This window comes from Ruegeria sp. AM9 (genome assembly GCF_056540565.1).
In genome coordinates, this window is sequence record NZ_JBQFWY010000014.1 from 1 (window position 1) to 56631 (window position 56631).

The window sequence follows — 56631 nt, forward strand, 5'->3', positions numbered from 1 at the left end:
TCCGCCAGATCGCCGACTGGATCATCGAAGTGGTCGATGGCCTGGCCGCCAATGGCGAGGACGGCAACGGCGAAGTCGAAGCCAAGGTCAAGGCCGAGGTCGCAGACCTCTGCGCAAAATTCCCGATCTATCCTAACCTGTAAGTTGAAGGACCCGAACCATGAGCTTTTATTCCATTGAACAAGCCCCTGCCCGCCTGAACCGCAGCGAACTGGCCGTTCCGGGCAGTCAGCCCGGTATGTTCGAAAAGGCCGCTGCATCTGACGTGGACGTCATTTTCCTTGATCTGGAAGATGCCGTTGCGCCGGACGAAAAGGAACAGGCGCGCAAGAACATCATCGAAGCGCTGAACGATATCGACTGGGGCAACAAGACCATGTCGGTGCGGATCAACGGCCTGGACACCCATTACATGTACCGCGACGTGGTGGATGTGGTCGAACAGGCCGGTACGCGGCTGGACCTGATCATGATTCCCAAAGTTGGCACCGCCGCTGACGTCTATGCCGTCGATATGCTTGTCACTCAGATCGAGGACGCCAAGGGTTACAAGAAACGGATCGGCTTCGAGCACATCATCGAAACCGCGCTGGGTATGCAGAATGTCAGCGAGATCGCAGCCGCGTCGAAGCGTAATGAAAGCCTGCATTTTGGCGTTGCGGACTATGCCGCCTCGACCCGTGCGCGGACCACGATCATCGGCGGTGTGAACCCGGATTATTCGGTGTTGACCGACGCGGATGCTGACGGTGGTCGCATGACCCATTGGGGCGACATGTGGCACTATGCGCTGGCGCGCATGGTCGTTGCGGCCCGCGCCAACGGTCTGCGCCCGATCGACGGGCCGTTCGGCGACTTCCAGGATCAGGACGGTTACCGCGCTGCGGCCAAACGTGCGGCGGTTCTGGGGTGCGAAGGCAAATGGGCGATCCATCCAAGTCAGATCACGCTGGCGAACGAGGTAATGTCCCCGTCCGACGCCGAGGTCAACAAGGCTCAGCGCATTCTCGTTGCCATGGCCGAGGCCGAAGCCGCAGGCAAAGGCGCGGTGTCGCTGGACGGCCGCCTGATCGATTATGCGTCGATCCGTCAAGCCGAAGTGCTGGTAGAGAAAGCAGGCCAGATCGCTGCGGCCTGACCCGTTTGAGATTGAAAAACAGAAACTGCGAGGGAATAGCCCTCGCAGTTTTTTGTGCGGGTGTCAGCAGAGCAGAGCTGGCCGACTCGAACGTCCAATTCACAACCTCGGAGTATTTTCCCCTCGGTGCCTCAACCTGCGGTACCGTTTTTCTATTAAGTGTATCACTTTGAAATCAATATATAATATAAGACTGAAACTTGCCGAGCTGCAACTGACACATCGCGTGTGAATTAAAAGTCCACATCCACTGAGCTTGCCACATTTAGGCCGGGTTTCGTTCTTAGGGAACGTCCAAGCAAACAAAAAAGTCCTTTGAGGGGAGACATCGGTGAATACAGGCGGTTTGGGGCGGTCCGTGCAGGCGCGCGCGGCCAGGGGTGGTCGAGTTGTCAAATGGAAAGGCAAAATTGCCAGCATTGCTCCTTCGGTGTTTCTGGCCTCGGCATCCATAGGGACAGTGTCGTCGGGGATGGCCGTAGCTGAGGTGATTTCCAAGCCCCAAACCTCTCTAGTGGTCTTCTTGAATGACGAGGATAACAGCATCACGTCCACAGGATCGGTGAGTGTTTCCACGGCTACGGCCCCTGCCGTGACGCTAGACCCGGTTTATTCCAGCACCCTGATCAACGATGGCACCGTGTCGGCAACGGCCAATGCAACGGCTATTGGTTTGCTGGTGGACACTCAGGTACTGCCCTCCGGCCAGATCGTGAACAATGGCGCGATCAGCGCAACGGTTGCCGGTGCGACCAGCAACGCCACGGCCATGAGCTTTTTGACCAACGGCGATTTCGGCGGGACGTTCCAGAATACCGGAACCCTGTCGGCCAATGCCGCGACTATTGCTGACAATGCAGTCGCCGTCGGCGCCGGGTTCGAGGACGGCGTTCAGGCAACCGGAACGGTCCAAAACGGGGGAACAATTTCTGCTGTGGCCGCAGCCGGGTCCTCGAACGCGACAGCGGCGGCATTACTGTTTGGCGATGACGTCAACACCACCATCAGCAACACCGGGACCCTGAGCGCGACGACGACCGGCGGCGCCAGTGTTTCGGCGATCGGTGTCGATGTGGAGGGCGCAGTAAACGGAAATCTGGTCAATTCGAACACCATCACCGTTCAGACCAATTCCGGAGCTGAAACAGCACAGGCCACAGGCGTCCAGGTTGACAATGGCCTGACCGGCAATGTGTTGAATTCAGGCAGCATCACGGTTCAGGCGCTTAACAGCCAAACCAGTTCAAATGTCGACGGGGTGCGCGTCAACAACGGTTTGCAGGGGAATGTGACCAACGCGGGGACGATGACAATCACCGCTTCGGGGTCTTCATCCGTGGACGCGGATGGGTACTACGTCAGCAGCGGCCTGACGGGTAGCTTTCTGAACTCAGGCAGCATTCAGATCAACGCGCAGGGCGGCTTCAACCAAACCGACGCCGATGCGTTCTATGTCAGCGGCGGCATGACCGGTGACATCACCAACGCCAGCACGGTAACTGTCAACGCGGCGGGGTCTTCGTCAGTCGATGCGGACGCGTTTTATGTCAGCAGCGGTCTGACCGGCAATTTCCTGAATTCCGGGACGATTTCGGTCAACGCCAACAGCGGCTTTAGCGAAGCGGATGCCGACGCGTTCTACGTCAGCAGCGGCATGACCGGGAACATCACGAACACAGGAACAGTCACCGTCGTTTCCAACAGTACCTCGGCCGCTGATGGAGACGCTTTCAATGTCTCCAGCGGTTTTGACGGAAACTTCCTGAATTCCGGAACAATTTCGGTCAAAGCGGATGGTGGTTTCAGCCGTGTTGTGGCAGAGGCCCTGCATGTTGCCGGTGGGATGACCGGAGACCTCACAAACTCTGGCACCGTCACGGTGACCGCGTCCGGATCGACTGAGGTACGCGCGGACGGGTTTGATGTCAGCGGTGGTCTGACTGGGATGATCTCGAATACCGGCACGATTACTGTCAATGCCTCGGGTTCTGACGAGATTTCCGTCAACGGTATCGACATTGCTGGCGGTCTGACCGGGGATCTCAACAATGGCGGCGACATCACGGTCAAGGCTGATGCCAGCGGCTCAAGCGCGCGGGCCAGCGGCGTCGACGTTACAAGCGGTCTGACAGGTAGCATTACAAACTCGGGCAGTGTTACGGCTGTTGCACATGCGGGATCCGAAACAGCAGACGCCGCCGGTCTGCGCATTGGCGGAGGCCTGGACGGGAACATACTCAATATAGGCACTATCCGCGCCGAGGCTGTCGCGGCTTCATCGGGTGCTTTGGCCTATGGGTTGGTGTCCTACGGCGACATGACCAGAAACATCGTGAACGACGGGTCGGTTTCCGTTTCGGCAGCAGGTGTAGACACGGCCACCGCGTCGGGTTTCCAGATCAATGGCGATCTGATGGGCGTCTTTTCAAACACAGGCAGCCTGACTGTTGCAGCCACAGCTTCGAACGCCAATCATGAGGACGTCTTGGCGATGGGTCTGGATGTCACAGGTCACGTTCAGGGCGGTGTCAGCAACGCCGGAACCCTGTCGGTGAAAGGGACCGCAGAGGACAAGCAGGCCTATGCCTATGGTCTGTTCGTCCATGATGGCGTGACCGGGAACGTCGAAAACAGCGGCATTATCCGCAGTGAAGTCGACAGCGCCACCTCGGCCGATGTGTACGGCATCCGGATCGACGGCGGTCTGGACGGGGCATTTTCCAACACGGGCACGATTCAGGTTATTGGCCACACGGATGAGGATGATCTGGACGCCTATGGCGTCAGCATCCGCGACGGTGTCACTGAGGATATCAGCAACAGTGGCTTGATCACCCTACAGGCAAATTCCGGGGGTGAGGCCGAGGCGATCGGGCTGAGAGTGTCCGGTGAGGCTGAGGCAGACATCCTGAACTCTGGCACGATTTCGATTGTCGCTCAAAGCCATACCGATGATGCGCTGGGGTATGGCATCTCGGTGGTTTCGGGTCTGGATGGCGCAATCGTCAACTCGGGTGTGATCTCGGTTCAGGGGATTGGTGCCACCGAAGCCACGGTTGCCGGTGTTTACGTCAACCGGGACTGGACCGGCGCGCTGAACAACTCGGGCACTATTCTTGCCGTGGCGGATGCGGGTGAGGAAGAGGCGCAGGCCTATGGTCTTCTGACCCGAAATGACGCGGTGGACGTGGATATCAACAACTCTGGCACTTTTGCAGTACAGGCCAGTTCGGATGATGAATATGCCAACGCCTATGCAATCTACTTTGATCATCACGCACCCGACAGCAATGTGACGAACACAGGATCAATGGTCGTTCAGGCTGAAGCCCAGCAACAGGCGCTTGCATCGGGGGTCTACTCGCAACACGGAATGACGGGCGACTTCAACAACCAAAGCGCTATCACCGTCAGCGCGAGTTCATCGAACAATATTGCCATCTCTAACGGATTTTATGTCGGTGGCGATGGCAGCGTCGATGACTTCGACGGCAGTATTACAAATGCGGGTTCGGTATCCGTGCAATCCTCGGCACAAGACGAAGCTGAGGCCCACGGGTTTTATGTCGAAGAAACCGTCAATGGAGACTTTTCGAATTCGGGTTCGGTAACAGCACACGCAACGTCTCAGGACACCGAGGCGCAGGCCTATGGCTTTTACACCGGAGCAGGGGTCAACGGTAACGTCAGCAACAGCGGTGCAATCGCGGTTCAAGCGCAGGGTCACAGCGCCTATGTGGCAGGTGTGTTTATCCGCGACGGTCTGGACGGTTCGCTGACCAATTCGGGCACGATCACCGCACAAAGCCTGTCACCGACCGAGGATTCCAGCGCCCGCGGCATTTACATACGCGGCGGCACCAGCGGTTTGGTCCAGAACAGCGGCAACATCACTGTTTTTGCCCAAGGGGCCGAGAGCGCACGGGCGCAGGCTGTTCTGCTGTACGACACGATGGCGGGGGATGTGTCCAACTCGGGGACCGTGACGGCGACGGCTACTTTGGTCAATGGCACGGCCAGCGCTGATGGCACCGCCGCAGGGTTCTATATCGAAGACATGCAGGGCAGTTTCTCGAACAGCGGGGTCATTCAGGCGACGGCCTCGGGCGGCGATATGGTCAACGCTTATGGCCTCTACTTCGAAAACTTTGACGGCGAAATCGCGGCCGTGGGCGATATCTCGGCATCGTCCGAGGCCGGCGATGCCTATGCGATCTATCTGGGAACCGGCACCGGGACCCTGAATCTGATCAGCACCGACATGGTGGGCGGTGTGATCCGGGTGCAGGATCACGACGTTAATCTGGATGCCAATGGCGGCAGTTCGGTGTTCCGGTTCGAGGACGCTGCTGCGGGATCCGGTGTGTTTACCGCCACGGTTTCGGACGGACGCTCGGGCTGGTTCGTGCAGGATGAAGGCGGTGCGGCGCCAGTTTACGCCAGTGTCGATTCCTCGGACCTGCTTACGTCGGCCGATGTGACGGCCTTCTACGGTGGTGCGGTCAACGGGTCGGTGAACGCGCTGAACTATGGGGGGCAGGCGCAGGTCACGCGCAATTCGACCACCGGTCGGGTGTCGGGCATCAGCTTTGGCCCCTTCCGCCCCTATGCGATGATCGACGCCACGTCGCGCCAGTTCGAAAACGCGGGGATGGATACCGATGTCACGGTGTTCAACGGCAGTGTCGGGTATTCCGGTCAACTGGACAATGGTCTGGCGCTGGCTTTGGGGCTGGGCGTATTCCGCTCGGACGGGGATACGGATACGACGGATTTCGACACCGACGGCGTGTATCTGGACGCCTCTGTGGGCCGTCAGTTCGGCTTGTACACGGTTGAGGCCGGGCTGGGCTTCGGCTGGCTATCCACCGATCGGTCCCGCCAAATTACCGGCAGCGCCGATGCGAATGCCCAGTATGACAGCACGCTTGTGACCGCCTATCTGGGGGCCGAACGGCCGTTCGACGTCAGCAACGCGTTCTCGCTGATGGGCTTTGGCGATGTGCGCTATACCCGCCAGAAGGATGACGGCTACACCGAGACCGGCTCTTCGGCCAATGCCACGGTCGGGGACAGCACCACCGAAGTGATCGAGGCCCGCTTGGGTGTCGATGTGGAAAGGGCGCTGAACAGTGGCGGCACTCTGGTTGGTCAGCTGTCGGGCGTGTTGCGCCGTGATCTGGGTGATACCGATGCGTCCGTGACGGTGTTCTCAACCACGCAGAGCCTGTCCTTTGCGTCGAACGATTTCACCGGCGGCAGCGTTCTGATCGGGTACGAGCACGAGTTTGTCCCCAACATGCAGTTCGAAGCCAATGCAGAACAGGAAATCGGCAGCGACGCGCAGGGGCCGAACTTCCGGGCCGGACTGCGGTGGTCCTTCTGACCGGCACCTCACCGGGCACACCATGAGTTTTCGGGTAGGGCGGAGTATCTGCCCTACCTTTGGTCGCGCAGGCTCAACACTCAGAAATCTATCGAAAGATCGCCAATCGTTTCGACCAGTGGTTTCAGTTGATCCTCATAGTTCAGCCATTTGGCCTTGGAGGACCGGTAGAGCGGTTGGCGCACCTGTTGCACACTGGCGGTTCTCACGCGCCGTTTGCGGGCGTGGAAATCCAGGCAGTTGCTGTCCCAGTCCAATCCGCAAAACTCCAGCAATCGTCTGGTCTGGGCCTCGATATCATCGACCAACGCTTCATAGTGAACCGTCAGGAACGCGCCTTCGGGCAGTGTGTCGTGCCAGTGGTTCATGAGGCGCACATAGTTGGCGTAGTAGCCGCCCAATTCGACCAGATCATAGCTGTGCAACTGGCTACGCTCGAACAGGCGCGTGTAACAGGACAGGCAGGTGTCAAACGGGTTGCGGGCGACGTGGATGATTTTCGCGTTGGGAAACAGACCGTGGATCAAGCCCAGCAGCTGAAAATTCGCGGGCATCTTGTCCACGATGCGGGGCATTGCGGGCGCGTGCCCGGTCAGCGTTTCGATATAATCCTCGGCGCGTTGGTTCAGCCGGTCGTCCGAAAGCGCCCTGACGGTTTCCGGCACCGTGGCCGGGGTGCCATCCAAGCGGCTGAACAGGTTTTGCATGTCATTCAGCTCACCTGCACCAAAGACATTGCTGTGCGCGTCCAGAATGGACTCGGTCAGCGTTGTGCCCGATCGCGGCATCCCCAGCACAAAGATCGGCCGGTCACTGTCCAGGGCACAACCGCGCAGCCTGTCGATCATCTTGCTGTCGAAGGTGGTAATCAGATCGTCCGTCAACCGATCCGTTTCAGCCGCGACATAGTCGACCAAGCCACGCTTTAGCCGGGCACCGGTATCAAATTGCCGGAACGCCTCATCGTACCGCTTCAACTGCTCGTAACATTCGCCCATCGCATAGTGATAGGCCGCCGCTTTCTGGGGCAGCATGTCGGCGGCGGTGGGCAGAGCCGCTTCCATCTGGTGAAAGATCGGGCTATCCGGGGTGGTCTTGTCCACCTTTGACAGAGCAAGCAACGCGCCCAGCTTGTCTTCCGCGGTCTCAGCGGCCTGTTCAAACCGGGCGCGGGCGGTATCAGCGTCACCTTGTTCCAGCGCAAGATGCCCCAGCGCCAGCAGGCTGGCCGCCATGTCCGGCTTCAGCTCCAGCCCTTTCTCATAGTTGGCAATGGCGCTGGCCAGATCGTCCAGATGAGCCTTGGCCATGGCCACATAGTGGAAGGCCACGGCGCAGTTCGGATCAAGGCGCACAGCGTTTTCGGCTTCGATCAAGGCCAATTTGGGGTGGTTCTTTTCGAACAAAACCTGCGCCAGCCCCACATAGCTTTCGGGCTTTTGCCCGTTGATCGCAATCGCATTGCGAAAGGCGGTCTCTGCTTTGTCCAGATCGTTTTCCAGCAGGAATATCCTGCCGAAATTCCGGTGCAATTCCGCATCCTGCGGGGTGCGCTGCATCTGCGCCTCGGCCACGGCGCGGGCCTCTGAAGGGTTCTCGGACTCGACCAGAACGGAAATCAGATTGTTGGTGGTCTCGGACGAGGTCGGGTTAATCCGCAGCGCCTTGCGGTAATGCTCTGCCGCCTTTGCGCGGTCGCCATTGTCGCGGGCAATGCTGCCGAGGTTGTTGATGGCACGGTCAAAATCGGGGTCCAGCGCGAGCGCGCGCTGTTGCGAGGCTTCGGCCTCTGTCAGGTTGCCCCGATCATAGTAGACAAGGCCGAGGTTCGAATGCGCCGCGGCACTTCCCGGCGCCAGGCGGATCGCGCGCAGTCCGATGTCTACGGCTTCGTCCAACTCAGCGGCTGAGCGCAGGATTTCGACGAAATTTGCCAGAAACACGGCATCGTTCGGCTGCAGTCGGACCGCTTCGCGCATGGCTTTGACCGCAACGTCCCCCTGCCCTGCCAGAAACGCGGTGAGGCCGACCATCTGATGCGCGTGCGCATGGGCCGGTGCGGCTTTGACAATCTCGGAGAACAACGTGGCCGCCGGTTTCAGCTCGCCGTTCTGATAATGCGACATCGCCAGTTTGAAGGCATCCTGAATAGAAATCGTTTGGCCTTGGGCCATGTTGTATGCTCCGGTCTCTGATACCTCTGCACGGGCGATAGGCGCGTGCTTATTCTGTTCTGGTGATAGGTAATGAGAACACCGGACCCCGTCCATCCAAACTTCGCAGGTTCAGCAGCGTTTTGCGCCGGATGACCAAAGGCCATAGGCCCGTTGATATCGCTTTGGCAGAGGGTCTGGTCACGCGCTTTGGAAATCCGGCAGCTTAGTCCAGCGCCTCCTCGGGTACCGGAAGGGACTGACCGCAGGTTTTGCACCGGCCTGCCTCTGATTGTGTCTCGGAGTGGATTTGGTCGCGAATGTGATTGGCAGCGCGGTGCGACAGGCCCAGACTTTTTCTCAGAGCTTCGATATCCTTTTCATCCGCCTCGCAGATATCGCCATCTTCCAGCGCGGCGCGGAATTCGCGCTCCATTCTGGCGCGGCGCCGATGCAGCTGGTCGTTGAGGCCGCTGGCAAGGATCCCCGCAGGCAACGCCGCCATGCCGATACCGATCACGGTAATCAAAGCACCAAACACTTTGCCCGCCACGGTGACCGGCGTCACATCGCCATAGCCCACGGTCGTCAATGTGGCCATGGCCCACCACATGGCTGCAGGGATCGAGCCAAAGGCTTCGGGCTGCGCCTCGTGTTCGGCAATCCAGGCACCGCTGGCAGCGAAAATCAGCATCACCAGCAGAATGAAGAACCCGGCAAAGAAAGACCCGGCCTCTTCCTCGAACACGGCAAACAGCATCCCCAGGGCCGGAGAATACCGGGTCAACTTGAGCAGCCGCAGCATCCGGAACGTTCGCAGGATGCGCAGATCCATCGGGAAAAACAGGTAGAGCAGTGCCGGCAATATCGCCAGCAGGTCAATCACGGCCAGTGGAGACCGGACCCAGGCCAGACGGGATTTGCAATCCGGGTCTTCCGGCGCAACCCAGAGACGCCCGGCGTACTCGGCCACAAAAACAAGCAAGGAAAGCCCTTCGAACAGGTCCAGCGCGACGTGCCAGCGCGTGTAGATGGGTCCGACCGTCTCAAGGATCACGGCAGTGACATTGAGCGAAATCAGAACGATCAAAGCGATCTCAAGCAGCCATGGCCCGATTGCGGTGCGGTCTGGCCGCTCCAGCCACCAGTAGAGTTTCGCACGCAGGCTTTTGTGCTCCGATATAGTGTCACTCATAGCGATACGTCATCCAGGCCCGGGTCACGGGGAATGCGGGTGCTGAGACGGCGCCCTCCCCAAGATCAAGTTACCTATCCAAGAAGGCACATGCGGCATGATAATGAAACAGGCAATGGTTGTAACGTCACCGAACTACGCATATCCCGCCGTGGTCGTCAGGACCAATGACAGTTCCGAAATCAATCCTTCCTGACATCCCCGGCAAACCGGGCTGCATTTTCCTTGGCAAAAGCGCTGGCATCGGCCTCTGTGTCCCAAAAATGCGGGTTTGCCTTGGGAATGGTCAGGGCCTTTTGCACCGCCGGGCGGGCATCAATCCGGTCGAACCAGGCTTCAAGGTGCGGCAGGCCTTCAACGCTGGCGCGGGCCCAGACATAGGCGCGCGCCCAGGGATAGACCATCATGTCTGCGATGGTGTATTCCCCGGCCGCAAGCCATTCCTTGCCCTCAAGATGGGCGTCAAGAACCTCAAGCAACCGGCGGGATTCGTCGATATAGCGTTTGATCGAAAACGGTTCCTCATGACCGTTTGGGGCGGCAATGTGTTGGAAATACATCGCCTGTCCCATCATCGGGCCGACATGGCCGACCTGAAAGAACATCCATTGCATCACCTCGGACCGTTTGACCGGATCGGCGGGCAGGAATTGCCCGTATTTCTCGGCCAGATGCCATAGGATGGCCCCGCTTTCGAAAATCGCCCGCCCCTCGGCCCGGTCTTCGATCGTCGGGATTTTGCCGTTGGGGTTGAGCTTCAGAAACTCCGGTGTTTTCTGCTCCTGTTTCGAGAAATCGATCGCCGTGAGGTCATAGGGAACGGCTGCTTCCTCCAAGAAGATCACCGGTTTGTAACCGTTCATGGTGGCCGCGGTATAGAGATGGATATCAGGCCGCGACATGTTCGACCTCGGCAAATACGGTGGTCAGATGGGCGTCAAAACGTTTGAAATCGGCCTCGATCCCCGGGTTTTTCATGACGTCATACGCGGCAAAGGTCGGCAGCTGTTCCATGCCAAGGAATTTGGCGGTCAAGTGGATCGGGCGCATCAGGTCATCGACGCTGTCGCCTGCAAAGAAGGGCTCTGACGGGTTGTCGAACGCCTCTTGCGGCGCGTTGAAGGTCACGGACAGCATGTATTTCGTGGTCTGCAGCCCTCCGCCCATACCGTAGTTGGCTTTCGGCGCTTCGGTGGTGCGGCCATCCCCGATGCTCAGACGCCCGTCCATTCCGGCAGTGTACACTTCGTCCATGTATTTCTTGAACACCCAGGGCGTTCCCATCCAGTTCACCGGGAATTGCATGATGACCACATCGGCCCAGACATGCGCGTCCACCTCGGCGTCGATGTCGTAGCCATCCGCAATGGTCGTCAGGCGCACCGTATGACCTTTGGCTGCCAGCGTCTCCTGCGCTTTTTGCGCCAGGCTTGCGTTCAAACGTCCCGGGGCGAACTCATAGGGCTGCGTGCCGTTGATGATCAGGATGTTGCTCATGTCTGGTTCCTTGTTCCATGACTCTGCGGTCGCTTGACTTTGCGCGCCGTCGTGATGAAGTTGTGTACCCAATGAAAGAAATGCAACCAGTATACTTTTAGTAACCTAGTTCTTGAACGGCGGAGGTGCAGAATGCGGGCGCGGATCGAAGACGATGCCAAGGGGCGGCGGCAGGTTCATGACGCCTGTTCAGAGCCTTGCCCGATCGAACGCGGCATGCGGATCATCGGCGGGAAATGGACGGGGTCCATCCTGTGGCACCTCAAGGACGGTCCTGTGCGCTTTAACGATCTGTCCCGCCTGATTGGCGGCGCCAGCAAAAAGATGATCACCGAGCGGCTGCGCCAGCTTGAGGCTCGGGGCCTGGTCCGGCGCGAAGTGATGGACACCGCGCCGGTTTCGGTACAGTACGAGATCACCGAATTGGGTTGCACCGCGCTGGGGTTTCTGGACGCGCTGCGGAAATGGAGCGAGAGCCTGCCTCAGAGTAGCGCAGATACCTGAACGCGCGCCCGAGAGGCCCTGCCTTCAGGTCAAGCCCTTTCGGTATGATGCCGATGTAGGGACCGGCGGAGGTGGGCGGACCCGCTGGCCCATCCGAGGGCAATCCTTGGCAATCGGTTATCGATACGTTTTTCCACCCACAAGATTGCGCTCTTCTGCAAACAGGGTTCCGGTGTCCACGCCGCTCAGGGCCGCGCCAATTGTCCCCGACCGCTGACGGTTCTGCCAATTGGCATCCACCAGCACCGGCGCCGGATCGGCAGCGGGCAAGCTGGTGCTTCTGATCAGATCAGCGGCGCGTTCCGCCAGCATCAGCGTCGGCACGTTGAGGTCCCCAGCCGTGGCCTGCGGCATGACCGAAGCGTCAACGACGCGCAACCCCTCCATCCCGTGCACGCGCATCGTTTTGGGGTCGATGACAGCCTGCGCGTCCCCACCCATCCGGCAGGTTCCACAAGGGTGATAGGCGCTTTCGACCTTGTCCTTGATGAACTGATCGATCTGCGCGTCGCTTTTGCAATCCGGTCCCGGGGCAAGTTCACGACCGGCGAAAGGGGCCAAGGCGGGTTGCTGAAAAATCTCGCGCGCCAGGTGGACGCAGGCACGCATTTCCGTCCAGTCGTCTTCGTGGCTCATATAGTTGAACCGCACGCTAGGAGGTTCCAGCGAGTTCGATGCGTTCAGCCGCACGCTGCCTCGGCTTTTCGATCGCTTCGTGCCCACGTGCACCTGAAACCCGTGCCCCTTAGCCAGCGCTTTCCCGTCATAGGAAATGGCCAGCGGCAGGAAGTGAAACTGTATATCCGGGTAAAGGATACCGGCGCGGCTGCGGATATGGGCCCCAGCCTCGAAATGATTGGTGGCCCCCAACCCGTCGCGGCGCAGCAGCCAGCGCAACCCGATCCGGGCTTTGCCCAAAAGGCTCATATGCGGGTAAAGTGTCACCGGCTGCGTGCATTCCTGCTGCACGTAAAGTTCCAGATGATCCATCAGATTGCCGCCGACACCGGGCAGGTCATGGACAACGTCGATCCCGGTCTGCTTAAGGTCACCGCCCGGGCCGATGCCCGACCGCTGCAGAATGACGGGGGACATGATCGAACCTGCGGACAGGATTACCTCTGAGGCGCGCGCCTGAACGCGCTTTCCCTTGTGGTCGTATTCAACGCCGACCGCTTTGCGCCCCTCAGTCACAATGCGCGTTGTGTGGGCGTGGGTCACGACCCGGACATTGCCCCGCGCCATAGCCGGGCGCAGATAGGCGACGGCGGCACTGCATCGCTCACCCGCGTCCACGTTCATTTCCATTGGACCGAAGCCCTCATGCTGGAGGTCGTTCATATTGGCGCTGCGGGCGTATCCGGCCTGAACACCCGCCTCGATGAACGCCGGATACAGCGGGTTGGTTTCCACCCCCCGTGTCACTTTGATCGGGCCACTGCGCCCCCGAAACGCGCCCGTGTCCGAGGCGTTTTCCAATCGCCTGAAATAGGGCAGCACGTTGGCCCAGTTCCACCCCGCCGCCCCATGATCCGCCCAAAGTTCGTAATCCATCGGGTTGCCACGCACATAGCACATGCCATTGATCGAGCTTGATCCCCCCAGCCCCTTGCCACGCGGCAGGTTCATGACGCGCCCGTCCAGATACGGCTCGGGTTCGGTTACGAACCCCCAGTTGAAGCGTCTGGTATTCATTGGGATCGACAGGGCCGAGGGCATCCGCACGATCATGGCATTGTCGCTGCCCCCGGCCTCGAGCACCAAAATGCGCTTGCGGGTGTCTTCACCCAACCGGTTCGCCAGCACACAACCCGCAGAGCCAGCACCCACAATGATATAATCGTAATGCTCCACCCGGTTCAGCGGATCATTGCCATGAATTTGACAACCGTTTCGGGCTGTTTCCACGTACCGGTGAACCCCTTGGGCAACACGAATGCCTGCCCCGGTCCAAACCTGTCAGAGCTGCCGTCGGGATAAATCAACTCGACCGTTCCGGCGATCATGAACATGAACTCGTCATAGGCATAATCGACGATCTCGTCGGTGTAGGGCTCGCATTTCCAGGTGCCGACACGCACCTCGTCCGAGGCGCGATCAATCACGAGGTTTTCCCATTCCAGCGGCGCGGCCACTTCAGGCGAGCTCATGATCATCTGGCGGGGAGCAGCCATCAGGGCATGTGCCCCAGCATCGGTCAGATTGATTGCTCGGATCATTTGGGCCTCCGGACCTGTGTTGCGGAACGGCTAGCATTGATTGAACCGCTGTTCAATAAAATGCTGAACAGCGGCTCAATGATGTGACTGGCGTTCAACCTATGTGCCGCATACAAAGGCCCGAAGTCAGCAGAGGTCACTCCGTGTCACGATTGTCAGACATCGAAATCCGCAAGCTCCAGATTATCGAGGCCACCATGGACGTGCTGAATGATCAGGGGTTCTGTGCGCTGAAGATCCGGGATGTGGCGCATCAGGCGGGTGTTTCTGCCGGGTTGGTCTGCCACTATTACGATACCAAACAGGGGCTGCTGCTGGCAGCGATCCGCCATGCGGTGACCTCCTATGGCGAGCAGCTGGACCTGATCGCGGAACAGGACACCCCGCCGCGGGACAAGGTGCTGGCGCTGGTGCGTATGGCGCTGGCGCCCGAACAATCGAACAAACGGCTGTCGTCGGTGTGGCTGACGCTCTATTGCCTTGCAGGATCAGACGCCGACTATCATCAGGAACTGCTGCGCTATCAGCAGCGGAACCTCGACGTTGTCCGCTCGGCCATTGCTCCGCTTTATTCCGACAAGGAGGGCGGACACATTGCGCGCATGATTGTTGCGCTGATCGACGGGGTGTGGCTGCAACACGCAACGCGCGTCGAACCCGTCGACCTGACAGCAGCGCAGAATCTGGTAACCACCCTGACGGAACAGGCGCTGTCAGCGCACCGCTGAGACGGACCGTAGACTACCCGCGCGACGCGATCGAAGAACCGGGGTCGAAGGTTACCCACCGACCGAAGACAACCTCGTCGCGCGCCCCGCACTGGTTTCGCTTTGGGCAAGGCTTGACCAGGCATCATATTGCGACAGAAACACCTGCCCGTTCAGCTTATCGGGAAACTGCGTGCGGTTCAGCCTGTCCATGACCGGACCCTTGACCTCGGACAGGTGCAGACCGACGCCCATGTCGATCAGCCGGTGATTTATCGCCTCAAGGCTTTCGAGGGCTGAAAAGTCCACCTCATTCACCGCCGAGAACATCAGCACCACATTCCGAACCGCGCTCCCTTCGGTCACGCGGGTTTGGATCAGCGTTTCCAGAAATCGTGCGTTCACGAAATACAGGCTCTCATCCACGCGCAGTGTCACCAGCGAGGGCACGGTTTCCACATCATGGCGCAGGATGTTCCGGAAATGCTGGGTTCCGGGAACAAGGCCAACCTCGGCCACATGCGGGCGCGAGGTCTTGTAGAGGTGCAGCAGCACCGAGAGCGCCACACCGGAGGCCACCCCAACCTCAACCCCCAGTCCCAGCGTCAGCAGAATGGTTGCGGTCACGGCGATAAAATCGGCGCGGGAATAGCGCCATGTTTTTTTCAGGATGGACAGATCCACAAGGCTGAGCACGGCAACGATGATGGTCGCCGCCAGCGTGGCCTTGGGCAGGTAGAAAACCAAAGGTGTCAACGCCACCGCCGCGATGGCCAGACCGATGGCGGTGAATGCACCCGCTGCGGGCGTTTCCGCGCCAGCATCAAAATTGACAACCGAGCGGGCAAAGCCGCCGGTCACCGGATACCCCCCGGTAAAGGCGGCGCCCAGATTTGCGGCCCCCAGACCAATCAGCTCCTGATCCGGATTGATCCGCTGACGTTTCTTGGCCGCCAGTGTCTGTGCGACCGAGACGCTTTCGACAAAACCGATGATCGAAATCAGAATGGCTGGAATTGCAAGCGCCCTGATCAGATCCGGGGAAAATCCCGGCAGGGTCAGGGGCGGCAGGCTTTGAGGCACGCGCCCGACGGTCTGCACACCCTCGGCGGCCAGATCGAACCGCCAGACGGCGACGGTCGTGGCGACCACGGCTGCGACCGGACCGGCTTTGGTCAGGATATCTGCCAACACCGGCGACACTCCCAACCGGTTCAGAAATGGTCTGAGGTTCTTTCGCACCCAGAACAGAAACCCGGTCGCCAGAGTTCCGATCGCCACGGTCACCCAGTTGATCTCGGGCAGGTGTTGAAAGATCGAACCCAGCATTTCCGGCAGCGTATGACCATGCGCGCTGACCCCCAGTATGTGCTTGACCTGGCTGGTCGCGATCAGAATGCCCGAGGCCGTGATGAACCCGGCAATGACCGGATGGCTAAGGAAATTGGCAAGAAACCCAAGGCGCAGAACGCCCATGAGCACCAGAAACCCACCGGACAGAAAGGCCAGCGTCAGCGCCGCAACGGCATAGCCCGCCGTCCCCTGTTCGGCCACCTGCCCAATGGCCGTTGCGGTCAGCAGCGAAACCACCGCCACAGGTCCTACTGCCAGAGCCCGGCTGGTACCGAAGATCGAATACAGCACGATGGGCACGATTGATGCGTAAATCCCCGCCTCGGGGGGCAATCCGGCCAGCAAGGCATAGGCTAGTGATTGCGGGATCAGCATGATCGTCACGATCAGGGCCGCAATAAGGTCGTTTGAAAAGGCGCCGCGCGTATAGGTTCGGCCCCAGTCCAGAACGGGGACATATTGGCGGAGGTGTTCGATCATCTAGACTTTCCAGCGTTCAGAGCGGGCAGTGCTGCCGGCACCCCCCGCATGTCGCTGCGCACGAAAACGCAGGCAGATTCACTTGCTACTCTGGGGAGACCTTCAGTTTCTCGGGCCGTGCCATCCATTCCTTACCGCGCAGCATGGCCTTCCAGTAGATCGGCGGCAGCAGGCTTTCCTTCAAGAACCATGCCATGCGGCTTGGCTGTGTCCCGTCGATCAGGAAACGCGGGAAACTGGGTTTCAGTGCACCGCCATAGCCGAATTCGGCCAGCACGATCTTGCCGCGCTCAACCGTCAGCGGGCAGGACCCGTAGCCGTCATATTGCGCCACAGCCGAGCGACCGGCGATGTCAGCCACAATATTACCCGCCACGGTCGGCGCCTGTTTGCGGGCCGCAGCGGCGGTTTTTGCATTGGGCGCATTCATCACGTCACCCAGCGACCAGATATTGTCGTAGGTTTTGTGGCGCAGCGTCGACTGATCCACATCGACCCAGCCTGCCGCGTCGGCCAGAGGTGAGACACGCACGAAATCTGGCGCCGTCTGGGGCGGGCAGACATGGATCATGTCAAACTCGACCTCGACCCTGCCCGGATCGCTATCCGGTTTGATCACTTCGAAAACCGCCTTTTTGGCCGGCCCATCGATCGACACCAAATTGTGGAAGAAATTCAGCGTGGCGCCGTATTTCTCGACATAGCGCTCCAGCGCCGGGACATAGTCCTTAACCCCGAACAGCACGCCGCCCGCGTTCATGAACTGGATGTCGATATCCTTCAGCGCGCCGCTCCGAAACCAGGCATCGCCCGAAAGGTACATGGCCTTTTGCGGCGCCCCGGCGCATTTGATCGGCATCGGCGGCTGAGTAAACAGCGCTTTGCCCTCTTTCATCTCCTGCACCAGTTGCCAGGTGTAGGGCGCAAGATCATAGCGGTAGTTCGACGTCACACCATTGCGGCCCAAGGTCTCTTCCAGACCCTCGACCTTGCCCCAATCCAGCTTCAGCCCGGGGCATACGACAAGGCGGTCGTATTTCACCACCCGGCACCCGTCCAGAACAACGGCATTGTTCTGCGGCTCGAACGCGGCGACCGCGGCCTTGATCCAGTGCACCCCTTTCGGGATCAGGCTGCCCATGGTTTTGGCCGTTGTCTGGGCGTCAAAGATGCCGCCGCCCACCATGGTCCAGCCGGGCTGATAATAGTGGATATCAGCGGGGTCGATGACCGCGATGTCCAGATCAGGTTGCCGTGACTTCAGGCTGGCAGCGACCGAGATACCGCCCGCACCGGCACCGACAATCACCACCTGGAAATGCGCGTCGCCTGTGTCGGTTGGGGTTTTGCCGCCATTAGCGATGCGGCGGGCAACGCCGTTCATGTCATAGCCTGCCGCCTTGGTAGCCATCAGGATTTCGGACATCGGACGTTTCCTGGCCTCGTGAAACGACCACAGCGTGGCCGAACGTGTTCCGGTCCGGCAATAGGCCAGCACCGGGCGCTGAACGTCCTCCAACGCCTCGCCAAAAGCGGAAACATCCTGATCTTTCACCATGCCGGACTGCACCGGGACATAGCGCGCCTCGATCCCTGCGGTTTCGGCGGCGGCGGCTATTTCCTTGAACGATGGCTGGTCGGCGCCTTCGCCATCCGGCCGGTTGCAGATGATCGCGCGAAATCCCTGTGCTGCGATGGTCTGAACGTCGTCAACCGTGATCTGCGGGCTGACCGTGAACTTGGACGATATGGTACGCAGTTCCATGACTCTCCTCCCTTATTCGGCTTAGAGCCCGTTGACCGGCACTTTGAGCATCGGGTTGCCATCCGTGTCGGTCGGCACCTCTCCGGCCCGCATGTTGACCTGCAGGGAGGGGATGATGAGGTTGGGCATGGCAAGCGTGGCATCGCGTTCGGTGCGGAACCTGACGAACTCTTCCTTCGTCTTGCCGCCACCGACATGGATGTTGTGCGCTTTTTCCTCGGCCACGCTGGTTTCCCAGGCGATATCGCGCCCGTTGGGCCCGTAGTCGTGGCACATGAACAGCCTTGTTTCATCTGGCAGGGCCAGAACCTTCTGGATCGAGTCGTAGAGAACCCCGGCATCCCCACCCGGGAAATCAGCACGGGCCGAGCCTCCGTCCGGCATGAACAAGGTGTCGCCAACAAAGGCCGCGTTACCCATCACATGAACCATGCAGGCCGGGGTGTGACCGGGCGTATACATGGCAAAGGCCTGCATGGTGCCGATCATGTAGGTGTCGCCATCCTCGAACAGGGCATCGAATTGCGACCCGTCGCGCTGAAACTCGGTGCCTTCGTTGAAGACCCTGCCGAATGTATCCTGCACTACGGTGATCTTGGCGCCGACCCCGATCTTGCCGCCAAGCTTTTCCTGAATATACGGCGCGGCCGACAGGTGATCGGCGTGGACATGGGTTTCGATGATCCACTCCAGCTTCAGCCCTTTTTCCGTGATCACGCGGATCAGTTCGTCCGCGTGATCAAAGGTGATGCGGCCCGCCGCGTAATCGATATCCATGACGCTGTCGACGATGGCGCAGGCGTTCGAACCCGGGTCCTTGACGATATAGCTGATGGTATTCGTGGCCTCGTCAAAAAACGCGAAAACGTCAGGTTTTACGGCCATGTTTACGGGATAGGTCGTCATGTGATGTCTCCTCCGGGTCGTATTCAGGGTGTGGCAACCGTTTCGGTCAGCCGCAATTACTGCAGGTTTTCAGGCCGATGATGCGGTAAAGCGGGCAGTTCCCCACAAAGGCCGTCAGCGTGAAGACCGCCGCGACGATCAATGCCACCCAAAACAGGCCACCGGTGCCAAGCACGGTTGTTCCAAGGGCGGCATAGGCCAGGGCTGCGGCAATCACGATGCGCAAGGCGCGGTCAATTTTTCCCATATTTGTGGTCATGTCTCACTCCATCGAGAATCGATGGGCTTTCAATCGCACAGCCGCGACCGAACCTTTGGTGACTTGGTCACCAAAGCCGCGAATTTTGGAAAATCGGACGATTTCAGGCGGCGCTGGCCGCTTTGACCATATGCTCCAGCCCTTCGCGTTCGGTCAGACGAACCTCACCTCGGGCTTGCTCGACCCAGCCGCGGCGCTGGAATTCCGAGAGGGTACGCGAGACCACCTCGCGCGCGGTTCCCAGCTCGGTTCCAAGAATGGCGTGGGTTGCGTGCACGACGTTGTGGTCGTCCGCAAGCTCTAGCAATCGCGCGGCCAGACGGACATCCATGCGTTGAAAAACGATGTCGTCGATCAGCGTGAACAGATCGGTGATCCGCCGGGAATAAGCAGTGAAGACAAATTCGCGAAACACCGTCGATTTCGCGACGAGGCCGTCAAAGGTACCCCGAGGGATGGCAACGGCGGTGATGTCGGTTTCGGCGATCCCGTCGGCCGAGTAATCCTCGAACGCCAACATGCAGGCGGTGGTCAAAACGCAGCTTTCACCGGCATGAACCCGGTACAGAAAGACCTCTCGGCCGGTGTCCGATTTCTGCTGCACCCGTACGGTGCCGTCCAGCAACAGCAAAAGATTGTCCGCCGTCTGGCCCGGCGCAAAGACCTGAGTGCCTGCGGGCAGAGAGATGACCTGACTGCCTGCCACAAGCTCTGCCCGAATATCTTCGGGCAGACGGCTCAGACCTTTGAACTTGTCAATCCACGTGTGATCCATGGCGTCCCGCTCGGTTAAGGCGCGTTGGGGCGTTCCCCAACAAACACATTCATTAAGGTGAAAGCGTATCTGCCGCCTGTTGTAAACCTTTCAGACTAGACTCAGGGGCCAACAGCGCAGATGGCCGGGCGGCCTAGGCCCGGTGCCGTGTCTGCCAGCCAACCAGGCTGAAGCAGCCAAACAGGATCGCGGCAACGCAGACGATCGACGGGCCTGCGGGCGTGTCGAACACGTAAGCAGCCCTCAGCCCCGCAACGGCGGAAAACGCACCGATCACGGCAGCGATCAAAGCCATCGTTTCCGGGGACTTTGCCAGACTGCGCGCGGCAGCTGCCGGAATGATCAGCATGGCCGCAATCAGCAGAACACCCACCACCTTGATTGCAACCGCGACGGTTACGGCCAAGGAAAGCGTCAGGATCAACTGCTCGCGTTTGGGATCGAACCCGCTGGCATAGGCCAGTTCTTCGTTCAGCGTCGCGGTCAGCAGTTGCGACCATCGCCACGCGATCAGCGCCACGACAAGCGCGGCCCCGCCCCAGATCACCAGCAGATCAGAGCGTGACACTGCAAGAATATCGCCAAAGAGATACGCCATCAGGTCAATACGAACACCCGACAAAAACGACACCGCAACAAGACCAAAAGCAAGTGCGGAATGCGCCAGAACCCCCAACAGCGTGTCCATCGCATAGCCACGCCCGGCCAGCAAGGTGACGGTCAGTGCCATGATCAAAGCAACCGCCAATGCGCCGGTGAAGACAGACATTTGAAAGGTCAGTGAAAGCGCAACGCCAAGGATGGCTGCGTGCGCCGTCGCGTCCCCGAAATACGCCATTCGGCGCCAGACGACGAAACACCCAAGGGGGGCGGCGGCGAATGCAACGCCGACACCCGCAAGCGTGGCACGGGTCATGAAATCATCAAGCATTATTCTGCTGCTTCCTGAGAATGGTCACAGTGGTCGTGATCGTGGTCATGATCATGACGGTAAAGCGCCAGCGCGCCGCCGGTGCCGGTGCCGAACAGCGCCCGGTATTCCGGGGCCGAGGCGACAACGGCTGGCGACCCTTCGCAGCACACATGCCCGTTCAGACAGATCACCCGGTCCGAAGCGCTCATGACCACATGCAATTCATGGCTGATCATCAGAATGGCGCAGCCGGTTTCGCGGCGCACATCTTCGATCTGGCGATAGAATGCGGCCGATCCCGGTTGGTCCAGCCCCTGAGTCGCCTCATCCAAAAGCAGGATATCCGGCCGATTGATCAGAGCGCGGGCCAGCAACACCCTCTGAAACTGCCCGCCGGACAATTGCGACATCTGGCGCTGCAAAAGATCAGGCACGCCCGCCGTCTCAAGCGCCTTTTCGCAGCTTTTGCGTGAAACACGGTGGGTCAGACCCATGAAACGCTCAACCGAGATTGGCAGGGTCGGATCGATGTGCAGTTTTTGCGGGACATATCCGATCTTCAGACCGGGCTTGCGGGTAACCTTGCCCGCAGATGGCCTGGTGGCACCGATGACAGCCCGCAACAGGCTGGTCTTGCCCGACCCGTTCGGACCGACAATGGTGACGATCTCTCCGGGCTCGATCGCCATGTCCACATGACGCAAAATGGTATTGGCGCCATAGCGCACGCTGAGGTTTTCAACGGTGATCAGGGTCATCTCTACGCCTTTTTGGTGCAGTCGGGGCAGATTCCCTCGGCTTCTACAACCGTTCGCTCGATCTCGAAACCCGCCGCACGCGCCGCCGCGCCCAAAACACCTTTGGCCGGGGCAGACTGCGCCTCGGCCACGGCGTCGCATTTTCTGCAGATCATGAAAGCCGGAGAATGCGCAGCGCCGGGATGCGAACAGGCGACAAACGCGTTCAACCGTTCGATCTTGTGCACGAACCCGTTCTGGACAAGGAAATCAAGCGCGCGATAGGCCACCGGCGGCTGAGATCCAAACCCTTCGTCACGCAAACGATCAAGGATGGCATAGGCACCCAGCGCCCGATGTTCCTGCAGCAACATATCCAGAACCTTGCGCCGAACCGGGGTCAGGCGCAGACCTTCCTCTTTGCATCGCGCTTCTGCCGTGGCCAGCGCAGTTTCGACGCAATGCTCGTGGTCATGTTTCTGGAACCCAACCGGGGCCGTCCCCTCGACCGGTATGGGATGCGTGTCACTTGTCATGTTATTCCATATCATGTATGCGGCTCGTAACGTTATAAAATCACATAGAGGGTCTGATGTCCAGAAAGCTTCTCCCGGTATCGATCTTGGCTGCACTTATGGGTGGAACGGCCATGGCGGATGTTCCGAACGTCGCGGCCGATATCGCACCGATTCATTCGCTGGTGGCCCGGGTCATGGAGGGTGTTGGAACGCCGAATCTGATTGTTCCGCCCGGCGCATCGCCGCATGAATACAACCTGCGCCCCTCGGAAGCTGCTGCATTGCAAGAGGCCGATCTGGTGTTCTGGATCGGGCAAGACCTGACACCCTGGATGGAAGGTGCAGTGGGAACGCTGGCCGGTGCCGCAACCGTCACATCGTTGCTGAACTCGGACGGCACGGTTCGTCTGGATTTCCGTGAAAGCGCCCTGTTCGAGGCGCATGAACATGGGGAAAGCGAGGATCATGACGACCACGATCACGAGGAGCATGCCGAAGACAAGGATCATGATGACCACGGTCATGACGAAGAGCACGCGCATGACGACGAGGATCACGAAAAGCATGACGATCATGACCACGAAGATCATGACGGGCATGATGACCACGAAGGGCACGGACATGGTGACCATGATCCCCATGCCTGGCTGTCTCCGGCAAATGCAGAAACCTGGCTGAACCTGATCGCGGCGCAACTGTCGGCTGCCGACCCTGACAATGCGGGCGCCTATTTTGCAAACGCTGCGGCCGCACGCGAAGAAATGGCCGCGCTGTCTGCCGAGGTCGCCAAGACACTGGAACCGGTCCGCGGCGGCAGTTTTGTCGTGTTCCACGACGCCTACCAGTATTTCGAGGACGCGTTCGACTTCCCCGCCTCGGGCGCAATTTCGATCGGTGACGCAGCCGACCCAAGCCCGGCGCGCATCGCCGAAATCCAGGACCGCATCCGCGAAGAGGGCGTCGATTGCGTGTTGGCAGAACCGCAGTTCAATCCGGGGATTGTCGAGACAGTGCTGGACGGGACCGAAGCCAAAACCGGTGTGATCGATCCGCTCGGGTCCGATCTTGAGCCCGGTGCGGCGCTGTACCCGCAAGTCATCCGCAACATGGCCAAGACACTGGCCGATTGCCTTTAGTGCAGGCGAAATGCCCGGTCGAAAATGTAACATCGACCGGGCCAACCTCTGCTTGAGACGGGTACGTCTCTGGCAAGCTCAGCGGTGACTTCCCACGCAGTCCACGAATTTGCTGGGACTACGACTCGCCCGATCGCGATGCACTGGCCAATCCGAAACGAATATCGCGCCGGAAAGACTGTGGAAACGGGATCATTCTGTTTGCGTCTTCATCCCAAAGCCGCCACCGCAAGCATTCGACGGACTCCTTGAGCCCGATGGCCGCGCTATTCCAGTCCCGGGCTATTGCAGCATTGCATTCCTTCAGGCGATAGCAGGGGATTTTCGCGTTGTAGTGATGCAGATCGTGAAACCCGAAATTCAACAGAACAAAATCGACAAGAACTCCCAATCGCAGTGAACTTGCCCCGTTCAATGCCGCAGCATGAGCGTTTTTGTTGCCCGTGTCCCGCCAGTAGGTTTCCTCGAAATTGTGGCCGACATAGACGACAAATATGCCAAAACTGCCTGCAAGGATGCTTCCTAGGATCAAGGCATAAAAAGCCCACCACCCCAGGAATGTGACCACCAGGAACCAGAACCCGAACATTGCGAAATTCTGCAGCAGCACGTCCCGAACACTGACTTTCAACGTGTTTCTGGGCCAGCGGTATTGCACAAAATAGACCAGCAGCGGCCCAAGAAGAAACAAGGTAACCGGGTGCCTGTAGACGCGGTAAAACAGCTTTTTGGAAACCGGCGCCGCCTCATATTCGCGCCGTGTCATCACGTAAACCTCGTGGACATCCCGGTGTTCCAGATTACCCAGATGCAAGTGGTGCAGATTGTGATTGTACCTCAGGACGCTGTGCGCAATGCCCGAAAAAATCGAAAGACAGTTGCCGAGAAGATCGTTCAGCTTTCGATCCGGAAAATAGCTGTAATGCCCGCAATCATGCTGAATCGAATAAAGCCTCAGAATCCCCGCGCCAAAAAGCAACGCACCGCCCAGCAGCGACAGCCAGGATCCGGGAAAGGCTGCGGGAACGCCCAGCCCAAGCGCGACAACGATCACACTGATCGCCAGGGCTTTGCAGGCGGACCAATTGTCTGCTCGTGCAAACTGGCGCGGAACTTTGATCGAGTTCATTCTTTGTCGTTGGGCAAAATCTACTAATCTGCAAGCACTGTGCCACCAACAGCCTGATCTTAGCAAGGGTCGGTCAACCCATCGATTGCCCGAAGAGATACCCTGTGTTGGTGCAGTGGTCGCGGTCATGATCAATTTTCACTCGGACACGCGGGAAAACTCCAAAAACATGTAAGGCTGAATGTTTTCACAAGGCCCAAGGCGAAGCACTTTCGTCACGCCAAGGGCCTTTGCGGTCCGTCCAACCGTGTTGAACACTCCGATATGCTTCTGGAATACGGGATCGGTGTTGAACCTGTCGATCATCCGGTCCGTTATCTCGTGCCGCACACGGAGTTTCAGCTGCGACCCCGACAGATGCCGCTTGATCTGAGACAGGCGAACAAAGTTCAGACTGTTCCAAAGGCCGTGCACGTTGTAGGTGTTTTCGACCCAGTCAATGCGCCGCCGGAACATGCGCCCGGTCGTTGCCTTTGACCCGACGACGGGGATGTTGAAGTGGGGCTCATAGGGAAACCCGTAATTGGGGCACAGCACCAGGCACCGCCCTTTGGGTTTCAGGAACCGCGGCAACGTATCCAGAAAGTGCCGCCAATCGGGAAGATGCTCCAGCACATTGACCAGATAGACCAGATCATAGGCTTGTGACGCGTCATACTCCTCGTAAGCCGACCGGTGAATCTGCGCCCCCAACCGCTGGGCGTGTTGCAATACACCTTCCATTGTCTCGAACCCTTCGGCAAAAGGTTCGATCCCTTCCAGAACGATGCCGGGGTTCTTTTGCCCCAGCAACGTCAACAGTATTCCGGCCCCGCAGCCGATCTCAAGCGCGCGGGCACCCGGCGGCAGGGTTGAAACCTCAGGGTCCAGGTTCTGAAAATGGAACCGGGCGGCGCTGAGCCAGATGTCTTTCAGCGGGAAATCGAACCTTGCGAAATCGTCCAGAACCTCATCGATCAAAAAAGGCCTTTCTCGGTGGTTCAACGAATGCATACTGACCCTGACATGGTAAGTTTCGGAAATTGATAGAACAATGTGTTGGAGTGGACCAGCTTCTTATACGATCGCCGCCGTCGGGGTCGTCGCCACCGTAAAAGCAATTCGTCAGGGCGACAGCGCCTTGCTCTGGTCTCCGCTGGTGTATTTCACCGCCATCGAAGTGCTGCAGGGATACTCCTACTCGGTCGAAGGCCAATGTGCCCTGCCCCAGAACCAGGTCGCAACCCTGCTGGCCTATGTGCACATCGCGTTCCAGCCGTTGTTCACCTGCATCCTTGCGCTTTACTTCATCCCCAGCGATGTGCGCCGGATGATCATGCCGGTGGTGCTGGGCGTCGGCGCGCTGACCGGGGCGTATCTGTTGATACAAATTTATCCCTTCGAATGGGCCGGCGCGTGCAGGCCCGGTCGGCTGTTGTGCAGCGACCATCTGTGCGTCAAGCAGGAAAGCTGGCATATCGGCTGGCACTTGCCGCTGAATGACCTGGGCGAACGGCTGCCCGCCACGATATTCGGCCGACAATACGATCTGAATTTCCCAGTCTACTTCACCGTGATGTTCATACTTCCGGCCCTGTTCGGAGCCTGGAAAGTTGCCGGTTTTCAGCTGATGATCGGACCGACGCTGGCCTGGGCCACGGCATCCAGCCCCACGGAAATGCCTGCGATCTGGTGCCTGTTTTCGCTGGGGATCGTGATGACAATTGTCTTCACGCCATTGCGGGAGTTTCTGTTCGTGAAGTCCTGGCCTTTGTGGGATGTGCTGCGCAGGGTGAACGGTAGATATAAAAGAACACTCTAGAAACCGAACAACCCGTTCACCCGCGCATCACCATTTCTCCTCTCACTCGTGCTTGCGATCTGAATGCGTTCAATACTGAACATTCTGACCCCCCTCGCGCATTTGAGAGTCGAAAACCCGAACCGACACCGGCCTACGCCGTGTCTTCCTCAGCCAGTTGATAAAGGACCCACTCTTCCGACAGCCCCTTCAATGTCTTCGGCCCCACCTTGGAGAAATCCAGACCTGATCCAAGAACCAGATCTCGGACGGTGCTGGACACCCAGACATGTCCACCCGGCGTGAGGCTGAGAACACGGGCCGTAATTGCAATCGCGATCCCGGTCACGTCGTTCACGGTGCGCAGACACTCGCCCGCGTGAATCCCGGTGCGGATCTTGAGGCCGGACTTACTTGCCTCGGCCTGAAACTCACGGGCACATGCAATCGCGGCGCTGGGTCTTGGGAAGGCGGCCAGCAGCCCATCGCCCATCAGCTTGATCAGCGTGCCATCGTGCCGGGCAACAGTCCGAATTGCGGCCGCATCAAGGCAATCCATGATGTCCCGCCATTTCGCGTCGCCAAGGCGTGCGATTATTTCGGTCGAGTTCACAACGTCAGTCATCATGATCGTGATCAGAAGACTGTCGTTTTCACTGTCGTCTGCGTTACGCGAAATATTCTCTTGGAAAGTTTGGTCGATCAGGTTGCCCTGATCCGACTGGGCCTTGCCGGGCCGGGTCGGGAATCTCTTTACAACCGCCGGATCGTCTCTGGTCATGTCGAGAACACCCATAGAACCAAGGTTCTTCCAGGGGCTCAGCGGTTCAGGCATTTCGGGATAATCAACAGGTTCAATTATTGAAAACGATGTGTTCAGCATTTGTGCACCACCAAATAAGGTATTTGCACCGCAGGCTACTTGCATATTGTCAACAAGCCGCGATGCAAATGTTAATGAAGTGTTAACAGCGGCTGGTTTAGCGCACGCTAGGCTTGTGCTTCACGGGATACATATTCCAAAAAGAGGTTAGAGCACAGCGGGCCGCGACGTCCATCCATGTGAAATCGCGTATCGAAACAGAGTGTTGGGGACTGAACTTTGAAAAAGCTGAATGTACTGTTGGTAGAAGATGATCCGTCACTGCTTGCTTTGACGTCCGCACTTCTCAAGCCTCATTTCAGCGTCCTGCAGGCCTCGAACGTGGCAGATGCCCGCGCGATCCTGGCCTCAAAACCGGTGGATATCGCCCTGCTTGATCTTGGGCTGCCGGACGAAGACGGCCTGGTGCTGGCACGTTCGATGCGGGCGAAATCGGCGCAGCCCCCCATCATTTTCGTGTCCTCTCGGGACAGTGCCAGCGACAAGATCAGCGGGCTGGACATCGGGGGTGACGACTACCTGACCAAACCCTTTGATCCGGACGAGCTTTTGTCGCGCATCAACGCAGTTCTGCGGCGGACGAACGCCCATGCATCGGCACCGCGCCGGGAAACCCGCGTGCGTCTGGGGGACGTTGAAATTGACCTCGACACACGACAAGTGTGGAACGAGAGGCTGGAAACGACCCCGTTCACCCGCGCTGAATTTGATGTGCTGATGGCGATCGTCAACGCAAACGGGCGGGTGTTGTCCCGCGCGGTCCTGTTGGATGCTGTTGCCCTGTCGCCGGATCATGATGCCGGAGAGCGTACAATCGACGCGCTGGTCGCCAAAATCCGGAAAAAGCTGTCCAGCGGGCGCGACGGACCCAAAATCATCTCAACCGTTCATGGCGTCGGCTATCGGCTGGGGCTGGTGCGAAGTTGAAACCGCGCGCCTACATATACGACGAACCTATCAACGCGGTTACCCAGAATTTCGTAGATAAGACCGTCGAGGGCAAATACCGCGAGTGGTATTTCGAATCCACGCGTGGCCAATTCCGGACGGCCTTGTTGTTCGGGGCGTCGTTCTACGTCGTTTACGCTATTCTTGAAGTCTTCGTTCTGAATGGGCGTTCATTCTCGGGACAGGATCTGGCGGTCTGGGGCGCCAGACTGTTCATCATCTCGTTTATCTTTGGACTTTTCTTTTTCTCTCACAAGCTGCCGGCGCGTACGCTGCCCATCATCATTTCGGTCGGCTGGACCATGATGTATCTGGCGATCTGGGCTGCGTTTGCGTTTTCCGGCGACCATGCGTCCAAAGACTTCCTGTACCGTTTTGCTCTGATTAGCTTGGCGGGAACGGTCTTTCTGCCCTTTGTCTTTTCACATTCGGCCGCACTGCAACTTATGCTTTTTATCCCGGTCTCCTACTATCTGGTGTTTGATAACTCCGGCAGCGGCATCGATACCTGGATCGGGCCATCTTTTGTCTTGTGCTCGACTGTTCTGATTGGCCTTTATGCCAAGTTCTTCTCGGAAAGGACGTTGCGGGCGAACTTTGTTCAAAGCGTCTATCTTGAAAAGGCGCGCAACGACGCGGAAAAGGCGAATGAAGCAAAATCGCAGTTTCTGGCGACCGCAAGCCATGAACTTCGCACGCCGCTGAACGGCATCGTCGGGAATATCCGGCTGATCAAACTGACGCCGCAAGACCGCGCGTCGCTGGATCAGAGGCTGGACGAAATCGAACGGTCCAGCCTGGCGATGAGAAACCTCATCGATGACGTTCTGAACATCGCAAGGCTTGAGGAAAAAGCCGAAGACCACGAATTTCAGACCTTTAACCTGTCTGAAATCCTTCAGGATCTTGAGGCCGTACTGCGCCCGCTGGCCCGTTCGAAAAATCTGCAATTGATCATCCCTCAGTTCGACGATGGGGTTTACCTGAGCGGCAACAGCGGACATCTGAGGCACATCTTGCTGAACTTGCTCGGCAATGCGGTGAAATTCACCCACGAGGGTTCGGTGACATTGTCGTTCGAGCAATCGAAACAGTCCGTGGCCTTCACGGTCAGCGACACCGGGATCGGTGTCCCCGAAGATCAGGTTGCCAGTATTTTTGAACCCTTCACGCAGGCGTCAAACATAGATTCCCGCAAAATTGGCGGAACCGGGCTGGGGCTTTCCATCGTGCGCGGGCTTGTGACCTCGCTGGAAGGGCAGGTTTCCGTGAAAAGCAGCCTGGGCGAAGGCACGGTTTTCCGGGTGAAAGTCCCGTTTCAGGCCGCCCCGGCTCCCTCGCCGCAATCCGAGGCATCAGGCATGGCCATCACCGTGGGAACACAGCAGAACGTCCTGATTGTCGAAGACGATCCCACCAGCATGGAAATCCTCAAAAGCCTGCTGGAGCGAGATGGCCATGAGGTCACTGCGGCCGCAAATGGCCGTGACGCAAAAGAGCTGTTTCGGCCAGACGACGTTGATTGCATCCTGACCGATATCCGCCTTCCCGATACAACAGGTGTGCAACTGGCGCGCGACCTCAAAAGGATTGCCAAGGCCAAGCAGCCCGAAAAGACGATAGCGACCATAGCCGTCACTGCAAACGTGATGCCCGAAGACCTAGATGAATATACGGCAGCGGGGTTCGACGCCGTCGTCTCCAAGCCGCTGGACGAACGTGTTCTGTACGGCGCGATCCGGGCGTCGATAGGCAAACACCCCTCGGACAGGCCATACGTGTCCAAGGGGTCAGAAGCCACCAAAGCGCGCCTCAGCAAATTCCTGAGCGGTGAAGAAATGGAACAGGTCTTTCTGGCGTTCAGAGAGTCATTGGAAGATTGCCACTCGCAGCTTGAAAAAGCTCAGAAACAGGGTGATCGGGATCGGATAGAGTTTCTGGTTCACCGGGTATATGGCAGCGTATCGAGCTTTGGTGAAACCGAGCTTGCAAACATGGCAAAATCGGTCGAGACGCTTTTGCAAAGTGGCACGGAAAACTATGGCGTCGAGTTGAAAGAGCTGATCGATTCATGTGGGGCCGTGTTGAAAGGCCTCAAAAAACGAACGGCTTAACGGGTCGCGCTCTTCCATTCGGGACTTGAGCACAACAGACAAATTCGGCGGCGGATCTGCCGAAATTGGCAACCCGGATTATTCAATCGCTTCAAAACAGTTTTCTACTCAGGATGAAGGCGCTGCACGCATCCGCCAGCTCCTGAAACCGTGGTTTTTCCTTGACGTACAGATAGACCTGCCGTTTGTCCGGCAGGTCCGACAGGGCGCGAAATGCAGTGGTTTCGGGAAGAAAACGCGCGACTGTCTGGGGGAGCACGGTCACCCACTTGCCGGTTCTGACCATGGTAATCAGCGAATGCGTGTTGTGAATGGTAACGTCGGCATCTGCGATTGCCTGCACGAATTTCGGTGTCTGGATAAGATCACACAAGGCATTCCGAACAAATGCGGCGGCCATCACATCATCCAGAGTCGGCGGCGTTGGTCGTGTGATAAGCGGATGGTCAGACGCGCATACAAGCCCGAACTGATCCTCGAACAGGGGCACGGCCTTGATACCTTTCAACGGATGAAAACCCGAGGCAATTCCGATATCCGCTTTGCCGTCCACAAGCGAATCCAGCACCTGTTGCGTATCCGTGTCCCGCAATTCGACCTTCAAGCCTGGAAAACGATGGGTCAGATATTCCAGAACCGAGGGAAAAACCAACGCGGCGACCGAGGGAACCGACACGATGCGCATCAGGCCGTGGGCGGCATCCGCCGCCGCTTCGATGGACTGCACTGTCTGATCAAACTGACGAACCTGTTTCAGGGACATTTCAAACACCTGCTCTCCCAGGGCAGACAGATGCGTTTTTCGCTCGCCTGCAAACAGCTTTTTGCCCAAGTGGGTCTCGAACTGCTTCAGCATCATCGAAACGGCCGATTGTGTGCGCCCCAAGCGATCGGCCGCCTCGGTCAGGTTGCCTGTTTGTGCGACCGTGCAAAAGCAGCGCAGCATTTCGATCTTAATTGCCATCCTTCAATTTTCCTGAAGTTTTGTTCAATTATTTGAGTTTGACTGATGCCGATTGCAAAGTCCATTCTCTGCCAGACTAATTTTGATGTGGGGCCTGTTGTGACCAATCTGAACCTGATCGCTGGCGAATGGCTGGCTGGCGAAAGCGAGATCGAAAACCGCAATCCGTCGGATCTGAGCGACCTGATCGGCCAATTCGCTCAGGCCAGTGCGGATCAGCTTGAGGCGACTTTGGATCAGGCGCGTATCGCGCAGGCTGAATGGGCGGCATACGGGCTTGAGCGCAAGCAGGCGGTACTGATGAACATCGGCACCGAACTGATGGCCCGCGCCGAAGAGCTTGGCACCCTGCTCAGCCGGGAAGAGGGTAAACCGCTGGCCGAAGGCAAAGGCGAAGTCTACCGCGCCGGGCAGTTCTTCACCTATTACGCTGCCGAATGCCTGCGCCAGATCGGTGAAAACGCCGACTCGGTGCGTCCGGATATCGAAATCGACGTGCGCCGCGAGGCTGTTGGGGTGGTTGCCGTCATCAGCCCGTGGAACTTTCCAACCGCCACGGCGTCGTGGAAGATTGCTCCGGCGCTGTGCTACGGCAATGCGGTGGTCTGGAAACCCGCCAACATCACGCCGGCTTCGGCTGTCGCCCTGACCGAGATCATCAGCCGTCAGGACATCCCCAAAGGCCTGTTCAGCCTTGTCATGGGATCGGGCCGCTCCATCGGGCAGCGGCTGGTGGAAAGCCCCAAGGTCAACGCCATCTCGTTCACCGGTTCGGTGCCGGTCGGCAAGGGCATTGCTGCGGCCGCCATTCAGAACCTGACCAAGGTGCAGATGGAGATGGGATCGAAAAACGCGCTGGCCGTGATGGACGACGCCGATCTGGACCTTGCTGTCTCGCTGGCGCTGGGGGGTGCATTCGGGGGGACCGGTCAGAAATGTACCGCGTCATCACGGCTGGTGGTTCATGCCGCCGTTCACGATGCCTTTGTTGAAAAACTGGTGGCCGGTACTCAAGCGATGAAGGTCGGCCACGCGCTGGCCGAGGGTACCCAGATGGGGCCGGTAGTCAGCGCACAGCAGCTGGCCGAAAATCTGGCCTATGTCGATCTGGGCAAGTCCGAAGGGGCGGAACTGGCCTGCGGCGGCCTGCGATTGGACATGCCTCAGGATGGGTATTACATGAGCCCCGGCGTGTTTCTGAACACAACCAACGACATGCGCATCAACCGCGAAGAGATGTTCGCGCCGCTGACCTCGGTCATCAAAGTCGGCAGCTATGATGAGGCGCTGGCAACGGTCAACGACACCAATTTCGGCCTGACCTCAGGCATCGTCACGCAAAGCCTGGCGCGCGCCACGCATTTCCGCCGCAACGCTCGCACCGGGGTCGTGACGGTGAACCTGCCCACCGCCGGCACCGACTATCACGTGCCCTTTGGCGGACGCGGCGACAGCTCTTACGGCCCGCGGGAACAGGGTAAGGCCGCGGCCGAGTTCTACACGACGGTCAAAACCGCCTACATCTCTGCCGGAAAGCCGATGTGATGCGGATTGACGGGCTGCAATATGCCAATTGGTCCGAAAATATCTTTCGGCAACTGCGCGAAGGGGGCGTCGACGCAATCCATGTCACCATCGCCTATCATGAGAACTTCCGCGAAACGGTCCTAAACTTTGAAAAGTGGAACCGCTGGTTCGAGCAATACCCCGATCTGATTATGAAAGGCCAATGGGCCAGCGACATCGACAAGGCGCGCGAAACCGGGCGCACGGCTGTTTTCTTCGGCTTCCAGAACCCCTCGCCCATCGAGGATGATATCGGGTTGATCGAAATCGTGCACACGTTGGGCGCACGGTTCATGCAACTGACCTATAACAATCAATCCCTGCTGGCCACGGGCTGCTATGAGGCCGAAGATACCGGCATCACCCGCATGGGCCGTCAGGTGATCAGGGAGATGAACCGGGTCGGTCTGGTCGTGGACATGAGCCACTCGGCCGACCGGTCCACCATCGAAGCGGCTGAACTGTCCGAACGCCCGATCGCCATCACCCACGCGAACCCGTACGAATGGTCGCCCGCCCTGCGCAACAAGCGGGATGCGGTGATCCGGGCGGTGACCGAAAACGGTGGGATGTTAGGCTTTTCGGTCTATCCTCATCACCTGAAAGACAAGTCGGACTGCACCTTGGACAGCTTTTGCGAGATGATCGCCCGCACGGCCGAGAAGTACGGCGCAGAGCATCTCGGGATTGGCACGGATTTGTGTCAGGATCAGCCCGACAGCGTTGTCGAATGGATGCGGGTGGGGCGTTGGTCCAAACAGATCGACTATGGCGAGGGATCGGCCAGCAACCCGGGCTTCCCTGCGATGCCGTCCTGGTTCCGGGACAACCGCGACTTTGGGAACATCGAACAAGGGTTGCGCGCGACCGGTCTGAATGATGACGAAGTGGCCGGGATCATGGGAGGAAACTGGTACAGGTTCTTTGCCGAAAACTTCGTTGCCCGGGGGTAACCGAATGGAAACACAGGCGCAGATTCACATCGACCGACGCGACCCGGCCACTGTCATGCGGCTGTCGCGGCTGGGGTCCTTGCACCAGTGTCGGCTAAGCTTCATGCGGCAGCTGACCCGCCGCATGGCGCGGGAAAACTGGTCCTTTTCACGCCCGGTATTTGACATTGACGCCCAAGGCGTCGGGACAGCGGTCTATACCGCCCACGGCCCGGACAGGGCGTATTCGCTGGTTGCCTTCGCCCACGACCTGCCATCCGAAAAACGCTCGGACCGGGTGATTGCCGACGCCTGGGACGCCACCTTCGCCTTGTTTGACGGTATCCCGACCGAGGCTGATATCCAGCGTCTTTCCAAGAACGTCCCCCTGCAGGAAGCCGGGCGCGTCAGTGAATCCGAGCTGTCCCTGTCCCGCGCCAACCGTTCGGTCAGGTTGTGGGAACATGTCGTTGAGGCGCTGGCCTCAGGGCAGCAACCGGATGTGCAGCAAATCTATCAGGTCGGCTACCTGATGCGTACGACCGCCGTTTACGGTTCGGGCAAGTTCGGTGCAGCGGATCGAGAGAAAATCGCGAACCGTCCGGAAACCAGTGCCCCCTTTCAGGCCGAGATGCTGTCGGTGTTTCTCACCCGCGCCTTCGTCCGAGATCTGGTGCAGCATATGGCCAACGCCAAGGGCGGCGATCAGGCCGCAAAACTGGACCCCGACATTGCCCATTGGCTGGGCATCGGCAACTCCACCGGCCTCGGTATGGCACCCTTCATCGTCAACCACCCCATTCTGTTCAACAACTGGGTCATGGCGCGGGAAGAGGCGATCTTGCGCGTCCGCGCGGTTGAAACCGCAACTGCGGCTGAGGTCGATCACTTCCGGCAGGTATCTGAACGCAGCCAGCTTTCGATAACGTGGTGGCGGTCCGAACATCCCATACAAATCGAAAAACTGGCGGCTTTGAACGCTGACCTGCAGGCGATCTCGGACTATGTGGATCAGGGCGGTTTGACCGGCAGCCATCCCTGGAACCGGCTGGTGTCCTGGTCGCAAACCGCGCTCAGCGAGGAAGGGCAGGAATATCTCGCCTCGCTGATCCTTGAACCCTACGCTGATCTCGTGGATGGGCTGGCCTCGTGCATGGCCGATGGCAATGCCCGGGCATTTGTGATCGACGGGGCGATGCCGATCAGCGACGTCCGCGACCTGATCCGGAGCGCGTTTGGCTGGGCGCTGGAGATGGATTGGGCATCCCGAGAAAACTGCGCCCGCGCGTGGTATGTGTCCGAAGAGAAACTGGAACCCCGCATGGGCGAACGGTTCGAAGAACCCATCGCGGATTATGAGCAGCCTCTGGCCCCGGCACGGGACGCGGCGGCAGCCCATGCGGAGTTGAGCGGATGGGACGGTGTCCTGCCCATTGCAGAATTCCTGCTGCGTCATCCCGAACACCGCCACACCGTCCGGCGCGCGCAGATGACCCGCACCGCGCCTTATGGCGAAATCCGGGACAATACGATTGGCGCAACGGTTGTGCCTCTGGATATGTTGCGGGCAAAGCTGTCGTTCTTCGGCGCCACTCATTTTGACCCGCGTTCGGATCGATGGGTCCGTATCTGCATGTATGCCGGAGCGCCCTACCCCGAGGAGCTGACATCTGAGAACGCCGATCTTTGGGTCTATCCAGAGGTGCCGGCATGAGTTTCTCACTGAACGAAATGGAGGCAACGGCCAAACGCGCCACCCGCGGGGCCGGATATTCCTGGGGACAAGCAGAAGAGGCGTCAAAAGCGGCGCGATGGCTGTGCGCCCAAGGCTTGGATGGCGCCGGGGCTCTGGCCCGGTTGTTGAAGCTCGGGCTGGCCTCGGACCTTGCCGCACACCGTTCCCGGCAGGTTGATGGCCCTTGGCGGGGCGACGGCGACCTGTGCCCGCTGTCGGCGGGTCCTCTCTTGTCCGACTGCGCCCATCTGCTGAAGACCGGCCCGGTCGAGCTGCAAGCGGTTGTGTCTCCCGCTCTGCTGTTGCCCTTTGCCGCCAATGCGGCACGTATTCTGAAATGCTGCATAAGCATTGAAATCGACGGGGCGCATGCAGTCACAGATGGCGACCATCTGGCAGCCCCCGACACTTTGCCGATCACAGCCCGACGGGTCATCGTTTCGCAGGGCGGTGCGCCCGATGTTCCGCGCAAGCGGTACACACGCGCACGCCCCGCGCCGGATGATTGGGATGTTCTGAACCGTTTTGCCCATCGCACCTATGCCCCCGCAACCGAGGAATCCCGCCTGCTGGGCGCAGGGGCCGGGCTTTCCGACAACGACTGAAAAGAGACCAAAGTGACCGAAACACGGACCCTGACCCTCGCCGAAATAGAAGACTTGTCCTTCCGCGCTCTGGTGGCGGCCGGCACATCCGAAGGCAACGCCCGCCCGCTGGCGCAAGCAACCGCTGCGACCGAGGCGGACGGCGTCGCCAGCCACGGCTTGGCCTATATCCCGATCTATTGTGAGCATGTGCAATGCGGCAAGGTCGACGGGGTCGCAAAACCTGTACTGTCACACCCCCGGCCGGGCGTAGTGAACGTTGATGCCGCAACCGGCTTTGCCCATTCCGCCATTGATCTGGGATTTGACACTCTGATCCCGGCCGCGCGGGAACAAGGCGTCGCGGTTCTTGCCATCAAAAACAGCTACAATTGCGGTGTTCTGGGCTATCATACCTACAGGCTTGCCCAAGCCGGACTGGTCGCGATGGGGTTTACCAACGCGCCGGCCTCGATTGCCCCGTCCGGTGGCTCGAAACCCGTCGTGGGCACCAATCCATTCTCTGTCGCAGTCCCCGGAACCGATGGTCAGCCCGCCTTGCTGATCGATCAAAGCGCCAGCACGATTGCCAAGAGCGAGGTCATGAAACATGCACGCGAAGGCAAGCCGATCCCGGTTGGCTGGGCGTTGGACGCAGACGGCAACCCGACCACCGATCCCGAGGTCGGCCTTAAGGGATCAATGGCCCCATCGGGCGGATATAAAGGCGTCGGCGTCGCGCTGCTGGTCGAGGTTTTGGCCGCCGCGCTGACCGGGGCCACGTTGGGCATCAATGCCTCGCCGTTTTCGGGCACTGCAGGCGGCCCGCCGAAAACCGGCCAGTTCTTCATAGCCATAGATCCCGAGGCAACCGCCAGCGGATCGTTCGAGACGGGCATCGCCAGCCTGATCGAGGCCATCCGTTTTCAGGACGGGGCGCATCTGCCCGGCGATGGTCGCCGGGACAAACGTCTGGCAGCCCGCAAAAGTGGTGTGGCGGTGAACACGGCGACGCTGTCCAGGATTGACGCGCTCTTGGGCTAGATGATTGATGCGGTCCTAAGCCTGCAACAGTTTTCGCATAGGGCGCTAAAAACGGAGCTTTACCTTGTCTTTAAACGTCAACGTGGCACCATTTGCAGCCAACACCAACCCAAACGCCCCGCAGCGGTTTGGTCAGCGATACAACGCTGAGGAATTTCTGCCAGAGGCGGGCAATACCGTTGTCCGCCATCTTGATTTCGATGCCCCAGCTCACGAGGCCGTGCTGGACGCGCGCAGAAGAATGATGGCACTGCCGGAAGCCAAACGCTTTCTTTTCACCCCTGTCGAGAGCCTGCACATGACGGTGTTCGAAGGCGTTATCGAAACCCGCCGCACAGCGGACACCTGGCCCCGTGATCTTGACCGCAATGCCTCTGTGGTCAGCGTCACCGACGCCATGATCGATCGGCTCGCTGATTTTCCAGCGCCACCGGGCTTTGCCGTGCGTGTGGCGGGCATAAGCCCTACGGGTCTTGCACTCAAAGGTGCCACCGAAGAAGACGAGGCAAAGATGCGGGTCTGGCGCGAGGCGCTGACCAAACCATTTGCCTATCGTCACGACGACCACGACGCGTATCAGCACCACATGACCTTTGCCTACCCGATCAACTGGTTACCCGATACCATGCTGCCCGTCTGGCAAGCTGAACTTGGTGCAATCCTTGCAGACCTTGCAGACCTTGCAGATGCCGCGCCTGTCATTCCACTTACCGCCCCTGCCTTTTGTCAGTTTGCCGACATGACACGGTTCGAAGAAATCCGAGTGCTGGAAAGCTGAGCAGCCCATTCGACGGCACACGGACAAAAAGCGTTAGCTTCCTGCCGCTTGCGTCAATCGGCTGTCCACACAGCCAAATGCGCGGGCGCCTGTCGTCAAAGAACATCAGGCCGAACTGGCAAAGAACAACATCAAAAGACCCGTCCGCGAACGGCAGCGCTTAGGCGCGGCCCTCGGTCCAATCGACATCCGGGGTCCGCCTGCGCGCCACGTCGAGCATATCCGGGTTTCGGTCCAGGCCAACGACGCGCCCTGCAGAACCCGCCCTTGTGTGGGCGCCGCGCGTTGTGGCACCGGTGCCGCAGGCAACATCCAGCACGGCACGTTCAGGGGTAATTCTGGCGCGCTCACATAGCCGCCCCGCCCATTCGCCAAACAGGGCCGGTACAAAGAACTCATCGTATATTTCAGCTGCGGATTTCGATACCTGACCCGCAGAAGTGAACCTCTCCAACTGAACTGGTCCATCGTATGTTTAGGAAACGGAGGACCAAGAATGGCGAACAAGCGACCGACGACACCAGCTTCACCTCTAAGCCGGAGACGGCGTTTTTTGCCCGGAACCGAGATCAAAACTTCATGGCGGGTCTTTGCGATATCAATCGCAACCAAAACAGGCCCGCCCTGTGCAATACTAGCATCGGTCATAGTCGATCTCCCTTGCGGTGTGGTTTGTGCAAAACCACTGCAGGGACCTGAGATCCAGCTATGATCACTTGGCGCGCGCCTTTTGGGGACTGCGCAGGCCATCAGGGATTGGATTGCTGCTGTCGGGACTAAGACAGCCTACATCAAACCAGGGAGCCCGTGGGGGAACGGATACTGTGAAAGCTTCAATGGTAGGTTCAGAGACGAGCTGCTCAACGGCGAAATCTTCAATAGCCTGCGCGAAGCACAAATTCTGATCGAACAATGGAGGAGACTACAACACAAAACGCTCCCACAGTGCACTGGCTATCGCCCGCCAGCACCCGAAACCATCATCCCGATGGATCAGAGGCCACGGAAGTACTAACAATCAACTTGAACCAGTCAGATGAGGCTGGTCACAATCATGCTGACCGTGGCCTTTGGCGCTGCAGCGGCGCGTGGGGCAGATGCGGTGGCGGCGCGAGGCCTTCCATCTGGCCGATGTCGAGGACCCAACCACATATGAAGATTCCGATTTCTGGGTCGCTGCCACGGCGCAGAAGGAAATCGCCTGATGTATCGGACCGTCAAAGAATTCCACTTTTCCGCCTCGCACCAGTTGGCCCATCTGCCCGATGATCACCAATGCGCGCGGATGCACGGGCACAACTATGTCGTCGAGGTCGAACTGGCCGCGCCCAACCTGGACGCCGACGGGTTCGCGCGGGATTATGGCGAGCTGAAACCGCTCAAGACCTATATCGACGAAACCTTCGATCATCACCACCTGAACGACGTGATGAACATCCTGACCAAGGCCGAAAACATGGCGCCATTTCTATAACTGGGGCGCCTTCTCGGCCTGTATCAAGGCCGCGCAAGATAGCCCGAAGGTGGTTATGAAAATCGTGATCTTTGACGACACCAATTATGCTTGGGCCCGCGCCGTGGCCGACCGCTATCCGGCGTTGCCTCTCTATCTGCAACCGGGCAATGCCGAGGTCGGCCCCGACCTGCCCGTCGATCCGCAAACCCTTTCGGACCGGTTGCTGTGGCTGGTGGAAAAGGTGGCCGCCGATGGCTGGTTCACGCCACGGGTTTTGCCACAACCACGGCACATTTCACGAGGATTGCACCGTGTCCATCGCCCGCCGCCTGGTTGAATTTCTGGACCCGCGCTGGCTGCGGATCGGCGGCTACTGGTATCCGCGCGGCGGCATTCCGATCGACGTATTCTGGCAGACCAGAGCCACACCCGATCACGTCTGGATTCCCGATCAGGGCGTGCCGCCCTTTCGTGGTCGCGGCTAGGCCGTTACAGAAGCTCCGCGATCGGGGCAGCGTTCCGGCAAATGAACTGGCGCAGCTTTGGAAGCGGGCCATACAACATGCCCAAGCAGGTTTCCGGTCGAGTTACATATCCTCTGCCGGTTGTGTTATTTTGTCACAGAATGATACTTGGCCCCAGATCTGTTCAAACTGAGATTGACGATATGGAACAGTATATTACACATGGTCCAATAGTTTGAGTTTTGGGGCTTAGGTTTTTTATGGACGGCATTTCGTCTTCGCTGGGCATACACCTTATAGCAGATTTTTTCGACTCAAGCGCGCTTTACGATCCCGTCCCCGCCGAAAAAGCCCTGAGACGCGCCGCAAGTGCTGCCAAAGCGCATGTTCTCAAGGTGAACACCCATGATTTCGGGCAACGGGCGGGGTTCACCGGGGTCGCATTGCTGGCCGAGTCGCATATCTCGGTCCACACCTGGCCCGAACACGGGTATGCCGCCGTCGATATCTTCATGTGCGGCGATGCAGAACCACAGCTCAGCCTGGACGTTCTGAAATCCTATTTCAGTCCGCAACGCGTCAATGTGCAATCCATACGTCGCGGCCTGATTGGCCACGCAGCGCATCAGTTCGCTGCGGCGGGTTTCTGAAAGGCGAATGGAAGAACTGCGCAGATGCCCGGTTACGATAGGCCTCATACTAAGCGCGATTGCGGGTTACGCATTGCTGGGTCCGGTCCGGTATTCCGGGCCGATCGTGGATTTTCCCGATCATCTGCTGTTCATGTTTCGGCATGGCAATCTCAGTCACCTGACGCTCAATTGCCTGCTGATCCTTATCGGCGGGAGCTTGACCGAACCCGTTCTGGGCTGGCTCCGGACATTGGCGCTGGCCGCTTTGTTCGCCCTTGCCGGAACAACCGCCGAGCTGTTGTTGGCCGGACCGGGGTTTGTCGGCCTGTCGGGTGTTGCATACGGCCTGGTTTCCTATGGCCTGATCGTCGCAAGCCCGCCGGAACGGCGCGGCTGGACGCTGGCCTTGATCTGCATCGTTCTTGCGGCCGAGTGGCTGTTTCTGCGCCCTCAGATCGCTGTTTTCACCCATATCGCAAGCGCCGTGATCGGCGGAGGACTGGCTATGTTTAGCGCCCTTTTCGGCTCAGGCGGGCCCAAACTCAAACCCATGGAGTGGCGTCACGTCTCGTCCGCCATCCAGATCATCGCGCAGACAGATGAGGATGACGCGACCGAGGCCGAAAGCAAGTTCGTGGACGACGGAACGGACAACATGTTCGTCCTGCAGGACAAGGGCAACGTGATTGGTCTGATCGGCTACTGCCTGGACGAGGATGTGCCGGATGTTGCCTGGCTGTCCTGGACCTATCTGGATCAGGCCCATACCGGAAAGGGCCTAGGCAACCTGATGCTGAACGACCTGCTGGGGAAGCTGGCGCAATTGCAGGTGCGCAAGATCTTCATCGAAACCAGCGACTATGAAGAGTTTGGCAAGAAACTCTATGCCGCCGCGCATAAACTTTATGAAGAGTTTGGTGCCTCGGTCGAATTGACCGTGCCCGGATATCACGGCCCGAACGAGGCCAAGATCGTCTATGGGCTGGAAAACCCCGAGGCGCCCGAAATCCTGCCTGCGGACCCTTCTCCGAATACCGGCCTGTCGATCTTTGAGGTTCACAAAGCCCCCGAAACCGACGACGTGGCGGGCCTGCGCTGGCGCGAAACCAACACCGGGCTGAGCGGTCTGGATCAACAGCTTTCGCTGGCACGCACTCAGAAATACCGCATGGCCGTTCTGGCCATCCCATCCGACCTGTCCGACGCCAATGCGGCGGGCCTGCAAGCGCAGGGTCTGCAAAAATGCGGTGAACTCAAAGAGTTCTACGGCAAAGGCCTGCATCAGACCTGGTGGCGATGCGGACTTGAAAAAACACAGTTTGAAAATCCATAGGAGTATTCAATGTTTGGCAAACTGAAAACGATCGTTATTTTGGGCGTTCTGGGCTTTGCGGCCTATTCGTATTTCCTTGCCCCGAAATCGGAACAGACTGCCGATCTCGGGCAGGTTCTGGACCGCACGGAATTCGCCATCATCCAATATCAAGAGTATCTCGAGGCCAACAGCATCGCCGAAGCCTCTGACGCGCAAGTGGATGAATTCACCGGCTATCTGACGCAGGTGATGAATTCGGAACCGCGTTTTTACGACACTCCTCTGGGTCTGGAAATTCTGTCAGACGCCAAGTTTTCGGGCTATGCCGATCCGAACGCAAACGGCGTCCGCGACACGGGTGAGGGTGAGATTTTCACCATCGAGATCGACGAGGCCAACAACCGCCTGATCGCCACCGACACCACCGGTCAGTCCGCTGGCCTGCGGTTCTCGGGTGCGGGCTTTCTGGCCGGTGCGCTGATTGGCAACCTGATCGGGCGCCAGCGTTCGGCCGGCATCAGCGCCGCCAGCTTCAACAACCGCACGGTGACTCCGCGCACCAGCTATTCGGCCCCGCGCAGTGCCCGCTCGGGCGGTCTGCGCGCCGGGAAGTAAGCGCTGCGCACGCATCACACCCCACTCAGGCCCGGCGCAATAATCGCGCCGGGCTTTCCAGTTTCCCGGATACTTGCATGACCGACACTTTGACACCGCGCTACTCAGACCTGCCGCGCCGGCAGGCCATGGTTCTGCTGGGCGCAATCCTGGTTGTTGCCCTGTGTGGCATTGTCTACGAACTGATCATCGGGACGGTGTCCAGCTACCTGCTGGGCAATTCGGTCTATCAGTTCTCACTGACCATCGGGTTTTTCATGTTCGCCATGGGGGTCGGGTCCTATGTATCCCGCTTTTTCCACGGCAACCTGATCCAGACATTCATCTGGGTCGAGCTGATCCTGGCGCTGATCGGCGGCCTGTGCAGCGTATCGCTGTTCATGCTGTTTCCTTATGCGCCGTGGTTCTACACGGTCGGCATGTTCACCTTCATCTCGTCGATCGGGTTTCTGGTCGGGCTGGAAATACCGCTGCTGATGCGGGTTTTGTCGGAAAGCAGCACCACGCGGGAATCCATCGCCGATGTGCTTTCGCTGGATTATATCGGCGCGCTTGGCGGATCGGTTCTGTTTCCCATCCTGCTGCTGCCGTCCCTTGGACTGATCTCATCCTCGTTCGCCATCGGCCTGACCAACGCCATGGTCGCCCTGCTCAGCGTTCTGTGTTTACGCGACCAGCTGGACGCGCCGAAACGGATGCTGGCCTGCGCAATTGGCACCATTGTCCTGCTGTTCGCGCTGACCTTGCTGGCCGGGCGGATCACCGCCTTTGCGCAGGACCATCTGTATTTTGACCGCATCGTCTGGCGCAAACAGTCGCAATACCAGTCACTTGTGGTCACCAATACATGGCAGAAGAACGACGTGCGCCTCTATATCGACGGCCACCTACAATTCGCCGAAGCGGATGAATACCGCTATCACGAAGCGCTGGTCCACCCCGTTCTGTCCTGGGGCGACAACGACCCGAAATCCGTTCTGGTGCTGGGCGGAGGCGACGGGCTCGCCGTGCGCGAGGTTCTGAAACACCCCAGCGTGGCACGCATCGATCTGGTCGACCTTGATCCCGCGATGACCGATCTGGGGCGCAATCTGGCCCCCATCGCACGCCTGAACGAACACAGCATGGAAGCGTCGGCGCTGAACATCCACAACACCGACGCGTTCAACTATGTCAAATCCACCGACCAGACCTATGACCGGATCATCATCGACTTCCCCGATCCCCATAACGAAGCGCTGTCGAAACTCTACTCGGTCGAGTTCTACGCCATGGTCCAGAGCATTCTGTCCGAGGATGGGGTGCTGGTCACGCAAAGCAGCTCGCCCTTCTTTTCGCCCCACACCTACTGGACGATTTCCGAGACCTTGTCCGAGATTTTCCCACAGGTCGTGAACTATCAGATGTCGATCCCTTCATTCGGGATCTGGGGATACAATCTTGCAGCCAATGATCCGGCCTCGACGCTGGGCGACCTGCCCGAAGGTCTGAAGTTCGTAACCCCTAAGGTCTTCGCAGCCGCCCAGGTGTTCTCCGAGGATTTGCGGCCCAAGCGTGAATTGACCGTCAACTCGATCTTTGATCCGGGCATCTATCACGAATATTCGCGCGACGTATCCGGCTATTGAGGTCAAACCGCGCCGCGCATCACACGGTTAGACCAATTGACCGCACCCCGGCCTCGGCGCACAAAATGTCGTCAGGACCAGCGGCGCCGGACACTCCGATCGCACCTATCAGTTGGCCGTCTTCCAGAATAGGCATCCCGCCATCCCAGGCACATAGGTTGGGACGGTTGGACAGACCCAGTTGCAACGCGGGCGCCGACAACATGCGTTCGGCAAAGGCGCGTGTGGTTTTGCCCAAAACGGCGGTTCTGGCCTTGTCGAGCGCAAAGTCGGACACCGCTGCCGGGGTACCATCCATGCGCCCCGCAGCAACCATGTGACCGCTGGGGTCAACAACAACGGCCGCAACCTGCCACCCGTTCTCAGCGGCATGAGCCAGGGCCTCCTGCACCGCCGCGTTTGCAGCACCCTGCGAGATGAAGCGTTTGGTGAATGAAACAGACATGTCTTTCCCTTGATCCTGGAGTTTTGCAGCTTTGGTCACAGGTCGAAGATCAAATCATTTGTGCCCTGCTGAACCCGTTGGCCTTCCTGATTGAAAACGTCGAACCGGAAGGCCACGATTCCGCGCCGACCGGATGAGGTTTCGCGTTTTGAAACGACATGCAGTTCAGCCCGGATCGTATCCCCTGCAAAAACCGGCTGTTCGAACCGCCAGTTCCATCCCAGCGATGCCAGCCCGTCAGGCCGTGCATCTGATTGGAACTTCAACCCATCCACCACCGACAGGACCAGCAGCCCATGCGCCACCCGCGCCTTGTAGCCAAGCTTGCGGGCCACGTCGTCATCCAGATGCAGCGGGTATTTGTCGCCGGTCAGGTCGGCAAAGTCCGAAATCAGGTCCGCCGTTATCTCGGCAGACCCGGTTTTCATCACATCCCCGATCTGCAGGTCGTGATAGCCATAGACGCCTGCAGTCAGAGGGTCAGCGGTCATTCCGGAACCGGAGCATCTTCGCGCAGCAGACCCTTGGTTTTCAGGTCCGCCCAGAACTCGGCCGGGATGTCATGGCTGAACCAGTTCAGGTTCTGATCCAACTGCTCGACCGTGCGGGTCCCCGCCATGAAGGTTGGTACCGCCGGATGCGCGACCACGAACTGCAGCGCAGCGGCGGGCAGGGGCACGTTGTATTCGGCGCAGACGGCTTCGATCTTGCTGACCTTGTCCATGATGTCGGCAGGGGCGGGAGCGTAGTTGTACTTGGCCCCTTCTTTCGCACCCGTCGCCAGAATGCCCGAGTTGAAGCCGCCGCCGACCACAACTGCGGCGCCGCGCTCTTCGCAGAGCGGCAGGAACTTGTCCAAAGCGTCCTGTTCCAGCAACGTATAGCGCCCGGCCAGAAGGAAGCAGTCAAAGTCTCGCTGCTCAAGTGCAGCGTGGCACACTTCCCATTCGTTCACGCCGACACCGATGGCCTTGACAACACCCTGATCACGCAGGCTCTCCAGCGCTTTCCAGGCTTCGTCCATGGCTTGCTTGAACACTTCGGGTTGCTCCGCGCCGCGCGTGAACACGTCGATATCGTGGATAAAGCAGATATCCATATGTTCCAGCGCCATACGTTGCAGGCTGTCTTCGAATGACCGCATGATCCCGTCATAGCTATAGTCGAAATGCATCGTGAAGGGTGCGGCATTGGTCCAGGGCTCAAAGTTGATGTCCTGACGTCGTGCGGGTTTCAGAACCCGGCCAACCTTGGACGACAGGATAAAATCCCCCCGGTCCTTCCAGCGCAGGCTGTGCCCTGTCCGCATTTCCGACAGGCCGTGCCCGTACATCGGGGCAGTGTCGAAATACCGAACACCCTTGTCCCAGGCGTGCTGGATCATCGCGTCGGACGTTGCCTCGTCAATCTCGCGGAAGATGTTGCCAATCGGCGCAGTGCCAAAGCCAAAGGCGGATACGTTCAGATCCACCCGGCCAAACTTGTTCAGTGTGTTCGGTTTCATGCAAGCCTCCCAAATGCAAACCGGATCGCCGATATTTGCGCAGTCATTAAGTAACTGATTAGTTATTTACAGCATATGCCGAAACCGATCAACCCACTTGACGAACCGCCCCGGCGACGCGTATTAGTAACTGATTAGTTACATTACGGGGCGCTACGATGTTTCTGACCGAAACCCACCTTCAGGTTCGCGATATGACCCGGCAGTTCGCCGAGGACGTCATTCGCCCTGCTGCCGAGGAACTGGATCGCGACTCGCGTTTTCCAACCGAAATCTATGACCAGATGGCCGAACTGGGCCTGTTCGGCATCGGCGTACCCGAGGAACTTGGCGGGCCCGGCTTCGACACGGTTACCTACGCGCTGGTGATGGAGGAGCTGTCGCGTGGCTATGCCTCGATTGCCGATCAATGCGGATTGCTGGAATTGGTCACGACCCTGCTGGTGCGCCACGGAACGCCGGAACAGCAAGGCAAGTGGCTGGGGAATCTTCTGGCCGCCAAGCTGCGCCCGGCCTATTGCATCACCGAACCCGAAGCTGGCACCGATGTGTCGGGCATTCGCACGACGGCGGTGCGTGACGGCGACGGCTGGGTGCTGAACGGTGGCAAGATCTGGATTCACAATGCCCCGGTCGCGGATGTGGGCTTTGTTCTGGCCCGCACCGACCCAGCGGCCGGGCATCGTGGCATGTCGATTTTCATGGTCGATCTGCACGCCGACGGCGTCACCCGCGGCCCCAAAGAGATCAAGATGGGCCAACGCGCCAGCCAGGTTGGCCCGCTGTCTTTCGATGACGTCCGCCTGCCGGCTGATGCCCTGCTGGGCACCGAAGGGCGCGGCTTTCACATGATGATGAGCGTTCTGGACAAGGGTCGCGTCGGTATCGCCGCACTGGCGGTTGGCATCGGTCAGGCAGGGCTTGAGGCCGCAACGGATTATGCCCAACAGCGCAAACAGTTCGGCAAGCCCATCGCGGATTTTCAGGGGGTCCAATGGCTGCTGGCCGACATTGCCAAGGATGTCGAGGCCGCCCGCCTTCTGGTCCATTCGGCCGCCTACAAGATCGACACCGGACAGGACGCCACCAAAGCCTGCTCGATGGCCAAGTGCTTTGCCGGGGACATGGCGGTGCAGCGATCCTCAGACGCGGTGCAGGTCTTTGGCGGATCGGGCTACATTCGCGGGTTCGAGGTCGAGCGCCTGTATCGCGACGCCAAGATCACCCAGATTTACGAAGGGACCAACCAGATTCAGCGCATGATCATTGCCCGTGAACTCTTGGCAAAAGGGGCTGCCGCATGAGCCGCCCCGCAGCACTTGTGACCGGGTCCTCTCGCGGGATCGGGCTGGCGGCAGCCGTGGCTCTGGCACGCGAAGGCTTTGCCATTGCCGTAAATGGCCCCCAGATGGACGATGAACTGCAGGGCGCGCTGGACACCATCCGCGCCCTAGGCGTTCCGGCGGTGGCGGCGGCCTTTGATGTCTCTGAAATCGACACGCATGACGCCCAACTGGCCGCGGTTGAAACCGACATCGGCCCGTTGACAACGCTGGTGAACAACGCAGGCGTGGGCGTGATGCAACGCGGCGATCTGCTGGACGTTACCGAGGCCAGCTATGACCGTTGCATGGCCGTCAACACCAAAGCGATGTTCTTTCTGTCGCAAGCCTTTGCCAAACGGCTTGTGGCCCGCGACCGCGATCCCGAGCTGTTTCACAGCATCGTCAACGTGACGTCGTCGAATGCGGTGGCGGTGGCCGTCCCCCGCGCCGAATATTGTGCCTCCAAGGCGGCGGCGGCGATGATCTCGAAAACCTTCGCGGTGCGGTTGGGGCAGGAAAACATCGCTGTCTATGATGTGCAGCCCGGCCTGATCGCCACCGACATGACCGCCCCGGTGATTGAAATGTACGACCAGCGCGCCAAGGACGGGCTGACGCTGTTCCCCCGCGTCGGCCAGCCCGAGGATATGGGCCGGATCATCGCATCGCTGGCCAGCGGCAAACTTCCCTACACAACCGGTCAGGCCATCTCGGCCGATGCCGGTATGCTTGTTCCCCGTTTCTGAGGTGTTTCGATGAAAATTCAGCTGCCCGATACCACCGGAAAACTGTATGACTATGCGCTGGTCGGCACCCCGGTCGCGCCGTCGAAACTGACGCCGAACTCGGCGCGGGTTCTCTATTCGGCCGCTCATGTTGTTGCGGACCCTTTGGGAGACCATGACCCGACCGGCCCAGCACATGTAGACTGGGCCAAGACCATGGAATTCCGCCACTATCTGGCCGGAATGGGCATGGGCATTGCCGAGGCAATGGACACGGCGCAGCGCGGCATGGGGCTGGACTGGAACGGCGCACTGGAACTGATCCGGCGCACCAAGGAAGAGCTGCCCGACGCGCTGGTCGGCAATGGCTGCGGCACGGATCATCTGGACCCGGCTGACGCAAAATCGCTGGACGACGTGCGCCGCGCCTATCTGGAACAGGTCGAGGCGATCCAGAAACTGGGCGGGCGGATAATCCTGATGGCCTCGCGCGCTTTGGCGAAGGTGGCGACCGGGTCGGATGATTATATCTCGGCCTACAACGACGTGCTGGCCGCCTGTGATGAACCCGTCATCCTGCACTGGCTGGGTGATATGTTTGACCCGCAGCTTGCCGGGTACTGGGGATCGGACAATTTCGAAGACGCGCTGGAAACCACGCTGTCGATCATCGGCGCCAATGCGGACAAGGTGGACGGGATCAAGATCTCACTGCTGGATGCCGAAAAAGAGATCATCATGCGTCGCCGTCTGCCCGAAGGCGTCCGCATGTATACGGGCGACGACTTCAATTATCCCGAGCTGATCGAAGGCGACGATCTGGGCCACTCACACGCGCTGCTGGGCATCTTTGACCCCCTCGCCCCGGCAGCGGCCTATGCGGTCAGCAAGCTGAGCGAAGGGGACGCCAAGACCTTCCGCGCAACGCTAGACCCGACGGTCCCGCTGGCCCGCCATATCTTCCGTACGCCAACGCAGTACTACAAAACCGGGGTGGTGTTTCTGGCCTGGCTGAACGGGTTTCAGGACCATTTCATCATGCTGAACGGCGCGCAGGCGGCCCGGTCCCTGCCCTATTTCACCGATTGTTTCAAAATGGCCGATGAATGCGGGCTGCTGCGCGATCCCGATCTGGCAGTTGAACGCATGGGGCGCATGCTGAAACTCTACGGGGTCTGAACGCGATGCGCGATTTCTCGAACGACCATTCCGCGCTGGCGCTGAACACGGCGACCTTGGGCCACAATCTTGATGGCAACGGCGCGGGGTGGAGCCCCGAGCAGGTGATCGACGCCTGCGCGGCACGTGGATATGGCGGGATCACCTTCTGGCGGCGCGAGCTGGACGGGCGCGCGGCGCAGATCGGCCAGCGCGTCCGCGCCGCCGGGATGCAGGTTGTGGGCCTGTGCCGCACGCCGTTCCTGACCGGGCCACTTGCCTTGCCGTCGGATCAAGCAATCATGGACGATTTTCACCTGTCCATCGACCAGACCGCCGCGCTGGAAACCGAGGTTCTGACCATCGTGACAGGCGGACCTGAACCGGGAACCAAAGGCGTTCTGGAAAGCCAGAAAATCCTCGCGGACCGCGTGGCGCGCGCGGCCCCGTACGCGGCTGAGCGCGGCGTGAAACTGGCCCTTGAGCCGCTGAACCCCGCGACCGCCGGTAACCGCACCTGCCTGATGACCGCCGCAGATGCGTTGAATGTCTGTGATGTGGTTGGCGCGGACAATGTGGGTGTCGCGATCGATGTCTACCATGTCTGGTGGGATACAACGCTGGCCGACACCCTTTCGACCCGAGCAAAGGGACGCGTTTATGGCTATCACCTGTGCGATTGGCTGGCTGATACGTCGGATATTCTGCTGGACCGAGGGATGATGGGCGACGGCGTTGCCGATCTGCATGCTCTGCGCGCAGCCGTGGAAGATGCCGGTTACGATGGCTTGTGCGAGGTCGAAATCTTCTCGGCCGAGAACTGGTGGAAACGGGACCCGAATGAGGTTCTCGACGTCATCGTGGATCGCTTCAGAACCTGTTGTTAGACCCCACGATCAGACCTCGATATCGCAGACAAACACGCCATCCACACCGCCCACGGTCTTCGCAACGATCCGGCCGCCGATCTCCTGATGGGTCGGATCGACCAGATAGGCATCGCGCACCGCCGCGTCGCGGAAATCGAACCAGAACATGTCATTGAAATCCCGTACAAGATCGGTTTCGACGGACACGTTCCTGCGACTCTGGAAATCGAGAATGCCGCCGATATGTCCTTTCAGACCTTCCAGATCCTTGAATAGCGCGGACTTCTCAGCCTCGGAAACATCGCTTTCAAAGCGCAGATGCACCAGATGACGTATCATTTCATTCTTCCTTCCCAGAGACGTTTACCAGAAATCTGCCTTTTTGCGGTCTTTGAATGCGGCCAGACCGGCCTGTAGCTCGGGCTGCGCAGCGGCAACCCAGCCCGCCAGTGATTCAAACACTCGCTCACTCTCTTCGCCTTCGGCGGCATTGATCAGCATTTTCACCAGCTCGGTCGCGACCGGCCCGCGATGGCGCATCCGCTTGGCCAGTTCCGTTGCCGCCGCAAGGCCCTGCCCTTTTTCAGTGACCTGATCGACCAGACCTGCGGCCAGCGCATCGCTTGCGGAAAACTCCTCGCCAAATATTGCCATACGCCGCACCAGTTGCGAGCCGAAACGGCGCACTGTGCGCTGTGTCCCGGACCAGCCGGGGATGATCCCGAGCGCAGGCTCCGGCTGCCCGATACGGATATGCGATTCCGCAATGCGGTAATCGGCACAGGCCGCCAGTTCCAGCCCGCCGCCCAGAACATGGCCGTTCAATACCGCGATCATCGGCTGACGCAGACGGGCCAGCGCATCCAATGCCTGATGCCCATCGCGCAGCCAGTGACGCCCGAAGCCGTCTGCCGACCGTGCGGCCCAGGCATCAATATCGCCACCGGCGCAAAAGGCTTTGCCAGCCCCCGTCAGGATCACCACATGCGCCTCTTCGGCATGTTCGATCTGGCGGCACAGCGCAATCAGATCGTCCATCATCTTCTCGGTCAGCGCGTTCAGCCGCTCGGGACGGTCAAGCGTCAGGCGGGCAATCCCGTCGCTGATATCCAGCTGGAAATGGTCCATCACGCGGCAGACAGGTCCAGACCCATAAGCACCGGATCAAACAGGGCCGCATCCATGGTTTTCAGATCATCCGACACCAGCAAAGGCGTTGCCGCCTGATCCAGAACGTCCCGCTGCACGTCCAGGCCGGGCGCAATTTCGGTGACCATCAACCCTTGATCCGTCAACTTGATCACGCAGCGCTCGGTCACATAGGTTACATCCTGCCCTTGCGCCTTTGCGCGCTTGCCCGAGAAGGAAATCTGATCGACCTCATCGACGAATTTGGCAACCTTGCCCTCTTGCAGGATTTTCACTTGCCCATTTTCAATCGTCATCTTGGCCCCGGCGTTGAAATTGCCCGAAAACACGATCTTGCGGGCTCGCGCCGTGATATCGACAAAACCGCCCGCCCCCGCCGTGCGGTGCGGAATGGCCGACAGGCGCGAGACATTGACCGACCCGTTCTTGTCAACTTCGAGGAAGGACAAGAGCGAGGCATCAAACCCGCCCGCCTGGAAATAGCAAAACTGGTGCGGCGAGGGTACGAAAGCCTCGGCATTGGCGGAACAACCGAACTTGAAGTCCAACAGCGGCACGCCGCCCACGGCCCCCTGTTCGATCATCCATGTGACCGAACCATGAAGCCCCTCCTCGACCAGAATGCGGGGCACATTGGCCGAGATGCCAAAGCCGATATTGACCGCCCAGCCGTCCTTCAGTTCCATGGCGACACGGCGCGCGATCACCTTACCGACATTGAATTCCGCCGTACGGAAGCTTTCGATCGGGCGTGTCAGCTCACCCGAAATCGCCGGGTCATATTCGGTGGCCGTGGTTTGCAACTGGTCCGGCGCCTCAACGATGGCATCAACCAGAATGCCCGGCACATGCACGTCATGCGGACGGATGCTGCCCGCTGCGGCAACACGCTTGGCCTGTGCGATGACCACCCCGCCGTTGTTTCGCGCCGCCAGCGCCATTTCCATCGCACCAAGGTAGGCGCCTTCGTGCTCGAAGCTCAGGTTGCCTTTTTCGTCAGCCGTGGTCGCACGGATGATCGCTACATTGGGGGCCATGGACTTGAAATACAGCCAATCGTCGCCCTCGAACTCCATGCGTTTGACGATGGGTTCGGCGCGCGCGGCGTCATTCATGGCACAGCCCTCGATATCGGGATCTACAAAAGTATCCATGCCCACCTTTGTCAAAACGCCCGGCCGCTTGGCCGCCGCTTCGCGCAGCATGTCGAAGATAATTCCCGATGGCACGTTATAGGCGCGGACCTGTTCGGCGGTGATCATCTGCCACACCAATGGGGGTTCTGCCTTGCTGGGACCAGACGGGTACGATCCTCCGATGATCCGGGTCAGAAGCCCTGGCTTGGCGATATGATCCACCCCTTTGGTGCCGAACATGTCACCGGCTGCAATGGGGTGAATCGTCGTCAGGTCCTGCGGCGCTCCTTCGTCGTCAAAACGTTCACCAAGACCCCTGAGAACCGCGTCCGGACAGCACAGGCCGCTTGACGAATTCACCGCAACGGTCGCCCCGTCAGGAACAAGATTTGCTGCTTCGCGCGCCGTCATCTGCTTGGTCATGCGGTCCCCACAAAAGTAACTAACTGGTTATATCTTTATGCCGCGAGGGGCCGCGAAAATCAACAGGAATCCGCAGATCGCGGGAATTGACCTGAAACTAAGTAACCATTAAGTTACTTTAGGGATTGCTTCGGGAGGACTACCGTGAACATTTACTTTCAAAAAACCAATCAACGCACTTTCGGCACATTTCCCCTGACCGGGGACGAGCTTCGCGACGCGATGAAAGTTGCGGCCGAGGTTGGGTACCGTTCGTTCGATACCGCGCAAATGTATGAAAATGAAAAGGAAACCGGCGACGCCCTGGCCGAGATCGGTTTCGACCGGGATGAGATCTGCGTAACCACGAAGGTTCACCCCGACAATTTCACCGACGAGGCCTTTCTGCCTTCGGTCGAGGAAAGCCTGAAAAAACTGCAGCTGGATTACGTCGATGTCCTGTTGCTGCACTGGCCGCCGATCGGCGAAGATATCGCCCCGTCGCTGAAACTGCTGGAACAGGCCCATGCCAAGGGGCTGGCCAAGAATATCGGCGTGTCGAATTATACCGCCCAAATGATGCGCGACGCGGTCAAGATCATCGATACGCCGCTGGTCACCAATCAGGTCGAATTCCACCCGCTGCTCAACCAGGACACTCTGTTGGCAGCGGCGGCGGAAACCGGCATTCCCCTGTCGTCCTATTGCTCGGTCGCACGCGGCGAGGTCTTCAAACACTCGATTTTTGACGAGATCGGCAAGACCTATGGCAAAACAGCGGGCCAGGTCGTTCTGCGCTGGATTCTGCAAAAGGGCGTTTCGATCAACACAATGTCAACCAAACGCGCCAATATCGACGCGAATTTCGATGTTATGGATTTCACCCTGTCCAGCAGCGACATGGCCCGGATTGATGCCAAAACCCACACCGGTTACCGGATCGTTGGTGAAGACCTGGTACCCTGGGCACCCAAGTGGGACTGAATGAAAAAGGCGGTACCACTTAAGGTACCGCCTTTTTACCGGGAAAACCCCTGAGCCATTGAGAGCCGGGAGGTTCAGTGATTGCCCCGGATCATGTCTGATGCCTTCTCCGCCATCATGATCGTCGGTGCGTTGGTGTTTGATCCGATCAGGCTGGGCATGGCCGAGCTGTCACAAATCCGCAACCCATCGATCCCCCGGACACGCATCTGCGGGTCAACCACCGCCATTTCATCCACGCCCATCTTGCAGGTACAGGTCGGGTGATAGGAGGTCCGGCCATATTGCCGTGCATAGGCCTCGTAATCGGCCTGCGTTTTCACACTGTCATCGGGGAAACGAATCTGGCGGATGTATTTCTGCAGGCTTTTCTGCCGGAAGATCTCGACACTGTGCTTGACCCCTTCGACCGAGACCTTCAGATCATCCGGGTGGCCGAGGAAATTGGGATCGACCAGCGGCATGTCCTCAACCCGGTTTGACCGCAGCCGCACGGTTCCACGTGCCTTGGGACGCAAGGTGTAAGAGTTCAGGGTGATCCCGGAACTGCCTTTGGGCACGCTTGGCACCCCGGCCTCGGCCCCTGCACCGGCCAGGAAATGGAACTGCAGGTCCGGAGCAGGCTGGGCACTGTCCGCATACCAGAAAGCGCCGCCTTCGACGACATTCGACGCCACTGGCCCCGACCCGAACAGGTAGTATTGCATCCCGGCCCAGACTGCCCAGTGTGGCTTGTTGTACTTGTCCAGACTGTGATGGCCGTTCAATTCAGCCACGATGTCGATACCGAAATGGTCATTCAGGTTTTCGCCCACGCCCGGCAGGTCCTGTTTGACCTCGATCCCATGCTCGCGCAAATGCGCAGCCGGCCCGATGCCTGACAGCAGCATCAGCTTGGGCGTCCCGATCGCGCCCGAGGTCACCAGAACCTCTTGATCAGCGCGCGCCCTGCGCATCTGTCCGCCCTGATCGTATTCGACGCCGGTGGCCCGGCCGCCCTCAATCACCACGCGATGTACCTGGCATCCGGTTTCCAAGGTCAGGTTCGGGCGCGACAGGGCCGGTTTCAGATATCCCACTGCCGCCGAACAGCGTTTCGCGTTCCACGTGGTTGTCTGATAAACCCCGGCACCTTCCTGAACCGGGCCGTTAAAATCCGGGTTGTACGGAATACCCGCTTCCTGGCACGAGCGCACGAAGGCCCGTGTCATTTTCTGCGGGGCGTCAAGGTTGGACACTCCCAGCGGCCCTTCCGTTCCGTGCCAATCGCCGGACAGGATGGCGTTGCGTTCGGACCGGACGAAGTATTTCTGGATGTCCTTGAATGCCCAGCCCTCGCAGCCTTCCTCATTGGCCCAGCGGTCGTAATCGATGGGATTGCCGCGGGTGAACACCTCTGCGTTGATCGAGCTGCCACCACCGATCACCCGGCCCTGCGCATAGGGAATCTCGCGGTTGTTCGCGTTGACCTGCGGGACCGTGGTAAAGCCCCATGTGTGGGGGCCATCGGTCATCTTGGCAAAGCCTACCGGCATGTGGATCAGCGGGTGGCTGTCCTTGCCGCCCGCCTCAAGCAGCAGCACCCTGACCGCGCTGTCTTCGGTCAGGCGGTTGGCCAGAACGCATCCGGCCGAGCCACCGCCGACGATGATATAGTCATATCCGGATTCAGCCATCACTCCACCCAATGCGATCGCTTGCCGATCTCAACATGGATCGACTTGATCTGCGTGTATTCCTCGACCCCATGCATCCCGGCCTCACGGCCCCAGCCCGAGGCCTTGAACCCGCCAATCGGCAGCTCGGGTCCACCGGCCAGAGTTGTGTTCACCCAGAACCGTCCGGCCTGAACGCGACGAGAGATGGTCAGCGCCTTGTCGATATTCTTGGTCCAGACACTGGCCGCCAAACCGTATTCGGTATCGTTGGCAATCAAGATCGCCTCGTCAATCGTGTCAAACGGGATGACCGCCAGAACAGGCCCGAAAATCTCTTCCCGCGCAATCGCCATGTCATTGGTCACGTCCGTGAACACGACCGGATCAATATACTGCCCGCCCGAGATTTCGGGCGTGGTGCCGCCGGTCAGCAGGGTCGCGCCCTCGTCCTGACCCTTGGCGATGTAGGACAAGATCGTCCGGTTTTGCGCGTCGGTGGTGATGGCTCCGGCCTGTGTGCGATCGTCCAGCGGATCACCTACGCGCACTTTGCGCAGCTTGTCAGCGACCATTTCGGCGAACTTGTCCGCCACCGAGCGTTCCACCAGCAGCCGCGCACCCGATACGCAACACTGACCGGTGTTGAATGCGATGCCAAAGGCAACACCGTCGGCAGCATCCTCCAGATCCGCATCTGCGAAGACGATCTGAGGGTTCTTGCCGCCCAGCTCCAGCCCAAGCTTCTTGAAATTGCTCTTCCCCGCCGCTGCCACGACCGAGCGCCCCACGGCGGTCGAGCCGGTGAAGGACAGCATGTCCACATCCATGTGTTCTGCCAGTTTCTGACCGATCACGCTGCCCGACCCGGTGACCACGTTGAACACCCCATCCGGCAGCCCGGCCTCGGACAGGATTTCGGCCAGCATCAGGGTGGTGGCGCTGGTGACCTCAGAGGGTTTGGCGACAATCGTACAGCCCGAGGCCAGGATATAAGGCACGCGTTCGCACAGGATCAGAAACGGGAAGTTCCACGGGGTGATCAGCCCGACAACACCAACCGGTTCGCGG

50 protein-coding genes and 5 pseudogenes (1 of these 55 only partly in view) are annotated in these 56631 nt (G+C 59.2%); 28 read left to right on the forward strand and 27 right to left on the reverse strand.

What is annotated here, in order from left to right; all coding sequences use genetic code 11:
* The 3 genes and pseudogenes from glyA to ACR0DO_RS17275 all read left to right on the forward strand — a co-directional run.
* Window positions 1-143, forward strand: a pseudogene (glyA, locus tag ACR0DO_RS17265) (serine hydroxymethyltransferase); the annotation flags it as partial.
* Between the two features lie 17 nt (window positions 144-160).
* Window positions 161-1138: an HpcH/HpaI aldolase/citrate lyase family protein gene (locus tag ACR0DO_RS17270; RefSeq protein ID WP_480560643.1), complete on the forward strand. Its 978-nt coding sequence runs from the start codon at window positions 161-163 to the stop codon at window positions 1136-1138.
* 331 nt (window positions 1139-1469) lie between these two features.
* On the forward strand, window positions 1470-6524 hold the full coding sequence (locus ACR0DO_RS17275) for a beta strand repeat-containing protein (RefSeq protein WP_480560645.1): 5055 nt from the start codon (window positions 1470-1472) through the stop codon (window positions 6522-6524).
* Window positions 6525-6604: 80 nt separating this feature from the next.
* Here ACR0DO_RS17275 and ACR0DO_RS17280 read toward each other — a convergent pair whose 3' ends face one another.
* The 4 genes from ACR0DO_RS17280 to ACR0DO_RS17295 all read right to left on the reverse strand — a co-directional run bounded on the left by ACR0DO_RS17280 (window position 6605) and on the right by ACR0DO_RS17295 (window position 11369).
* Window positions 6605-8698, reverse strand: coding sequence for a tetratricopeptide repeat-containing sulfotransferase family protein (locus ACR0DO_RS17280; protein WP_480560647.1), 2094 nt, complete (start codon window positions 8696-8698; stop codon window positions 6605-6607).
* A 205-nt stretch (window positions 8699-8903) separates the two neighbouring features.
* Entirely contained in the window at window positions 8904-9872 is a 969-nt protein-coding gene (locus ACR0DO_RS17285; protein ID WP_480560649.1) for an ion transporter, read from the reverse strand.
* A 182-nt stretch (window positions 9873-10054) separates the two neighbouring features.
* Complete coding sequence (locus tag ACR0DO_RS17290; protein WP_480560651.1) at window positions 10055-10774, reverse strand: glutathione S-transferase family protein; 720 nt, start codon at window positions 10772-10774, stop codon at window positions 10055-10057.
* Window positions 10761-11369 carry an NAD(P)H-dependent oxidoreductase gene (locus ACR0DO_RS17295; RefSeq protein WP_480560653.1) on the reverse strand — a complete coding sequence of 203 codons (609 nt, stop codon included), beginning with the start codon at window positions 11367-11369 and terminating at the stop codon, window positions 10761-10763. The genes ACR0DO_RS17290 and ACR0DO_RS17295 overlap by 14 nt, the downstream gene beginning before the upstream one ends.
* A gap of 132 nt (window positions 11370-11501) precedes the next feature.
* Here ACR0DO_RS17295 and ACR0DO_RS17300 point away from each other — a divergent pair, with 132 nt between their 5' ends.
* Entirely contained in the window at window positions 11502-11873 is a 372-nt protein-coding gene (locus tag ACR0DO_RS17300) for a winged helix-turn-helix transcriptional regulator (RefSeq protein WP_480560655.1), read from the forward strand.
* 117 nt (window positions 11874-11990) lie between these two features.
* Here ACR0DO_RS17300 and betA read toward each other — a convergent pair whose 3' ends face one another.
* Together betA and ACR0DO_RS17310 are read right to left on the reverse strand one after the other, a co-directional pair.
* Window positions 11991-13727, reverse strand: a complete 1737-nt coding sequence (betA, locus tag ACR0DO_RS17305) for a choline dehydrogenase (RefSeq protein WP_480560657.1) — start codon at window positions 13725-13727, stop codon at window positions 11991-11993.
* 5 nt (window positions 13728-13732) lie between these two features.
* Window positions 13733-14092: a cupin domain-containing protein gene (locus ACR0DO_RS17310; protein WP_480560660.1), complete on the reverse strand. Its 360-nt coding sequence runs from the start codon at window positions 14090-14092 to the stop codon at window positions 13733-13735.
* A 143-nt stretch (window positions 14093-14235) separates the two neighbouring features.
* Between ACR0DO_RS17310 and betI the strand changes: the two genes are divergently transcribed.
* Window positions 14236-14820, forward strand: coding sequence for a transcriptional regulator BetI (gene betI, locus ACR0DO_RS17315; RefSeq protein ID WP_480560662.1), 585 nt, complete (start codon window positions 14236-14238; stop codon window positions 14818-14820).
* Window positions 14821-14871: 51 nt separating this feature from the next.
* Here betI and ACR0DO_RS17320 read toward each other — a convergent pair whose 3' ends face one another.
* The 8 genes from ACR0DO_RS17320 to ACR0DO_RS17355 form a co-directional block, all read right to left on the reverse strand.
* Complete coding sequence (locus ACR0DO_RS17320) at window positions 14872-16632, reverse strand: SulP family inorganic anion transporter (protein WP_480560664.1); 1761 nt, start codon at window positions 16630-16632, stop codon at window positions 14872-14874.
* An 85-nt stretch (window positions 16633-16717) separates the two neighbouring features.
* A complete protein-coding gene (locus ACR0DO_RS17325) occupies window positions 16718-18397 on the reverse strand; it encodes a bifunctional protein tyrosine phosphatase family protein/NAD(P)/FAD-dependent oxidoreductase (RefSeq protein WP_480560666.1) in 1680 nt (559 codons plus the stop codon).
* A gap of 21 nt (window positions 18398-18418) precedes the next feature.
* A complete protein-coding gene (locus ACR0DO_RS17330; protein ID WP_480560668.1) occupies window positions 18419-19303 on the reverse strand; it encodes an MBL fold metallo-hydrolase in 885 nt (294 codons plus the stop codon).
* 46 nt (window positions 19304-19349) lie between these two features.
* On the reverse strand, window positions 19350-19562 hold the full coding sequence (locus tag ACR0DO_RS17335) for a YgaP family membrane protein (RefSeq protein WP_480560670.1): 213 nt from the start codon (window positions 19560-19562) through the stop codon (window positions 19350-19352).
* Window positions 19563-19665: 103 nt separating this feature from the next.
* A complete protein-coding gene (locus ACR0DO_RS17340; protein WP_480560672.1) occupies window positions 19666-20337 on the reverse strand; it encodes a Crp/Fnr family transcriptional regulator in 672 nt (223 codons plus the stop codon).
* 133 nt (window positions 20338-20470) lie between these two features.
* On the reverse strand, window positions 20471-21268 hold the full coding sequence (locus tag ACR0DO_RS17345; protein WP_170448748.1) for an iron chelate uptake ABC transporter family permease subunit: 798 nt from the start codon (window positions 21266-21268) through the stop codon (window positions 20471-20473).
* Complete coding sequence (locus tag ACR0DO_RS17350; RefSeq protein WP_480560674.1) at window positions 21268-22008, reverse strand: metal ABC transporter ATP-binding protein; 741 nt, start codon at window positions 22006-22008, stop codon at window positions 21268-21270. The genes ACR0DO_RS17345 and ACR0DO_RS17350 overlap by 1 nt, the downstream gene beginning before the upstream one ends.
* 2 nt (window positions 22009-22010) lie before the next feature.
* The gene (locus tag ACR0DO_RS17355) at window positions 22011-22523 is read right to left on the reverse strand and encodes a Fur family transcriptional regulator (protein ID WP_480560677.1); all 513 of its coding nucleotides are present in this window, start codon (window positions 22521-22523) and stop codon (window positions 22011-22013) included.
* A gap of 56 nt (window positions 22524-22579) precedes the next feature.
* Here ACR0DO_RS17355 and ACR0DO_RS17360 point away from each other — a divergent pair, with 56 nt between their 5' ends.
* Complete coding sequence (locus ACR0DO_RS17360; RefSeq protein WP_480560679.1) at window positions 22580-23641, forward strand: zinc ABC transporter substrate-binding protein; 1062 nt, start codon at window positions 22580-22582, stop codon at window positions 23639-23641.
* Window positions 23642-23759: 118 nt separating this feature from the next.
* Here ACR0DO_RS17360 and ACR0DO_RS17365 read toward each other — a convergent pair whose 3' ends face one another.
* The gene (locus ACR0DO_RS17365; RefSeq protein ID WP_480560681.1) at window positions 23760-24899 is read right to left on the reverse strand and encodes a fatty acid desaturase; all 1140 of its coding nucleotides are present in this window, start codon (window positions 24897-24899) and stop codon (window positions 23760-23762) included.
* A 9-nt stretch (window positions 24900-24908) separates the two neighbouring features.
* On the reverse strand, window positions 24909-25730 hold the full coding sequence (locus tag ACR0DO_RS17370; RefSeq protein WP_480560683.1) for a class I SAM-dependent methyltransferase: 822 nt from the start codon (window positions 25728-25730) through the stop codon (window positions 24909-24911).
* Window positions 25731-25803: 73 nt separating this feature from the next.
* Here ACR0DO_RS17370 and ACR0DO_RS17375 point away from each other — a divergent pair, with 73 nt between their 5' ends.
* Complete coding sequence (locus tag ACR0DO_RS17375) at window positions 25804-26571, forward strand: DUF5765 domain-containing protein (protein WP_480560685.1); 768 nt, start codon at window positions 25804-25806, stop codon at window positions 26569-26571.
* A gap of 133 nt (window positions 26572-26704) precedes the next feature.
* On the opposite strand, the gene ACR0DO_RS17380 is transcribed toward ACR0DO_RS17375, so the two are convergent.
* Entirely contained in the window at window positions 26705-27385 is a 681-nt protein-coding gene (locus tag ACR0DO_RS17380; RefSeq protein WP_480560687.1) for an adenylate/guanylate cyclase domain-containing protein, read from the reverse strand.
* 288 nt (window positions 27386-27673) lie between these two features.
* Between ACR0DO_RS17380 and ACR0DO_RS17385 the strand changes: the two genes are divergently transcribed.
* Both ACR0DO_RS17385 and ACR0DO_RS17390 read left to right on the forward strand, forming a co-directional pair.
* Complete coding sequence (locus ACR0DO_RS17385) at window positions 27674-28360, forward strand: response regulator transcription factor (RefSeq protein ID WP_480560745.1); 687 nt, start codon at window positions 27674-27676, stop codon at window positions 28358-28360.
* Window positions 28357-30495 (forward strand): ATP-binding protein, encoded by a 2139-nt coding sequence (locus ACR0DO_RS17390; protein ID WP_170448767.1) that lies wholly within the window; start codon window positions 28357-28359, stop codon window positions 30493-30495. Before ACR0DO_RS17385 ends, ACR0DO_RS17390 begins: the two co-directional genes overlap by 4 nt.
* Before the next feature lie 91 nt (window positions 30496-30586).
* Here ACR0DO_RS17390 and ACR0DO_RS17395 read toward each other — a convergent pair whose 3' ends face one another.
* Window positions 30587-31459: a LysR family transcriptional regulator gene (locus ACR0DO_RS17395; protein WP_480560689.1), complete on the reverse strand. Its 873-nt coding sequence runs from the start codon at window positions 31457-31459 to the stop codon at window positions 30587-30589.
* Between the two features lie 45 nt (window positions 31460-31504).
* On the opposite strand from ACR0DO_RS17395, the gene ACR0DO_RS17400 reads away from it, so the two are divergent.
* From ACR0DO_RS17400 to ACR0DO_RS17425, 6 genes are all read left to right on the forward strand, one after another.
* Window positions 31505-33004: an aldehyde dehydrogenase family protein gene (locus ACR0DO_RS17400; protein ID WP_480560691.1), complete on the forward strand. Its 1500-nt coding sequence runs from the start codon at window positions 31505-31507 to the stop codon at window positions 33002-33004.
* Complete coding sequence (locus ACR0DO_RS17405) at window positions 33004-33978, forward strand: membrane dipeptidase (protein WP_480560747.1); 975 nt, start codon at window positions 33004-33006, stop codon at window positions 33976-33978. Before ACR0DO_RS17400 ends, ACR0DO_RS17405 begins: the two co-directional genes overlap by 1 nt.
* Before the next feature lie 4 nt (window positions 33979-33982).
* Window positions 33983-35671 carry a hypothetical protein gene (locus ACR0DO_RS17410; protein ID WP_480560693.1) on the forward strand — a complete coding sequence of 563 codons (1689 nt, stop codon included), beginning with the start codon at window positions 33983-33985 and terminating at the stop codon, window positions 35669-35671.
* Complete coding sequence (locus tag ACR0DO_RS17415) at window positions 35668-36297, forward strand: DUF3726 domain-containing protein (protein WP_480560695.1); 630 nt, start codon at window positions 35668-35670, stop codon at window positions 36295-36297. Before ACR0DO_RS17410 ends, ACR0DO_RS17415 begins: the two co-directional genes overlap by 4 nt.
* A 12-nt stretch (window positions 36298-36309) precedes the next feature.
* Entirely contained in the window at window positions 36310-37320 is a 1011-nt protein-coding gene (locus tag ACR0DO_RS17420; protein ID WP_480560697.1) for an Ldh family oxidoreductase, read from the forward strand.
* 82 nt (window positions 37321-37402) lie between these two features.
* Window positions 37403-38098, forward strand: coding sequence for a DUF1868 domain-containing protein (locus ACR0DO_RS17425; protein WP_480560699.1), 696 nt, complete (start codon window positions 37403-37405; stop codon window positions 38096-38098).
* On the opposite strand, the pseudogene ACR0DO_RS17430 reads toward ACR0DO_RS17425, so the two are convergent.
* Window positions 38028-38552: pseudogene (locus ACR0DO_RS17430) on the reverse strand (class I SAM-dependent methyltransferase). The gene ACR0DO_RS17425 and the pseudogene ACR0DO_RS17430 overlap by 71 nt on opposite strands.
* A 285-nt stretch (window positions 38553-38837) precedes the next feature.
* Between ACR0DO_RS17430 and ACR0DO_RS17435 the strand changes: the two are divergent.
* The 8 genes and pseudogenes from ACR0DO_RS17435 to ACR0DO_RS17470 all read left to right on the forward strand — a co-directional run.
* Window positions 38838-39086 (forward strand): annotated as a pseudogene (locus ACR0DO_RS17435) (integrase core domain-containing protein); the annotation flags it as partial.
* Between the two features lie 216 nt (window positions 39087-39302).
* Window positions 39303-39576, forward strand: a pseudogene (locus tag ACR0DO_RS17440) (6-pyruvoyl trahydropterin synthase family protein); the annotation flags it as partial.
* Between the two features lie 51 nt (window positions 39577-39627).
* Window positions 39628-39891 (forward strand): hypothetical protein, encoded by a 264-nt coding sequence (locus ACR0DO_RS17445; protein WP_480560748.1) that lies wholly within the window; start codon window positions 39628-39630, stop codon window positions 39889-39891.
* A pseudogene (locus ACR0DO_RS17450) lies at window positions 39836-40039 on the forward strand (preQ(1) synthase); the annotation flags it as partial. The gene ACR0DO_RS17445 and the pseudogene ACR0DO_RS17450, both read left to right, overlap by 56 nt.
* A gap of 239 nt (window positions 40040-40278) precedes the next feature.
* Window positions 40279-40668 (forward strand): adenosylmethionine decarboxylase, encoded by a 390-nt coding sequence (speD, locus tag ACR0DO_RS17455; RefSeq protein WP_480560701.1) that lies wholly within the window; start codon window positions 40279-40281, stop codon window positions 40666-40668.
* A gap of 7 nt (window positions 40669-40675) precedes the next feature.
* On the forward strand, window positions 40676-41983 hold the full coding sequence (locus ACR0DO_RS17460) for a rhomboid family intramembrane serine protease (RefSeq protein WP_480560703.1): 1308 nt from the start codon (window positions 40676-40678) through the stop codon (window positions 41981-41983).
* A 9-nt stretch (window positions 41984-41992) separates the two neighbouring features.
* Window positions 41993-42580, forward strand: a complete 588-nt coding sequence (locus tag ACR0DO_RS17465; RefSeq protein ID WP_480560705.1) for a hypothetical protein — start codon at window positions 41993-41995, stop codon at window positions 42578-42580.
* A gap of 77 nt (window positions 42581-42657) precedes the next feature.
* Window positions 42658-44208 carry a polyamine aminopropyltransferase gene (locus ACR0DO_RS17470; protein WP_480560707.1) on the forward strand — a complete coding sequence of 517 codons (1551 nt, stop codon included), beginning with the start codon at window positions 42658-42660 and terminating at the stop codon, window positions 44206-44208.
* A 19-nt stretch (window positions 44209-44227) separates the two neighbouring features.
* Here ACR0DO_RS17470 and ACR0DO_RS17475 read toward each other — a convergent pair whose 3' ends face one another.
* From ACR0DO_RS17475 to ACR0DO_RS17485, 3 genes are read right to left on the reverse strand one after another with little or no spacing between them, the layout of a single operon-like run.
* Window positions 44228-44653, reverse strand: coding sequence for a GlcG/HbpS family heme-binding protein (locus ACR0DO_RS17475; RefSeq protein ID WP_480560709.1), 426 nt, complete (start codon window positions 44651-44653; stop codon window positions 44228-44230).
* Window positions 44654-44688: 35 nt separating this feature from the next.
* A complete protein-coding gene (locus ACR0DO_RS17480) occupies window positions 44689-45144 on the reverse strand; it encodes a MaoC family dehydratase (RefSeq protein WP_480560711.1) in 456 nt (151 codons plus the stop codon).
* On the reverse strand, window positions 45141-46157 hold the full coding sequence (locus ACR0DO_RS17485; protein ID WP_480560713.1) for an aldo/keto reductase: 1017 nt from the start codon (window positions 46155-46157) through the stop codon (window positions 45141-45143). The genes ACR0DO_RS17480 and ACR0DO_RS17485 overlap by 4 nt, the downstream gene beginning before the upstream one ends.
* Window positions 46158-46315: 158 nt before the next feature.
* Here ACR0DO_RS17485 and ACR0DO_RS17490 point away from each other — a divergent pair, with 158 nt between their 5' ends.
* Genes ACR0DO_RS17490 through ACR0DO_RS17505 form a run of 4 tightly spaced genes read left to right on the forward strand, consistent with a single transcriptional unit; the run spans window position 46316 to window position 50252 of the window.
* Complete coding sequence (locus ACR0DO_RS17490; protein WP_170448796.1) at window positions 46316-47461, forward strand: acyl-CoA dehydrogenase family protein; 1146 nt, start codon at window positions 46316-46318, stop codon at window positions 47459-47461.
* On the forward strand, window positions 47458-48228 hold the full coding sequence (locus ACR0DO_RS17495; protein WP_480560715.1) for a 3-ketoacyl-ACP reductase: 771 nt from the start codon (window positions 47458-47460) through the stop codon (window positions 48226-48228). The genes ACR0DO_RS17490 and ACR0DO_RS17495 overlap by 4 nt, the downstream gene beginning before the upstream one ends.
* A 9-nt stretch (window positions 48229-48237) precedes the next feature.
* Window positions 48238-49386 carry a dihydrodipicolinate synthase family protein gene (locus ACR0DO_RS17500; protein WP_480560717.1) on the forward strand — a complete coding sequence of 383 codons (1149 nt, stop codon included), beginning with the start codon at window positions 48238-48240 and terminating at the stop codon, window positions 49384-49386.
* Window positions 49387-49391: 5 nt separating this feature from the next.
* Complete coding sequence (locus tag ACR0DO_RS17505) at window positions 49392-50252, forward strand: sugar phosphate isomerase/epimerase family protein (protein WP_480560719.1); 861 nt, start codon at window positions 49392-49394, stop codon at window positions 50250-50252.
* A gap of 9 nt (window positions 50253-50261) precedes the next feature.
* Here ACR0DO_RS17505 and ACR0DO_RS17510 read toward each other — a convergent pair whose 3' ends face one another.
* The 3 genes from ACR0DO_RS17510 to ACR0DO_RS17520 are packed head-to-tail and all read right to left on the reverse strand — an operon-like array spanning window position 50262 to window position 52942.
* Window positions 50262-50573 (reverse strand): Dabb family protein, encoded by a 312-nt coding sequence (locus tag ACR0DO_RS17510; protein WP_480560721.1) that lies wholly within the window; start codon window positions 50571-50573, stop codon window positions 50262-50264.
* Between the two features lie 24 nt (window positions 50574-50597).
* Window positions 50598-51362 (reverse strand): enoyl-CoA hydratase/isomerase family protein, encoded by a 765-nt coding sequence (locus tag ACR0DO_RS17515; RefSeq protein ID WP_480560723.1) that lies wholly within the window; start codon window positions 51360-51362, stop codon window positions 50598-50600.
* Window positions 51362-52942 carry an acyl CoA:acetate/3-ketoacid CoA transferase gene (locus ACR0DO_RS17520; RefSeq protein WP_480560725.1) on the reverse strand — a complete coding sequence of 527 codons (1581 nt, stop codon included), beginning with the start codon at window positions 52940-52942 and terminating at the stop codon, window positions 51362-51364. The genes ACR0DO_RS17515 and ACR0DO_RS17520 overlap by 1 nt, the downstream gene beginning before the upstream one ends.
* Before the next feature lie 144 nt (window positions 52943-53086).
* On the opposite strand from ACR0DO_RS17520, the gene ACR0DO_RS17525 reads away from it, so the two are divergent.
* Window positions 53087-53905 carry an aldo/keto reductase gene (locus tag ACR0DO_RS17525; RefSeq protein WP_480560727.1) on the forward strand — a complete coding sequence of 273 codons (819 nt, stop codon included), beginning with the start codon at window positions 53087-53089 and terminating at the stop codon, window positions 53903-53905.
* A 74-nt stretch (window positions 53906-53979) separates the two neighbouring features.
* Here the strand turns inward: ACR0DO_RS17525 and ACR0DO_RS17530 are convergent, their stop codons facing one another.
* Both ACR0DO_RS17530 and ACR0DO_RS17535 read right to left on the reverse strand, forming a co-directional pair.
* Window positions 53980-55581: a GMC family oxidoreductase gene (locus ACR0DO_RS17530; protein WP_480560729.1), complete on the reverse strand. Its 1602-nt coding sequence runs from the start codon at window positions 55579-55581 to the stop codon at window positions 53980-53982.
* Window positions 55581-56631, reverse strand: partial view of an aldehyde dehydrogenase family protein gene (locus ACR0DO_RS17535; protein WP_480560731.1) — the 3' portion only. It continues 452 nt past the right edge of the window; 1051 of the gene's 1503 nt are visible here — the last part of the coding sequence; its start codon lies off the right edge, out of view — the gene reads right to left on this strand; the stop codon is at window positions 55581-55583. The genes ACR0DO_RS17530 and ACR0DO_RS17535 overlap by 1 nt, the downstream gene beginning before the upstream one ends.

Excerpts from the sequence above, each read along its gene's own strand:
- ACR0DO_RS17405 (WP_480560747.1), top strand. The coding sequence starts at position 33,004 with ATGCGGATTGACGGGCTGCAATATGCCAATTGGTCCGAAAATATCTTT.
- ACR0DO_RS17510 (WP_480560721.1), bottom strand. The coding sequence starts at position 50,573 with ATGATACGTCATCTGGTGCATCTGCGCTTTGAAAGCGATGTTTCCGAG.
- ACR0DO_RS17320 (WP_480560664.1), bottom strand. The coding sequence starts at position 16,632 with ATGATCGAACACCTCCGCCAATATGTCCCCGTTCTGGACTGGGGCCGA.
- ACR0DO_RS17480 (WP_480560711.1), bottom strand. The coding sequence starts at position 45,144 with ATGACCGCTGACCCTCTGACTGCAGGCGTCTATGGCTATCACGACCTG.
- ACR0DO_RS17335 (WP_480560670.1), bottom strand. The coding sequence starts at position 19,562 with ATGACCACAAATATGGGAAAAATTGACCGCGCCTTGCGCATCGTGATT.
- ACR0DO_RS17310 (WP_480560660.1), bottom strand. The coding sequence starts at position 14,092 with ATGATCCGAGCAATCAATCTGACCGATGCTGGGGCACATGCCCTGATG.
- ACR0DO_RS17350 (WP_480560674.1), bottom strand. The coding sequence starts at position 22,008 with ATGACCCTGATCACCGTTGAAAACCTCAGCGTGCGCTATGGCGCCAAT.
- ACR0DO_RS17465 (WP_480560705.1), top strand. The coding sequence starts at position 41,993 with ATGTTTGGCAAACTGAAAACGATCGTTATTTTGGGCGTTCTGGGCTTT.
- ACR0DO_RS17505 (WP_480560719.1), top strand. The coding sequence starts at position 49,392 with ATGCGCGATTTCTCGAACGACCATTCCGCGCTGGCGCTGAACACGGCG.
- ACR0DO_RS17495 (WP_480560715.1), top strand. The coding sequence starts at position 47,458 with ATGAGCCGCCCCGCAGCACTTGTGACCGGGTCCTCTCGCGGGATCGGG.
- ACR0DO_RS17500 (WP_480560717.1), top strand. The coding sequence starts at position 48,238 with ATGAAAATTCAGCTGCCCGATACCACCGGAAAACTGTATGACTATGCG.
- ACR0DO_RS17395 (WP_480560689.1), bottom strand. The coding sequence starts at position 31,459 with ATGGCAATTAAGATCGAAATGCTGCGCTGCTTTTGCACGGTCGCACAA.
- ACR0DO_RS17415 (WP_480560695.1), top strand. The coding sequence starts at position 35,668 with ATGAGTTTCTCACTGAACGAAATGGAGGCAACGGCCAAACGCGCCACC.
- ACR0DO_RS17520 (WP_480560725.1), bottom strand. The coding sequence starts at position 52,942 with ATGACCAAGCAGATGACGGCGCGCGAAGCAGCAAATCTTGTTCCTGAC.
- ACR0DO_RS17345 (WP_170448748.1), bottom strand. The coding sequence starts at position 21,268 with ATGCTTGATGATTTCATGACCCGTGCCACGCTTGCGGGTGTCGGCGTT.
- ACR0DO_RS17410 (WP_480560693.1), top strand. The coding sequence starts at position 33,983 with ATGGAAACACAGGCGCAGATTCACATCGACCGACGCGACCCGGCCACT.
- ACR0DO_RS17360 (WP_480560679.1), top strand. The coding sequence starts at position 22,580 with ATGTCCAGAAAGCTTCTCCCGGTATCGATCTTGGCTGCACTTATGGGT.
- ACR0DO_RS17290 (WP_480560651.1), bottom strand. The coding sequence starts at position 10,774 with ATGTCGCGGCCTGATATCCATCTCTATACCGCGGCCACCATGAACGGT.
- ACR0DO_RS17490 (WP_170448796.1), top strand. The coding sequence starts at position 46,316 with ATGTTTCTGACCGAAACCCACCTTCAGGTTCGCGATATGACCCGGCAG.
- ACR0DO_RS17380 (WP_480560687.1), bottom strand. The coding sequence starts at position 27,385 with ATGCCTGAACCGCTGAGCCCCTGGAAGAACCTTGGTTCTATGGGTGTT.
- ACR0DO_RS17355 (WP_480560677.1), bottom strand. The coding sequence starts at position 22,523 with ATGACAAGTGACACGCATCCCATACCGGTCGAGGGGACGGCCCCGGTT.
- ACR0DO_RS17375 (WP_480560685.1), top strand. The coding sequence starts at position 25,804 with ATGTGTTGGAGTGGACCAGCTTCTTATACGATCGCCGCCGTCGGGGTC.
- ACR0DO_RS17340 (WP_480560672.1), bottom strand. The coding sequence starts at position 20,337 with ATGGATCACACGTGGATTGACAAGTTCAAAGGTCTGAGCCGTCTGCCC.
- ACR0DO_RS17460 (WP_480560703.1), top strand. The coding sequence starts at position 40,676 with ATGGAAGAACTGCGCAGATGCCCGGTTACGATAGGCCTCATACTAAGC.
- ACR0DO_RS17325 (WP_480560666.1), bottom strand. The coding sequence starts at position 18,397 with ATGGAACTGCGTACCATATCGTCCAAGTTCACGGTCAGCCCGCAGATC.
- ACR0DO_RS17365 (WP_480560681.1), bottom strand. The coding sequence starts at position 24,899 with ATGACCGCGACCACTGCACCAACACAGGGTATCTCTTCGGGCAATCGA.
- ACR0DO_RS17485 (WP_480560713.1), bottom strand. The coding sequence starts at position 46,157 with ATGAAACCGAACACACTGAACAAGTTTGGCCGGGTGGATCTGAACGTA.
- ACR0DO_RS17285 (WP_480560649.1), bottom strand. The coding sequence starts at position 9,872 with ATGAGTGACACTATATCGGAGCACAAAAGCCTGCGTGCGAAACTCTAC.
- ACR0DO_RS17515 (WP_480560723.1), bottom strand. The coding sequence starts at position 51,362 with ATGGACCATTTCCAGCTGGATATCAGCGACGGGATTGCCCGCCTGACG.
- ACR0DO_RS17470 (WP_480560707.1), top strand. The coding sequence starts at position 42,658 with ATGACCGACACTTTGACACCGCGCTACTCAGACCTGCCGCGCCGGCAG.
- ACR0DO_RS17295 (WP_480560653.1), bottom strand. The coding sequence starts at position 11,369 with ATGAGCAACATCCTGATCATCAACGGCACGCAGCCCTATGAGTTCGCC.
- ACR0DO_RS17400 (WP_480560691.1), top strand. The coding sequence starts at position 31,505 with ATGCCGATTGCAAAGTCCATTCTCTGCCAGACTAATTTTGATGTGGGG.
- ACR0DO_RS17280 (WP_480560647.1), bottom strand. The coding sequence starts at position 8,698 with ATGGCCCAAGGCCAAACGATTTCTATTCAGGATGCCTTCAAACTGGCG.
- ACR0DO_RS17475 (WP_480560709.1), bottom strand. The coding sequence starts at position 44,653 with ATGTCTGTTTCATTCACCAAACGCTTCATCTCGCAGGGTGCTGCAAAC.
- ACR0DO_RS17445 (WP_480560748.1), top strand. The coding sequence starts at position 39,628 with ATGAAAATCGTGATCTTTGACGACACCAATTATGCTTGGGCCCGCGCC.
- ACR0DO_RS17270 (WP_480560643.1), top strand. The coding sequence starts at position 161 with ATGAGCTTTTATTCCATTGAACAAGCCCCTGCCCGCCTGAACCGCAGC.
- speD (WP_480560701.1), top strand. The coding sequence starts at position 40,279 with ATGGACGGCATTTCGTCTTCGCTGGGCATACACCTTATAGCAGATTTT.
- ACR0DO_RS17530 (WP_480560729.1), bottom strand. The coding sequence starts at position 55,581 with ATGGCTGAATCCGGATATGACTATATCATCGTCGGCGGTGGCTCGGCC.
- ACR0DO_RS17330 (WP_480560668.1), bottom strand. The coding sequence starts at position 19,303 with ATGACGACCTATCCCGTAAACATGGCCGTAAAACCTGACGTTTTCGCG.
- ACR0DO_RS17300 (WP_480560655.1), top strand. The coding sequence starts at position 11,502 with ATGCGGGCGCGGATCGAAGACGATGCCAAGGGGCGGCGGCAGGTTCAT.